The sequence below is a fragment of the Methylococcales bacterium genome, assembly GCA_030949405.1.
Lineage (GTDB): Bacteria > Pseudomonadota > Gammaproteobacteria > Methylococcales > Methylomonadaceae > WTBX01.
Genome location: JAUZSN010000002.1, coordinates 346,029 through 401,752, shown reverse-complemented (window position 1 = coordinate 401,752; position 55,724 = coordinate 346,029). Strand labels below are relative to the sequence as shown.

The window sequence follows — 55,724 nt, the reverse complement described above, 5'->3', positions numbered from 1 at the left end:
CGTGTGGCTCTATCAATGGCGACAAATAAATAACGATGATGGGCTTCGTCAGGCATTTTGGGTAAATATTTGATGTCGATATGAATAAAGCCAGGCGCGTAATTTTTAAACGCTTTTTTGGAGACTGTTTTCTCTTCACTTGGGTTCTGTTCGGCTCTTAAAGCCCTGATATTACCCACGCCATGACGGGTTAAGCAGCGTCCTAATCCAGAGCGAGAAACATCGAGGTTAATAAACTCGCGGGTAACAACTAACAAATCATCAATCGGTAACAGTAAAAAGCGGCGCAGCTCAACGACAATATCTTCCTGAGCCTCGTTCAAGGTGGTATTAAGTTTGTGTGGACGATGCGAACGATCTTCAACCTCATCGCGTCCACGCCATTTTAAAGCGGTTGCTTTGGTGATATTGTATTTTTTAGCTAACTTTGTCAGACCAAGTGTTGAGGCCTGAATTTCAGCTCGAATCTTGGGTGTTGTGCGTGCTTCAGAATGTAGTTGATAAGCCATAGGATTTGGTTAATTTTTAATAGCGTTGAGAACTTCCGACATTATGCTTTTTGCTTGGAATAAAGACCCGCTTCTTGTCGGTATATAATCACACGGTTCCTGACATATCAAAAAGCACATAACAAGGCGCTACACTCGGACAAAATAAAGCTCCGCTTGTTCCTCACTACACTTTATTTTGCCGGTGAGCTTGGCGTTAGGTTTTGATCATCATAGACACATATAATATAATGTTCTGAGAGATTTGATGTTTTTTAGTAAGGTAAATAATGAGTAAAAAGAGAGCAGAAAGCCGTGCTAGGTATTATTTAAGGTCACAAGCACAAAAACGAGGGTGGAAATTAGGGCATCCAAGTCAAGGTGGAGAAATACTTGAAGAGCAGGAAATTATAGATTATTTTCCTGATATTGGACTTAAGCTTGAAAGACCTGATTTTGTTTTGGTAAAGTCTGGGATCCCCACAGTTGTAATTGAAGCTAAAAACACTTCCGATAAAATACAGCAAGCTATTGATGAGGCTGTTGAGTATGCAAATACTATTAACAAAAACTCTTCTTATAGTGTTAAATTTGCCGTTGGGGCTGCTGGTGAAGAGAATCATGGTTTTGCTGTAGAAGTAAAATACCTAAAGGATGGTGAGTGGAAGCCATTATTATCTCGTGGTTACGAAATAACAACAATTCCCACGAGAAGAGAAATTGAAGTAGCTTTGGCTGCAAATGATGCAACAACTGAAGTTGATGTTCCTGGTGTTTCAGAGTTTATAGATGCAGCAATAGAGTTGAGTAAAATTCTTAGAGCTGCACGAGTAGAAGCTCCTTTACGACCTAAGGTAATTGGAGCTATTTCTTTAGCTATGTATCAAGGTGAAATAAATATATCTGAAGGTGCTTCACTTGTGAGTATTAACAGTTTAATTAAAGAAGCCATAGATGAATCAGTTGATTTATCTGAAGAAAAGAAACCTAGACTGGAAGAAAGTTTAAAATTACTAGGTGCTGACTATGATCGTTTGAGTCCGCAAATTGCGAAGGTTGTTCATTTACTAAAAAGCTTGAATATTAAATCTGTACTTCAAACAGATACAGATTTTTTAGGTTTATTTTATGAGGCATTTCTGCGGTATGGATATGATAATAATGCATTAGGTATTGTATTTACGCCAAGGCACATCACACGTTTTTGTGTAGAACTCATTGATGCAAAATCAACGGATAAAGTAATAGATATAACTTGTGGAACAGGAGGGTTTTTAGTTGCTGCATTTGATAAAATGATGTCAGGTGCTCATGGCCCCCGAGCAATACAAAAAGTAAAAAGAGATCTTTATGGGTTTGATACAAACCCGACTATATGGGCATTAGCTACGTTAAATATGTTTTTTAGAGGGGATGGTAAAAGTCATATTGAAAATAAAAGCTGTTTAGAGCAGAGTTCAAAAAATGCAGTTCAAGATAGTTTTCAAAAAGCATTTCTAAATCCGCCTTTTTCTCAAGATGGTGAACCTGAACGTGACTTTATTGATGCGTCTATGAATGCTCTTGTTCCAGAAGGGTTAATTGCAGTAGTAGTTAAAGCTGGGATTTTCGCTGATGATGATAACAAAAGTTGGCGTAGAGAGTTTACGCGTAATCACACTGTACTAGCTATGATCAGCTTACCTGAGGATTTGTTTTATCCCACAGCTGCCCCCACTTCAATTTTAATAGCAAAGGCACATATCCCACAAAGGATGGATGATAACGTTTTGATGTCGAGAATAGATAATGATGGTTATGAAAAATTAAAAGGAAGAAGAGTTGAAATAAGTGGTTCTCAACTTCCTGTTACAGAAGAAGCCTTTAAATCTGTGATGCTAGGAAATGCAGTAGAAAATGACAATTCAATAAGTATAATATCGAAGTTAATTTTAGAAGGTAATGAGTGGAGTCCGCAGCAGTGGCTTTCTCAACCAATAGAAACAGAAAAAAAATTATAAAAAAACATGAGGATAATGTAAGGTTTTCTATATATCGTGCAGTTACTGCTATACCTGATCTAGTTGATGTTGTGCTTGGTGATTTCGGGGGGGGGGGGTGGGGCGATTTAACGGATTATCCTTTAGGTAAAACTTTAGCGGTTTCTAAATTTTTCGATGTTCTAAATGGTAAGTCTAGTGGAGAGAAGAATTATATTGAAGGGATTACTCCATATATTTCAAGCGGGGATTTAACAAATAGTATAATTAGGCTGGTAGAGGCTGAAGAGAATGAGATATTCCCATCAGGGGCTATAACAGTTACAGCTTTTGGGCAAGCATATGTACAGCCATGGCCATTTATGGCTCGTGGGAACGGTGGAAGTGCTGTAAGGGTGCTGATTCCAAAGTATAAAATGAGTTTTAATGATTTAGTTTGGTTTGCCTCCCAAATAAATTCTCAACGTTGGCGTTTTTTTTATGGGCGAATGGCAATTAAATCACGATTAGTTCGGTTAGATATAACTAGCCCTTCAGCAAAAATAAACGATACTGGAAAGTCTATTTTTGAAAGGGTTACTGAGTTTCATAGTAGTCTTATTGAATTGAGTGGTATGTCAGGAACCGTATGATTATATACCGACAAGAAGCGGGTCTTGACATTCAGGTTCGGTTACATTACTCATCATTATCTTGATACCTTAAAATCTTATAAAAAAGCTCTAATACCCGCTATTCCGTGCATTCCTTTTTCTTGAGCCACGTGTAGATCATCAAAACTCACCCCACCTAAAGCAAATACAGGAATAGAAACATCTTCAACAAGCTTTAAAGCCACATCCCACCCTAAAGCTTGCGTATCAGGATGCGTGGGTGTCGGTAAAATAGGCGCGAGAACCACAAAATCAACGCCAATCTTCTCAGCCTGCTGTAACTGTAAACGGTTATGACACGAAGCTGCAAGCCAACCTGAATTATTAGGACGACTTTTTAATGCCATTAAATCTGTACTGGTTAAATGTAAACCCTGACGTTCAATAGCCTTCTCATTAACCACCGCAGAATTAATCAGTATCTCTGCTTGATATTGCTGACATAAAGGCCTCGCTTTATTCAAAAACTGCTCAATTTCTTTTTCAGTCGAGATTTTCAAACGCATTTGAATCAACTTAACCCCATTAGACAGTATTTTATCCAATTTAGGTAATAAAGGCATTCGATCACTGTCATCTAAAATAGCATAACAATGGGGTAATTTTGCCGCCGTTATAATGGCCTTATTCGCCGCCGGAAAATCATATTGAGATAAAGTATCCAAAGAAACCCATTTTACCTGCTGACCTTCTTTACCATACGCAGTTCCTGAAAAATCATTAATTTCCCAAACATCAAGAATAACGGATAAATCAGCATAGTGATGTTTAATTTTAATTAAAGGGTTAGCGGTCTTTAAATTAATCCCTAGTTCTTCGGATAATTCACGTTTAAGCGCGGTTACAACCGTTTCACCCGCTTCAATCTTACCCCCTGGAAACTCCCATAATCCGCCTTGATGAGCCTCATCGGCACGTTTGGCAATTAAAACACGCCCTTGTTTATCTTTAATAACGGCAACGACAACAGGTAAAAAATGTACTTTTAAGGTCATAACGCTTTACAATGGAAAGGTAATTTAATTAGGAGAAGAGGATGAAAAAAAATCGTAAAAAGAAACAGGATTTGAGCTTACCCGTCGTAAAAAATCCCGTTGCAAAATATGCCCATCATTTTAATAAAGCGCAGGTTTTTAAAGATAAAACACGTTATCAACGTAAAACTAAACACAAAGGCAGGGAGGCTTTTAGTCTGTTCTTAATAAAGATCCGAGTAAAAGCCTTCACTTCTTTTTGTTTAAATTCACTTTATGTTGTAAAGGGGTGTCTAAACCAATCTTTTCAATTAACGACAAATCATACGCAGCACGGTTAATCATACACTGGGCATCAATTAGTTTATGAACGTTTTTTAAGATATACACTAAACGCCACCTAACCGCATAATCCCCTGTTTCCATTAATTTAATACTTGCAGGTCGATCACTATTAATGGCGGTTTCTACTTCACAGGCATTATGCCAAACTTGAATTAAAAACTGTTCAATGCGCGTACTTTCAAAACCATAAGCAATTTTAAAATCAACATATTGTCGTAATCCAGCATTTGAACATTGCGTGAGGACTTCTATTTTAGAGTTGCGTAATCTTGAATTGGGTAATAACACCTTATGGCGGGTTGCTAAATCACGAAAGGATGTCTGGCTTAACGTTGTTTGAATAACAATGGCTAATAAATCAAGCTCAGTAATTCTAACCACACTGCCTGGTTCAACATCGCCATTATAAAGCAACATTAGCCCACTAATATTATCGGCGGCCCAGACTTCTTTTGTTGAGTAAATCAAAAATAATAATGCCCCCTAAAACACTCGTTGCTTGTAACCAACTGGTCATATTCCAGATATGAATATTAATTAATATCGAAATAAAGAGGGCAAGAAAAACAACTAACAAACTAAATATTTCTGACTGATAGGTTTCAGCATGATATTTTTTATCATCAATTTCTTTAATTCGTCCAAATTTATGCACTATAAACAAGAGTAATAGTTGCGTTAAAATAAAACCAATTAAAAAAGTTAATCCTGTGAGTGATATTTGTCGGGTGTATTCGGCATCAAAAAAAGCAATAAAATATAAGCCGAATAAAATGAGGTTAATAACCCTTAAGGCCCAAAGCTTTGTACTTGAAGTCCCTTCATCATTATTTGAATCAAAAAGAAGGATAATACGACGTGAACCCAAAAAAATGAGTAAATTGATCGAAAAAACAAATATATCTAAATCGGTTAAAACTAAATCTTCTAAATTTTTTATATCCATTGTTGCGTTTAATTGACGATAGATAAAGACATCACTTTAAGAGTTGTCTTTTTTAGTTTTAAGGTTAAAACGGACATCGCTCAGTAACGCTTTCTCGATTTCAAGATGCTTTTTAGCCACTCGATTTTCAAAAAGCTTTTCTTCTTCAAAGACATCATCTAGATTTTTTTCAAGGTCTTCTAGCATAGACATTAAATTTATGCGTGTTTCTGGGTCATCTTTCACAAGGAATCCTGTTTATAGTCCTATTTTTTACGTTGTAATAAATAATTAAGGGGTCATAAGGTGTCGCCATAAATTGACACTATTTTTTAAAAAATATTATTTAAGCAAGGTAGTATAAATTTTTCTTTTATATCGTGAAGTGAATCGTTACAATTTGCCTTCTTCATCACAAAAACCCCCTTGTTTCAATGTCTGATTATCGTATCATCAAACAACTTGAAAAGCTTATAGAAATTGGTATTGCACTTTCGTCAAAGATGACAACGGATCAATTACTAGAATTGATTTTAGAAGGTGCGAGATCTATTGCTAATACAGATGGTGCAACGCTATACAGGATACAAGAAAATAGTATTAAAGTGGAAATAGTTCATTCGGATTCACTGAATATTAGGTTAGGCGGAAAGCATGGAAATGTAATTAATATTCCTCCTATCCCTTTGTATAATAAAGACGGTTCGCCTAACCTAGCTAACATTGTAAGTTATTCTTATCATAAAAAAACGACGGTAAATGTTGCCGATGTTTACGCTAAAAGTGATTTATTTGATTTTTCAGGCCCGAAAAAATTTGATTCATTAAATAATTATCACTCGACTTCCTTTCTTTCGGTTCCACTTAACAATCATGAGAATGACACCATTGGGGTGTCAATTCTCACCACGTTGTTCCAATTTTTCAAAAGCATTAGCTCTAAACCCATCAGGGGAAAAGATGATTTTTTAGCGGCCATCAAGCAACAAATAGGTTCAAAATTACAATATCAATACAGTTCTCTTATTTTAAATTCTAGTGAAAAAAAGTACCAAGAGCAGATTGATGTGGATTAACGCTGTAAAGTGAGTATGAGTAAAAAACATCGGATAATTTTTGTTTGAATTTTTATCGGGTAATTGCCCTTTAAAAAAATTAAACCCTAATTTTAATTCATTAAATTAAACCCCGCTCTAAACCAAATAAAGTAAAGGAGTTTTTTTTTACGAACTGTGTAATAATTAGGGGTTTACTCTCACATCGTATGGCTATTAAGCCTATGAAAACTAGGGTTTATAAGGTATTAAAACCTAAACACTGGTTACAAAAAATTGGAAACTTCATGCTCAGTATTAAAAATTTAACCGTCAATGTTGGCGATAAAGAAATTCTCAAAGGTCTTAATTTAGAGGTCAAAGCAGGCGAGGTTCATGCCATTATGGGGCCTAATGGCGCAGGTAAAAGTACCTTGTCGCACATTCTTTCAGGTAAAGACGGTTATACCATTACAAAAGGTTCGGTTACGTATGAAAATAAAGATTTATTAGATTTAGCCCCTGAAATGAGAGCGCGGGAAGGCGTATTTTTAGCCTTTCAGTACCCCATTGAAATTCCTGGGGTCAGTAATATTTATTTATTGAAAGCGGCCTTAAATGCAGTGCGCAAACATAAGGGCCAAGATGAAATTGATGCAATGGATTTTTTAACGTGGGTTAAAGAAAAAATTCGCCTCTTAGACATGGATGAAAAATTTCTTTATCGGGCGGTTAATGAAGGTTTTTCAGGCGGTGAAAAAAAGCGGAATGAAATTTTACAAATGGCCGTCATGGAACCCAAACTGTGTATTTTAGATGAAACCGATTCAGGCTTAGATATTGATGCCTTAAAAATTGTTGCCGATGGCGTTAACTCACTGCGCTCAGAAAACCGAGCCTTTGTCATGATTACCCATTATCAACGTTTATTAGATTATATTAAACCTGATTTTGTCCATGTTTTAGCCGATGGACAGATTGTTAAATCGGGCGGGGCGGAATTGGCCTTAGAATTAGAAGAAAAAGGCTATAGTTGGTTAGATCAGCAGGCGATAGTTTAATGAGTACAGAACTTGCAACCCATTACAGTGATGATTATTCAGAGGCTGCTCAGAATTTATCAGGCAAATCCGTTACGTGGTTAAATTCATTACGCAGTGACGCGTTTGCTCGATTTTCAGAAACAGGCTTTCCCAAAACGCATGAAGAAGAATGGCGTTATACTAATCTTTCGGCTTTAGAAAAAAAATCCTTTAAACCTGCCGCCCCCAGCGATGCTATTAGTGAGACCTTATTAAAAACCCACGCGCTTGATAATACGTGGCAAGTGGTGTTGATTGATGGTCACTTTTCCTCAGAGCATTCGCAATTAGAGGGCCTAGATCACGGGGTTGAATTAGACAGTATTGCCGAGCGTTTAAAAACAAATCCTGAAACATTGGCTCCTTATTTAGGGCAAGCGGTTAATACTGAAGAACATAATTTTATCGCCTTTAATACCGCTTGGTTTATAGATGGATTTTATTTAAATATTCCCTCAAAACATCAGCTAAGCAAACCCATACAAATCATAAATTTTGTTTTCACGGCGAACTGTTTGGCTACGACACGTAATATTATTGTTTTAAATGATGATGCCGAAGCACAGGTTATTGAGACCTTTATAGGGTGTGATACTTACTTAACCACGGCTGTTAATGAAATTTTTATCGGTGAAAATGCGGATTTAACCCTTTATAAAGTACAAATAGAAGCCAATAAAGCCTATCATTTTGGGGGGAATTATATTAAACAACAGCCCCGTAGTCGTTTTCAGCATCATAATTTTGCATTTGGAAGTTTATTAGCTCGAAATGACCTGCATACTGATTTGGAAACGGCCTCTGAATGTTTGTTAAACGGTTTATATTTAGGAGTAAAACGGCAACATATTGATAATCACACGCGGATTAATCACCTAAAACCTGAAGGAATTAGTCGTGAATTTTATAAAGGAATTTTAGATAATCGCGCTCGCGGCGTTTTTCAAGGGCGTGTTGTGGTGATTGAGGATGCTCAAAAAACCGATTCAGAGATGAATAATCGTAATTTATTATTATCGAATGAAGCTGAAATTGACACTAAACCGCAATTAGAAATTTATGCCGATGATGTCAAATGTGCGCATGGGGTAACGATTGGGCAATTAGATGAAAAATCTATTTTTTATTTGCAATCACGCGGGCTTGATATTGAAACGGCGAAGACTGTTTTAACGCTCGCTTTTGCAAATGAAATGGTAGAAAAAATTCCTTTTCAACCTTTAAAAACGTTTTTAGGTGAGCAATTAATACACGTTATGCCCACTATAAAATAAAAATACTGTTTCGTGATAGATTTTGGGCTTCCCAGTCCAAAATCGACTAACTTTAATTATCCTGCCCTCTTCTTATCCCCAATGACTTTTCAAGGCTACCAACTTAAGACGGGACATCCAGTAAAATCAACTACTGCACGATTGTTGATTTTCCTCACTTTGTAAATATTGGGGATTTAAAACTGTCCCGCCTTAAGTTGGTAGCCTAAATGGGTTACTTCAGTAAACGCTAAAAATAAACCTGAATAAATAGAGTCAAAAATAAATCTTTAAAACCGAGTAATCAAGAGCGTGGGGGGTTAACAAGTAAAGCATAAAATTTTAAATTCAACGGCACGGTTAAGTAAAAGGTTGCATTTGCTTTTTAATATGACAACGATGTTCATCTAAATCTTCAAAAAAATCACAGTTAAGTAAAAAAGGAATAATAACGTTAGGTTTTTTAATCATTAATTTAAAAAATAGTTCCAAAAAAGAGTGCGTGTTTTTAAAATCACACCCTGCTGCCAAAAAACATGTAAAACTAAACCTAAAATAGGCTTATCAAGTTTCTTAAGGCGAAATATAAACTCCCGCCAACTCAGTTTTTTAATGGATCCATTATTAATAATAGTTACCATCATACAATGACGAAAAATACGATCTAAATAGGTTTTAGAATCATAAAGTTGCCAATTAGCATCAATATATTGTATCTACTTTAAATCTCAGGGTAAAGATAAAATTTCTAAAATAGATTTGACAACATATCATAAAAGAACGAACAGTTACATACTTTGAATATCCACGACCTACAGGCTGAAACTAACGCCATTTATCAAGCAATCGCTCAAATGGAAAGTAGCGAAGCGCAGGATATTGTCAAAAAAATATTCAATCTTATTGAACGCTTAGCCAGTGATAAATTGTCTTTAGAAACTGAATTACAGCAACTTCGTGACGAGGTTAATCGCTTGAAAGGTGAGCAGGGAAAGCCTGATATCAAACCCAATAAAAATAATAAGGGTGATGATATTTCATCCGAAGACGAACGTAAAAAAGCACAAGTTGACGCGCAAAAAGAAACTAATAACGACACTGAAAATACGGACTCGGATAAGAAAAAACGCCGCCGTAAACCCAAGATCCCACGAGTTAAAATCGACCAAACGCTAAAATGCCTACTCGACAAAACTGGCTTGCCTAGCGACTTAGTATCTAAAGGCTTTTTCGTAGCTTAATTCCCATGCTTAAGTCTCAGGAAAAAAGCGAGCTTTATCGCAGCGGTATTCTCAACAGTGATACGGTCATATTGATGATACCAGTGCGCGAGTCAACGGTGATAACCACTATTGTCAGGTGGTCTGCAATGACTTGTTTACCGCTTATTTCACCCCTAAAAACAAAGACCGTTTATCGGTTCTGGACGTGCTGACCGATTATGCGCCACGCCATTATATCTACAATCAACAAGCTCAATCCTTGCTTGACGAGTTCAAGTTAGCTGATAAAGCGCGGGTAAAAGTTGATGCTCAAATACCTGTCAATACAGTGATGAATCAAGAAGACAAGCGCGTGCGCGAGACATAAGCTTCCAGACTCGAAATGAGAAAGGCACGAAAATCAAAGACAGTTTTATGAGTCTTGCTGAAACGGCTAAAAAACTAGCCGTGAGTTTTTATGATTATGTTTATGACCGAGTTAGTGGTGAATTCAAAATGCCGTCTATGGCGAATCTTATCGCTCAAAAAGCGCAAAGTTTGCAGGTCTGATATTTGTTTTACCCTGAAATTTAAAGTAGATACGTTTTCAGGGTGAAACCAGCATTCATGTACACCATATTATAAGACGGTGTGACGGTGGTGGCGATGCTTTGAGCAATCTTGTAATGCTACATCCTAACTGTCATCGTCAAGTCCATTACTTGATGAACCTCGATGCAGATACGAATTTTGTATCGGCACATTTAACGGCTGGCTCTGGATAACGGGGCTTAGTAAGGCTTGAGCCGTGTGCGGTGAAAGTCGCACGCACGGTTCTTAGAGGGCTTCCCCGCCGCGAGGTGGGGCGGCTACTCGACTTATGTTTAAATTCCAAGTATAACCACCAATTCTTGATTCTCAATACTCACATTCTTAAGTACCATTTTTGCTAGTACTTGTTTTGTATCAGTTACACGCAAAGTGTAAATAGGATGGTTTTTATAATATGCAGCTAAAGCTTTTGTAAGGGCTTTATTGGTCTTATCTGTATATTTAGGAGGAATACCCTGAATAGTTAAATGCTCAACAATCGGTTCTGTAAGAAAAAATTGACCCTTCTCAGCTAAATAGACAACTTTCCCAGATACATCTAGTATACCGGCAAGAGACTTAGAACTTTTGTTGATATTGATATTAAATACTACATCTAATCCTGCATCCACTCTGCTAGAACCATTTTCAAGATGAACTCTAGGATTTTTAAGTGTTACTTGAATGATAAACAAATAGGTTTTCGTTAGCGGTAGTTTTGCCTCAAGTTTACTCTGCATGTCGGACTCAGAAAGCCTAACGACGTATTCTTTGCCAGAAAAATAGTAATAAGAACCTGCTAACAGAGCAATAAATACGATAATTGTAACTAACGCTATTTTTTTCATATTTTCCACTTGAACATAACGCCAAAATCAGCGCGCAGCTAAAAGTGGCAGGGCTTTTGCGTCAGCAAAAGGCAGTGTGCCTAGCATGGGCTAAAACTTGCTACCTGTAAAGAGGTAGTCGGGGAATGTAACGACAACCGTAGCGAAACGCAAGGGGGAAACCGTGAGGTCAGCCTGAAAGCAGCGCGTAGCAAATGCACGACCGTAGGAACACGAACAAGCAGTGAGGCAGGGTGTGGGCGATAAGTGTGCTGTTAAACACAAAATCCAACTGTTACCGAAAGACACATCAAGTAAAGCTTGGCGGCGCGGGCGGAAAGTTTTAGCAATTACCTAGGGAGGTCTTTGATATGAGAATATCGAAGAAGTCAGCAGATGCCATAGTAGTGTCGAAGCCGCTGTAATGGCGGTGGAGCGAAGGGCTGAAGAATCTAGTTCATTAATCCAAACGAGGCGAATCGGAAGCGAGCAGTACTTTGAAACAGGCAGGCGTTGTTGCGTGCAATAAACTACCTAACTGGTGGGAAATTCAGTATCAAAGTGGATTCTTTGAGAAATAAATTCCATGGGGTGCAAGCGAAGATAATCGGTGAAAAAGGAGAAAGAAAATGACGAACAAGTGTTTGATGGCGAGAATGTTCAATTGGTTAAGTTTTGGCATCGCTTTTGAGGCGGTTAAACGCAATAAAGGCGCGGCAGGAATTGACAGGAAGAGCATTCTTGAGACTGTGCAGCATTGGGAGCAATATGGAACGCAAATCGAAGAAAAGTTAATCGAGGGAACGTATGTTCCAAGTCCTGTTTTGGGCGTGATGATTCCAAAACCAAATGGGGGCGAACGGCTGTTGGGGATTCCTACGGTGCAAGACCGTGTGATTCAGCAAGCGATACAGCAAGAATTAACCACGATTTTTGATAGCGGTTTTAGTGACTCAAGTTACGGTTATCGACCGTTTCGGAGTACGCATGATGCGGTGAAACAAGCGCAAGCCTTTGTCAAACAAGGTAAAACTTGGGTGATCGATATAGACATTAGCAAATTTTTCGATGAAGTAAATCACGATATTTTACTGCATCAAATGAGTCAGAAAGTTGATGAGCCAGAAGTTTTGGCTATTATTAGAAAATACCTGAAAACAGGCATCATGCTGAATGGCAATGTAGAGCGACGAAGCAAGGGCGTGCCGCAAGGCAGTCCGCTTAGTCCTCTGTTAGCGAATATTTATTTAGACCCACTGGACAAAGAACTGGAAACGCGCGGGTTGAGTTTTTGCCGTTATGCGGACGATGTGAGTATTTATGTCGGTAGCGAAAGAAGCGCGAAACGCGTCTTGGAAAGTCTCACTCAATGGATAGAAAAGCACCTAAAACTCAGTGTCAATCAAGATAAAAGTGGAACAGGACGACCTTGGAACGGACAATATTTAGGCTTTCGGATTAACGAAAACGCCGAAATAGAAATCTCACCTAAGAGTATCGAAAGATACAAAGGAAAAGTGCGCCAACTTTGGGATGCACAGCAAAGTCGAACCAGTAAACAACTGGTGAAGCAATGGAGACAATACAGCATTGGCTGGTGGAATTATTTTAAACTGGCTGAAAATCTTTGGAATATCAAAAGGTTGCAAGGCTGGACACGCCGCCACATGCGAAAATGTTTCTGGTTACGCTGGCATAAAAAGAAAGGCAGACTGAATGCTTTACGCCGCCTAGGTGCAACGCCTAGAGTGCAGAAAATCGCGGGCAGTTCACGCGGTGCATGGCGGATAGCAAAAAGTCATGCTTTGCACAGAGTATTAAGCAATTCCACTTTAAGACGTTATGGGTTATTTGCGCCCTCGGATCTTGCAGTAACTTAGGTTGCTGGATTCAACCGCCGTATGCGGAAAACCGCATGTACGGTGGTGTGGGAGAGGTAACGGGCGCAATCCCGTTACCCCGACCCGATTGACGCTTTTAGGTATCTACTTTAAATTTCAGGGTAAAACAAATATCAGACCTGCAAACTTTGCGCTTTTTGAGCGATAAGATTCGCCATAGACGGCATTTTGAATTCACCACTAACTCGGTCATAAACATAATCATAAAAACTCACGGCTAGTTTTTTAGCCGTTTCAGCAAGACTCATAAAACTGTCTTTGATTTTCGTGCCTTTCTCATTTCGAGTCTGGAAGCTTATGTCTCGCGCACGCGCTTGTCTTCTTGCGCCGAGTTCGGCTGCATTGTTATGTAATGGTAATTTCGGAAGTTCCAAAACTCGCAATAATTCGGTCTTTTTCGCCAGTGTTTTGGCGATGCGGTCATTGAGGTCTTCATAATCGCTTGTGGTTGCAAACAATTCATCAAATCGCGTTAACAACCATGCCTTTTTATCGGGGCAGGGATTTTTTTGATAGTTAAGCAACTCCTTATAATACTCCCAATAGAGCCCTCGAAAATCGGCTAATGCTTGCTGATGTATTTCCAGAATTGGACGGAGTTTTTTGTAGTGGCGAGCATCGTGAATCCAGCATAACCCCAAATGTTCCGTCAGTAATTTGAATTGCGGCGCATCGTCTGCAAGCAAGGTTTCAATAACAGGAAAATCCGTTTGTTGCTGATAATAGGCAATGGCGCAAGCTTCGGTGACATGCGTTGCCTGTCTTACGCCTAAGGTATTTAAGATCGCTAAGTGCAACTTAAATTGCGCTTCATTCATCACTGTATTGACAGGTATTTGAGCATCAACTTTTGCCCGTGCTTTATCAGCTAACTTGAACTCGTCAAGCAAGGATTGAGCCTGTTGATTGTAGATATAATGGCGTGGCGCATAATCGGTCAGCACGTCCAGAACCGATAAACGGTTTTTGTGTTTGGTGGTGAAATAAGCGGTAAACAAGTCGTTGCAGACCACCTGACAATAGTGGTTATCACCGTTGACTCGCGCACTGGTATCATCAATCTGCCCGTAATCACTGTTGAGAATACCGCTGCGATAAAGTTCGCTTTTTTCCTGATGCGCCCAGTCATAACCGCCTGTCCATTGCTGAGAAACATAAGTCGGCGAGACCACAATGCCAATATTTTCAAAAAAACCGACCATGGGTTTTTCGGTCACGCCCATCATCTTAAGCATGGGAATCAAGCTACGAATTCCAATACCAAATTCGCCCTGACCTCGAACGCCTTCAGGCAATTGGGCGCGGTAATACTTATTTTCAGAAGGTGAATAAAAAATCTCACGGAGATACTTAATATTATTGGTTTTGATGACAATGTCTTGAATCACCACTTCCGCAAAGCCTTTAGATACTAAGTCGCTAGGCAAGCCAGTTTTGTCGAGTAGGCATTTTAGCGTTTGGTCGATTTTAACTCGTGGGATCTTGGGTTTACGGCGGCGTTTTTTCTTATCCGAGTCCGTATTTTCAGTGTCGTTATTAGTTTCTTTTTGCGCGTCAACTTGTGCTTTTTTACGTTCGTCTTCGGATGAAATATCATCACCCTTATTATTTTTATTGGGTTTGATATCAGGCTTTCCCTGCTCACCTTTCAAGCGATTAACCTCGTCACGAAGTTGCTGTAATTCAGTTTCTAAAGACAATTTATCACTGGCTAAGCGTTCAATAAGATTGAATATTTTTTTGACAATATCCTGCGCTTCGCTACTTTCCATTTGAGCGATTGCTTGATAAATGGCGTTAGTTTCAGCCTGTCGGTCGTGGATATTCAAAGTATGTAAATGTTCGTTCTTTTATGATATGTTGTCAAATCTATTTTAGAAATTTTATCTTTACCCTGAGATTTAAAGTAGATACATTATGTTTATGACCGAGTTAGTGGTGAATTCAAAATGCCGTCTATGGCGAATCTTATCGCTCAAAAAGCGCAAAGTTTGCAGGTCTGATATTTGTTTTACCCTGAAATTTAAAGTAGATACATAAAAGCCTTACTGGATATGAGTACGCTCACGAACCATATCACTGCGCTTCCTAAATTACCTCGGGCTTTATTAGCTTATCAGTATTTAATAAAAGGTCTGGTTTTTCAACAGGAATTGAAACGGGCAGGCATTCCTATTTTAGAGGGAGTCAGTGAATTAAAGGCGTTAGGCGATCAGGATAAAATTAACGCGATTCAATTTAAACATAAAGGTCAACTTAAAACCTTAACCACGGATTTATTATTAACTCATTTTGGGGTTATTCCTCATGTTTCGTTAACACAAGGCGTTGGCTGTGAACATCGTTGGGATAAAAGTCAACAGTGTTGGCGACCTAAACAAGATCAATGGGGTAATACGGGGCTTGATGGCATTTTAATCGCAGGCGATGGCGGGGGAATTAATGGTGCAAAGGCGGCTGAATATGCAGGTCGAATTTCAGCTCTACACGCTGTTTATGCGTTAGGTAAAATAGATAAATCCCAACGAAATAAATTAAGCGTTAGCGCAATAAAAGCGAAAAAACGAGAACGGAGTATTCGACCTTTTTTAGAAGCTTGGTTTGCTATTTCAGATGATTTATTAGTCGCTGATAATGATACGCTGGTGTGTCGTTGTGAAGAAATTACCGCAGGTGATATTCGTCAAGCAATTCGTGAAGGCCATGAAGAAAGCAATCAAGTTAAATTTATTACCCGTTGTGGTATGGGGCCATGCCAAGGGCGGCAATGTGCCAATGCCGTTACCCATATTGTTGCCGCTGAAACAGGAAAGTCGATACACGATGCGGGGAATTATCGTGGAAGGCCACCGATTACACCGATTACATTAGGGCAATTAGCCGAATTACAGTCAAAGGAAACGCTATGAATACCGATGTATTAATTATAGGCGGGGGCTTAATCGGGTCATCTATTGCGTTGCAACTCGCATTGCGAGGGACACGGGTTATTGTTATCGAAAAAGAAAGTTCAGGTCGCCACGCATCGGGCGTTAATGCGGGCGGCTTACGTCAACTTAATCGGGATGTCGCTGAAATTCCGTTAACCGTGGAAGCAGCAAAACTATGGCGTAATATTGAAGAACTGGTTGATTCTGATTGTGATACCTGTTTTCCCGGTCAAATACGCGTTGCTGAAAATGATGCCGATTTAAAAAAATTACAACAACGACAGGCTTTAGTGGCTTCATTAGGCTATCAGCATGAGGAAATGATTTCCAAAGATGAACTTTATGACTATGTTCCCGCCCTATCACCTCATTGCGTGGGCGCACTTGTTTGTCGTGAAGATGGTTACGCCCGTCCTTATCATGCGTTAACCGCCTTTCGTCATAAAGCAGAATCATTAGGAGTCCATTACTCAACCGATAATGAAGTCTATCGGCTTGATAAATTTAATGGGATTTGGCGGGTTCGTAGTCAAAAAGGTGAATTTGAAGCCCCTGTTATTATTAATTGCGCGGGGGCATGGGCGAATCAATTTGCCGCCTCATTAGGGGAAGCGGTGCCATTGACACCACAAACACCAATGATGATGGTGACCGAACGTTTACCTGCTTTTATTAATCCTGTTGTCGGTGCGGCGAGTCGAAAACTTTCGTTTAAACAAATGCAAAATGGAACGCTGGTTATTGGAGGTGTGCATTTAGCGAAACTTAATTTTCAAAAACAAAGCACTGAAATGGATTGGAATAAATTATCCGAAAGTGCGAAAACCGTAATGGCCTTATTTCCACAATTAGAAAAAGTGCGAATTGTACGGGCATGGGCAGGGCTTGAAGGATTTATGCCTGATAATTTACCGATTATTAGTGCGTCAAGTACCGAAGAAGGGATTTATCATGCGTTTGGTTTTTCGGCACATGGCTTTCAATTATCGCCGATTATTGGGAAAATCATGGCACAGCTTATTCTTGATGGAAAGAGTGATTTGCCGGTTGATGCCTTTGCTATTACGCGGTTTAATGAACACCTCTAAGTTTAGAGTCATTCAAATAAAAAAGGTCGAAACACACTGCGGTGCCTCATGGTCATTAAATTTAAAGATAAACTCTTAAAATAAGGGGACTAAGGTTAGGTGGGATAATTTTTTTCATTCCAACAAGCCCTGCTTGCTCGTCAAGCAGAACTTGAAGGTCGAACCTTCCCATAATTTAAAACGCTAACCTTATTTTTTATGTTGTTACAAATCGATTGTTTATTTCACTTGTGAATAAATAGCGTTATCTTTTTTACCCGTAACATTCAAAATACCCCAAGCCCCTCTATCGACACGACTTAAAGCATGGTCAACAAGAATATAGTTTCATAGTTTCCTGGAACATCTAATTGCAACTCAACCATTGTCGCTCCTCCGACAGGAACTAATGTGGTTTGAACATTTTCCAACGGTTTTGATGTAGATGCTTCTGGGTAAACAGAATCAAAAATTTCCCCAATCCAATGAAAAGAAGATATTTTACTCACCCCACCATTCCCCATAAATAAACGAATTCGTTCACCCACTTTCGCAGTCAATTCACCTTTTTCAACCAAGGACGGCCATTAAAAAAGATATATTCAGGTTGTTCATTCAGCATTTTCTTACTATCAAAATCTTGGTAACCTCGTTGCCCTAACATGCCTTTGGTATATAGCTCCCCTTGCATAATATAAAATTCCTTATCCACAGGAGAAAGCCCAGCTTCTGGCTCAACCAATATCATCCCATACATTCCCATTGCAATATGCATGGGCGCATTTCCAGAGGCGCAGTGATAAATAAAAAGACCGGGATTAAGTGCCTTAAACTGCATGGTCTTAGTCTCCCCAGGTTCAACCTCAGTCAATGGCGCACCCCCGCCCGAACCTGTTACGGCATGTAAATCAATGGAGTGATTATGAGTACTGGTTTTATCATTATGCAGGGTTAATTTAATCGTATCGCCAACACGAACTCTTAAAAAAGGACCGGGAACCGTGTTATGAAAAGTCCAGTAATGAAAAGGTATCAGTGGGGCGACATCAGAAATAACTTCTGTTGCCGTCAGCTTTATTTCTACCGTTTGCGAACTATCCCTGTTTAAAGGTGGGGGAAGGTCTGTTGCCGCTTTACTAATATCATCGATTTTTTTGAAATCATCTGGGTTAACTGGTTTATGGACATGATAACCATCACCAGGACAAATTAGGCGGCCAACCACGCTTCTCATCATGATATTTTTGTGGATTATTTATTATGGAAGTTTATGGCGGGGGCAAACAAACTTAATGCCTATACAAACGAACGTGTAAAAGAACGGGGCATTGGATAAATGTATGAATACACTAGCTTATATAAAAAACATATAAAAATTACCACTTTTGCCAAAAATAACAAAGTTTCAAGGCAATTGGTTTATGAAGCAATTAAAGGGCAGGGAACTAGGCGAATTAGGATAGAAATAGCCCTGATAATGCAAAGAAAGCCAAGTGAAATATGGCTTAAAAATAACGAAAAGAGGTTGTGGATGACTATTTTTATACGAAGTCTGCCAAAAACAGCCACATTCACAGCCATTTTTAAAACCAAAATTGATTAAATCCTTTTAAATCAATTGGTTAATTGGTGGAGGCGGCGGGAATTGAACCCGCGTCCGCAAGCACTCTGCCATAAGCTCTACATGTTTATCTCGCGCTTTGATTTAACTGATTGTTACCCGACGAGCCAAGAAAATAATCAGCGATTTCGATTGGATTTAACGCTTCCAGCTCCGAACTAAGCCTTGCCGCGATCTTATGTAGATGACCTCTGGATGTTCGTGAGAACCCGCACGCATAAGCACATACGGCCAAAGGAATGGAAGCAGTGTTTAAGCTGCTAAAGCCATTGAGTAGTTTTCGTCATTTGCGAATACTTAATTTCAGTAGGTTTTACAAGCGGTACTGTGCTTGACATGCACTCAAGGTTTTGCTACCCGCGTCGAAGCCAAGTCGCCCCCTTAAATGGAACCTTTAGAGTATACTCCAATTAACCCATAACCGCTATTGAAAAATAAAAATACGCGGTGGATTACGTTAAATTTTATCAACAATCCATTTTAACCCCCACTTTTAAATTCATAAAATGCGATTAATTGCTATAATCTGGTTGGTGTACTCTCATAAATTAAATGAAGGATTGAAATTATGAAAAAATCTAAAATATTATTGCCTTTACTGGCCTTGTTAATGAGCGCGTCTTTTGCTCAAGCCGCAGAGGATATTAAACTTGAAGACAATTCGTCTATCCTTGGAAAATGGAAGTTAAACTACGAATCACCCGCACTGCATAAAGAAAAGAAAAAGGTGAATATTCGTTGGAATTTTAAAAAGGATGGAACCATATTGACATCTGCAACAGATACCCGTTCCAGAACAGGTAAAATGTCAATTAAACTTAAATACAGCGTGGAAGAGGGCGTTATTAAAAAGCAAAGCACACCAGGACGTGAAAAATATGAAACATGTCGGGTTGTTCAGCAAGAAAAAAACAGCATGGTTTTAAAATGTAAATATTTGTTTTTCTTTTTAGAAAGAGAATAGACTTCCATTCTGGTCAGCTTTCACTTAAATTTTGTGGAAGCTGGTTTTCCCCTTTAAATCATCGTTATCAAGCGATGACCTATCTAAAGTTGGCGGGGAAATTTTTATTGATTAAGCTGAGATTTAATTTTGCGAACAAACAGTTTTCTATTTAACGATGAACCCAACTGGAAACCCAATCATTCACAGATACGTCAACAATTACCCTTAAAGGTACAATCTTGGGCCTATGAAGCTCACTCACTCACCCAACGACTCCGCTGTTTTTATGGTGATGCGGTGAAAGTGAAAATTTTATTTCATCAATGGAAAACGCCTTTTTTAAGTGAAGCGCAACACTTACATTTACGCTATCCGCGTTACAGTTTGATTCGAGAAGTCTTGCTTTATGCCGATGATAAACCTTTAATTTTAGCGCGAACTATTTTACCTAAACGTACGATTCAAATAGCTAAACGTAATTTATCCCATTTAGGGACGCGTCCATTAGGCGAGGTTATTTTTTCTTATCCTCATTTAGAGCGTTTAGATATGAATATTTGCTGTATAAAAACTAAACTTTGGAGTGAGGCATTACAACAGCAATTGACGCTTGAGCCTGTTATTTACGGACGACGAACGGTTTATGCCATTCAGCAACAGCCTTTATTAGTGAGTGAGTTTTTTTTGCCCGATGCGTTGAGATGTCTATAAGCGGTAAATAGTCCTTAATTTACATCCTTTCTCCTGCTTAAAAGTCTTCTAAAATTTGCTGTTTTTTAGCTTTATATTCATCTTCGGTAATTAATTCGGCGGTCACCATTTTTTTTAATTTTTCAAGTTTTATCATAGAATCATCCAGAACAGGCGTTGTATAGTATTGTTGAGAATGAAATTTCTGGGCGACCGATTCACCTAAACCAATATCTGCCCCTAAACCTACCCCCATTCCAGCCAACCCCGTTTCATTACGCGCCGCATCACGAAGATCTTCTAACTGTAAAATGCTTGCATAATCTAAGCTTACCAATTCTGCCGCGTGAGCTTCTTCGGCTATCTCCGCAATACGATTAATTTGCTTTAACGTTTTATCATCAAAACTGGTTCCTTCAATATAAAAATCCGTTATTTTAAAGCCTAATTTTGCAAAAGTCTCAATGAGTTTATGACTTAATTCTTTGGCAATTTCAGTATGATTGGCATCAATATCCGTATAACTAAAACGACTTTCCGCCAAAAAATTTGAAATAGGATAAATGATTCGTGAGGCTATCATTGCTTTAAAATCATCGGTAAAAAAATCACTGTGTATCCCGATAATGTACGTAAAAAAATTATTAGGATCTGTAATGCGGTAGCTATAATTTCCAAAAGCATGTAATCCAATAGGAATTTTATACTGAGGATCTTTATAGTTAATTACAGATGTTGTTCCCCATTTTTGATTTAATAGCGTACTGGTTTTAAAAAAATAAAGGCCCACGTCATGCTCACTTTCAAAAAATTGCATAAAGTGATTAATCGTTGTCCAAAAGGAGAGGTTATCTTGTTGTAAGTCAACATGACACGGTTGAGTCATCACCGCTTTTACGTTTCCTTTATAAACAAAAATACAGCCTTGTCCCGAACTAATAATGAGTTTGGTGGCCTTTTTAATTTCATCGCCCCGATCAGTCCATTGGCTAAAAAGACTCTCAGGATGTGGGTTTTTCCATTCAATAACAGAACGAATTTGTTGTTTAGTGCTATTAAAAGGGTCCATAAAAATCCTTGTTTATAAAAATAACTTAATGTAATAAATGACTTGTATTTGCAGGATTTTGCATAAAAAAAGAATCGGCTATGACAATATCCCAGTTTGCTTGACGAGCAGCGATTTGTAACATATTGGTTAAAGCCATAAGTAATTCTTCGTTTAAGGCAAGTTTTATGCTTTGTTTATTGGTGCAGGTTAACTCTAAAGCCATTGAGTCTTGATTATAATTTAAAAGGTCACACCGATTAATTAAAAAAACTTGCTCACTATAAATGGGTTTTCTAGGTTGATATTTGGTTGCAAAATCTAAATTTTTACTGAGCGTATTTTTAGACAGTTCGGGTGTAATCTGTGACTCTAATTGCAAACTTTTATTAGTGGGTAATTTATGATCCATCGTTGTATTTTTTAATGAGGTTTTATTGAGTAATGTCGCTAATGATTGGGCAATACGACGTGTTAGCCACGCATTAAGTTCACAATCATTAGAGAGTCCAATTTTAAATAACAACCTATCTTCGGCTGTATTATAATTAATACTAAGTTGCTGAATACCCGCATCTTTTAGTTTAGTTTGGTCTTGAGTGGCCATGATTTTATTTCTTCCTTTTATTTTTATAACATTACTTGCTTTATTATGACATTGTTTATTGTTATTAGCGGTATTTATTAGCTTACGGCGGCACTTTATGATGATTGAAACTACAGACGAATTTGAGTCGCTGACCTTATTAATTAAACAATGGGGACATGCTTTAGGATTTCAGCAAATAGGGATTAGCGATATAGATTTATCAACGGCTGAAAAGCATTTGCAGCAATGGTTGGCCAACGAGTTTCAGGGTGAAATGGGTTATATGAGTAAACACGGCTTAAAGCGGAGTCGCCCTGCCTTATTGGAATCAGGAACCCAGCGGATTATTTCGGTACGGATGGATTATTTACCTGAAAACCCAAAAATGATACAGCATCACTTAAACCAACCGCTAACGGCCTTTATTTCACGCTATGCGTTAGGACGCGATTATCATAAATTGTTACGCCAGCGTTTACAAAAATTAGCCACTCAAATAGAGGCGAAAATAGGCCCTTTTGGTTATCGTGCCTTTGTTGACAGTGCGCCTGTCTTAGAAAAGGCCATTGCGGAAAAAGCAGGCCTCGGTTGGATTGGAAAGCATTCTAATTTAATTAACCGTCAAGCAGGTTCATGGTTTTTTTTAGGTGAAATCTATACCGACTTACCGTTACCTGTTGATAGCAAAGTCAGTTCACATTGTGGTCATTGTGTTGCCTGTCTTGATATTTGTCCGACTCAAGCCATTATTGCGCCTTATCAAGTGGATGCACGGCGTTGTGTTTCTTATTTAACCATTGAATTAAAGGGATCTATTCCTGAAAAATTACGCCCTTTAATCGGTAATCGTATTTATGGGTGTGATGATTGTCAGCTTATTTGTCCTTGGAATCGTTTTGCAAAATTATCCTCAGAAGCCGATTTTAATCCCCGTCATAATCTAAATAGTTTGCAACTCGTTGAGGCGTTTAGCTGGAGCGAAACCGAATTTTTAAAAAAAATGGAAGGCTCGGCGATTCGGCGTATTGGCTATCAACATTGGTTGCGTAATATTGCGGTTGCGTTAGGCAATGCTAAACCGTCGATGATAACTAAAGCGGCCTTGTTAGAGAAACAACATCATTCTGAATTAGTGAGCGAACATGTGCAATGGGCTTTAATGCGGCAATGAGGCTTCCTCTAAAGAATATAAATATTTAACCTCACGATCCCAATTCGTTTTTACTTGAGGCAATTTAGACTCGGGTGTTTCAACTAAAATAAAAGTCCCTATATCCACCACGTCAACCCCATGCTGTTGGAAACATTCCATTGCGTTAATCAACGTATTTCCTGTTGTAATTTCATCTTCAATAATAATAATACGATCATTAGGTTTCAAACCGTAGATGAAATGGTTGGGGCGTTCAGAATGAGGTTCCGTGAAGGTCATTTCATGTTCGCGTTTACATCTTACGCGATAAGAGCCAATTAAAGGGAGGTCACAAACCATTGAAACCGCAAAGGCTGGAATTAACCCGCCTTCTGCAAAGCCGACAATATAATCAGCATTTGATGTGTCTAAGAGTTTGACTAATTTTTTAGCTTCTTTGAACAGTTCTTCGGATGACAAGGGGATGAACCGTCCATCCCAAGGGTGAACGATTTTCCATTTTTTTTTATCATTATTGCAGCGTTCGGTTAATTCAAAGCGATTGTTATTAGTTATGTTTTTCATCGAAGGGGAAGGTTTTTTAGAATAAATGAGGGCTATGGGTTATAACGGCTACCAACTTAAGGCGGGACAGTTTTAAATCCCCAATATTTACAAAGTGAGGAAAATCAACAATCGTGCAGTAGTTGATTTTACTGGATGTCCCGTCTTAAGTTGGTAGCCCCCATTTATTATGTAAATAAAGCTCCTCAACTTTTTGCCGAGCCCACGGAGTTTTGCGTAAAAACTTAAGACTCGAATTAATACTGGGATTATTGGAAAAACATTTAATATTAATACGATTAGCCAATTCTTCCCAGCCATATTCCTCCATGAGCTGGGTAACAATGGTTTTTAATGTCACGCCGTGCAGTGGGTCTTGAACAGACTTATCACGCATCGTCTTTTATTTTAGCCGTATTTTTGTTGGAAACAGGTTCTGCTTTTTTCACACGAATTTTGCTTCCCTCAAGTTCTTTATTGTTAATATTTTTTATCGCCGCTTTTGCTTCACCCACTTTAGGCATTTCGATAAAACCAAAACATTTAGATTGCCTCGTGTCTTTGTCCATAACTAAAGAGCAGGATTGTACGGTGCCATACGCTTCAAAAATGTCTCTAAGTACGTTTTCTGTCGTAGTACGTGCAAGGTTTCGTATTAATAATTTCATGATATTGCCTTAAGGGTAATGCGCTATAAACGGTTCTGTAATTTTCATTTATAACTCGATATAATTGGTTGAAAGCATAACAAATAAAGGGGTTGAACGCTATATTTTAATATAAATGTTTCTTGTCTTTCGTGCTTTTAAACCATCGGTTCTACGGGGTTAGCTTATTGTCTTTCAAGTTCTGGCTTAGCTTACTAAGTAAAGCTAGAAACGGGATAAAACACAACACTCAACTTATGTGAGTAAGTTTAGGTAAGCTTTAAAGAACAGGTGTTATATAATAGACTTGTTCTTTAAGAAGAAGTTAATATATCATGTTAAAATTCCATAGGATAGCCGCTAAAAAAGAAAATAAATCTTTTACACCTTCTTTTTTATTTCTAAACTTGTCAACTAGGCATCTATATCTTTTCATTCCACCGATTACATGCTCAACAATGACTCTTTCACGACTCATCTCTTTGTTTTCTTTTTTTTGATTTTCTGTTAATGTTGGGTTTGGATTATGCTTAGATTTATTTGGTTTTTTATGAGGAATATTTACCGAATTAGTTTTATATTCATTATTAAACCCCAAATAACCTAAATCAATAAATATATTAAAATTACTAAACCAATTTAATTCTGGATTAAATTCTTTTTAAACATTCCATAATCATGATTTTTACCTGGAAAACTAACCCCAATATATAAAATTAAATGACCTAAAGAAGCTATAGTGGTATTTTTAATTGTATGCTGTTTTTTTACCACTGTAAAATTCATTTTGTTCTTCATAGTCACTAGGGCGTTGTACAGCACGCTCTGTAGCATCTATTATCAATGTTTGAACTCCGCCAAAAGCCTGCTGCATTTCTTCAGGGGTTGAAAAACTTGTTGCAGGTAAAACATTAAATATATCTAACGTCTTTATTAAAATTGGAAATAATTTGTATACATGAGTATGGGCGCATGATTTATTCATATTAAAAGAAAACCCTAAGTGATCGAAAGTAGAATAGCACTTCATATAATTTAATATAAATAATAATTTGTCTGCGGGTGTTTTTAATGTGCTATCTAAACCACTACCGTATTTTCTTTCTTTATTTTCATGTTTTTCTTTTTGATCTTCAATAAGGGTCTTTTCAAATAGAGATAATAGTAAAATAAAATGTTCTGTTTTTAATCCTGTTAAAGCTCTTAACTGTCTATCATCATAAATTCTTGGTAAAATTTCTTTTATTTTCATGTTATACTTTGATTTTTATTTTTTATAGAAATTTATTATAAAGCTTATTTATTATTTTTAATAATTTAATTTAAAGTTTATTTATTAGGCTGTATCAACTGATTGTGAATGTTATCAAGTATATATAAGCAATTGATTTTAATATATTTTATTTAGAAGAACAAGTCTAATGTTATCTTAATATTAATTAAATAAACAAAATGAAAAAAATAACTGTAGCTGCAATTTTATCAAGTGCTTTACTTATCAGCGGTCATGTCTCTGCCGAAAGTACATCACTAACCAATCAAAATATTCAGGGTTCATGGGCTTTGGAATACACTAAAAAATCTGAGGACGCAGAAAAAACAGTAAAACGGGAAGATACATGGATCTTCAAAAATGATGGTAAAGTTACCATTACACATATTGCTCGAGAAGGGGGTTATTATGACCAATCACCTGTAAATTATGAAATTGAAGCGGGTAAATTAAAAATTTCTATTTTAGGCAGAGCAGGAAAATTTGATAAATTCACTTTGGTCAAAAAAGAAGATAAAATTATGATATTGAAAGCTAGATTTGGCGATATTTATCAATTTATAAAGAAATAAATTTAAAATTAATTCGTTTGTGTTGAGTTATAAACGTAATGTTGCCAAATAGACTGCATTAAAAAAATAGCTCAATACTTACGTATTTTGTGAGTTACTCGCTACATTCCACATCAACATCGAAACTCTATAAATAAGCCGCTAAAAAATGACGCTTCAGTCTATCTAATGATCTAATAACCCCTTATTCCTAAGCTGGGTTGACCCTTACGAAACCCTATCTTTTTAAAATCTACAAGCCACTTAGTTTATTGATTATTTTCAACATAGTTCAATAAAATTTTATCCATAGTATTTTAACTCCCGTTTATTTGTTTTTCATAAACTAATAATGCAGCGAACCTTTCCGCGATTGGTATAGACAACACAAAAAAAGGCTACTAACTTAAGGTGGAACACTACGGCGCAAGGCTTAACCTCAACTTGTTCCGTCTTAAGTTGATAGCCCATTATTCCAATTCAATCTCTCTAGTAAACAATCATAATCTACATTAACAACATCAAACTAAACCTCTAAATCAATATTTCCATCGTAAATTTTTTGATTATGATTTCTAATATTTATTTAAAGAGCTCAAGAGAATCTGTGTTTGATTTATTTATATTTTAGAGATTTCTATGCGACAGAAATCTATCCCCCTTAACACTCACGAGTTTTTCATAAAAACCTAAGCGACTAAGCAATACTTTCTGTACCTGTATTCACAAGAAAAATAACCGAATAGGCCGCTGAAATATAAATTTTTCCTAAAATAAATACGTATCTACTTTAAATCTCAGGGTAAAGATAAAATTTCTAAAATAGATTTGACAACATATCATAAAAGAACGAATAGTTACATACTTTGAATATCCACGACCTACAGGCTGAAACTAACGCCATTTATCAAGCAATCGCTCAAATGGAAAGTAGCGAAGCGCAGGATATTGTCAAAAAAATATTCAATCTTATTGAACGCTTAGCCAGTGATAAATTGTCTTTAGAAACTGAATTACAGCAACTTCGTGACGAGGTTAATCGCTTGAAAGGTGAGCAGGGAAAGCCTGATATCAAACCCAATAAAAATAATAAGGGTGATGATATTTCATCCGAAGACGAACGTAAAAAGCACAAGTTGACGCGCAAAAAGAAACTAATAACGACACTGAAAATACGGACTCGGATAAGAAAAAACGCCGCCGTAAACCCAAGATCCCACGAGTTAAAATCGACCAAACGCTAAAATGCCTACTCGACAAAACTGGCTTGCCTAGCGACTTAGTATCTAAAGGCTTTGCGGAAGTGGTGATTCAAGACATTGTCATCAAAACCAATAATATTAAGTATCTCCGTGAGATTTTTTATTCACCTTCTGAAAATAAGTATTACCGCGCCCAATTGCCTGAAGGCGTTCGAGGTCAGGGCGAATTTGGTATTGGAATTCGTAGCTTGATTCCCATACTTAAGATGATGGGCGTGACCGAAAAACCCATGGTCGGTTTTTTTGAAAATATTGGCATTGTGGTCTCGCCGACTTATGTTTCTCAGCAATGGACAGGCGGTTATGACTGGGCGCATCAGGAAAAAAGCGAACTTTATCGCAGCGGCATTCTCAACAGTGATTATGGACAGATTGATGATACCAGTGCGCGAGTCAACGGTGATAACCACTATTGTCAGGTGGTCTGCAATGACTTGTTTACCGCTTATTTCACCACCAAACACAAAAACCGTTTATCGGTTCTGGACGTGCTGACCGATTATGCGCCACGCCATTATATCTACAATCAACAGGCTCAATCCTTGCTTGACGAGTTCAAGTTAGCTGATAAAGCACGGGCAAAAGTTGATGCTCAAATACCTGTCAATACAGTGATGAATGAAGCGCAATTTAAGTTGCACTTAGCGATCTTAAATACCTTAGGCGTAAGACAGGCAACGCATGTCACCGAAGCTTGCGCCATTGCCTATTATCAGCAACAAACGGATTTTCCTGTTATTGAAACCTTGCTTGCAGACGATGCGCCGCAATTCAAATTACTGACGGAACATTTGGGGTTATGCTGGGTTCACGATGCTCGCCACTACAAAAAACTCCGTCCAATTCTGGAAATACATCAGCAAGCATTAGCCGATTTTCGAGGGCTCTATTGGGAGTATTATAAGGAGTTGCTTAACTATCAAAAAAATCCCTGCCCCGATAAAAAGGCATGGTTGTTAACGCGATTTGATGAATTGTTTGCAACCACAAGCGATTATGAAGACCTCAATGATCGCATCGCCAAAACACTGGCGAAAAAGACTGAATTATTGCGAGTTTTGGAGCTTCCACAATTACCACTCCATAACAATGCAGCCGAACTTGGCGCAAGAAGACAAGCGCGTGCGCGAGACATAAGCTTCCAGACTCGAAATGAGAAAGGCACGAAAATCAAAGACAGTTTTATGAGTCTTGCTGAAACGGCTAAAAAACTAGCCGTGAGTTTTTATGATTATGTTTATGACCGAGTTAGTGGTGAATTCAAAATGCCGTCTATGGCGAATCTTATCGCTCAAAAAGCGCAAAGTTTGCAGGTCTGATATTTGTTTTACCCTGAAATTTAAAGTAGATACAAGTAAACCTTATGTTAAAGAATAGTTTTTATGTGGGTCTCGGTAAATCGCTTTAACAAGATGTGAATTTAAGTATAAAATTTAAATAAATAACTGCCCTAATGCCAAGCCACCATCGTTAGGCGGAATTTTTTGAGCGGTATAAACACAAAACTTTTCGTTTTCTAATTTTGTGATACACGATTCGGTTAGTAAGGCATTTTGAAAGCAACCGCCATTTAAAACAATCGTTTGATATGACAAAGGCTTTACTATTGCTAAACTTATTTCAGCTAGGGTGTTGTGAAATTTAGCCGCAATATCAGCCCGACTTACTTGGCCTTTATCTGCAATAATGCCCAAAATTAAGGGATGCCAATCAATGATAATAGGCTCGCTCTGTTGCAATATAAATGGATAACATCGGCTTGTTTTAGAACGGGCTGCCAATTGTTCTAATAATATGGCAGCCTGTCCTTCAAATTGGTTGAAATGACATACGTCTAATAGAGAAGAAACCGCATCAAAGAGTCGTCCTACACTGGAGGTTTGAGGGGTATTTAGTTGCTTATTCAAGCTTTGGCGTAAGAGTTTTAATTCTTGGGTTGAAAAAATAGAGAGCCATTCAAATGTTTGACTAAATAAAGCATCGCCGTAAAGACTATACAGTATTCCCAATGCAGCTCGGCGGGGTTCATTTGCAGCTTTATCGCCGCCGACTAAAGGAAAGGTTTTAAAGTGGGCAATCCGTTGAAAGCCGTTATCATTGATCCCTAAACATTCGCCCCCCCAAAGTGTCTTGTCTGCCCCTAAACCAACGCCATCCCATGCAAAGCCTAATACAGGAGGCTGTAAATCATGTTCGGCCATAGAGGCTAAAATATGGGCATGATGATGCGGGACTGCTCTTTTTTTTAAAGACGATTCCTGTGCATGTTGCGTACTGTAATAATCAGGATGTAAATCGTGGATGATGGTGGTTGGCTCAACCCCATAAAAGGTACACATATCGGTTAAGGTTTGTTGAAATAAGTTGCGTGAACCTAGGGAGGTTAAATCGCCCAGATGTTGACTTAAAATAAGTTGGTTACCTAAGCTAATTGCAATCGTATTTTTTAGATGCCCCCCCATGGCTATTCGAGGATTAATTGATTTATTGAGTGTGATAGGGAAGGGCGTATAACCTCGCGCTCGTCGAAAAACCGTCGGTTGATGATGAATAACCCTTACAATAGAATCATCTAAAGGGCGAATAATTGGACGGTTATGGGTAAAAAAATAATCCGCAATGCCTGTTAATTGTATTAATGCTTGCTCATCATTAATACAGATTGGATCCCCGCACCGATTGCCACTCGTAACAACTAACGGTTGCTTAAAGTCATGTGCGAGTAACTGATGCAAGGGCGAGGCGGGTAACATAAGACCTAATAATGAATTATTCGGGGCGATTGAGTCAGGAAGCGGTCTATTTTTTCGGCGTTTTAATAAGACAATAGGGGCTTGATGAGTACTTAAGGTTTGTTGTTCAATCGCATTGAGGTGACACAGTGATTCGGCCTCTGCGAGCGTTTCAACTAATAAGGCAAACGGTTTATGAGGGCGTTGTTTTTTTAATCGTAGGCGTTTAACCGCCTCGTCATTAGTCGCATCAACGATGAGTTGAAAACCACCAACGCCTTTTAAGGCAATTATTTTTCCTTGTTTTAAAGAATGAATAATCGTTGTTAGCGTTGTTGCTAGTAACGTAGCGGAGGGGGTCAGCTGAAATAATTGAGGGCCACAATGAGAACAGGCCAGTGTTTGAGAATGAAACCGTCTATTTTCTGGGGTGTTATAGTCCGCTTGGCAATCTGAACACGGCGTAAATTTGGCCATACTGGTACGAATACGATCGTAGGGTTGTTGTTTCATAATGCTGTATCGAGGGCCACAATAACAACAACTCGTAAACGGATAACGATAAAAACGACTGTGTGGGTTTAATAGATCAACACGACAGGCTTGGCAAGGACTGATATCAGGAAGAACAAACGCTGATTTTTGTTGTGTGATCGCACTTAACCTGATTTCAAAGGTCTTAAAATAAGTTCGAGCTTGGGATTGAATAGATACGTTTTCTAGGGTTGCAAAAGGGGGAAGCTGATTCGGTAACGCCGTTAAAAAATCGTTCTGTTGTATTGAATCGCCTTCAATAACAAGAGTTACGCCTTCGCTACTATTCGCCACCCATCCTTTTTGTTGATAATCGGTTGCTAAACGATAAATAAAAGGACGAAAACCCACCCCTTGAACCAAGCCTTTAAACGTAATCTGTAATTGTTTTATACTCATCGCCGTTGTGATCTTGGTCGCGCTCTTGATTTAAAGCTTGTAATTTTACTACCGTCAAAAAGAATGCGTTGTAAAATAAAGCGGTTAAACAATCATAATGTGTTTTTAAATTTAATTTTTAGGTTATTACACCATGTCTATTACGCGACGTTTTTTTTTTCTTGTACCGAGTATCGGGTTATTTATCTCGAAAACAGCACGAGCAGAATGGTTAAACAATTTATTTGCTAGTCGTTCTGTTGAAGCGAGTTTAGTGGAATCCTTTAAAACGAATGATATTTCACTGAGTGATAAAATTAATTTAAAAATTCCAACCATTGCTGAAAATGGGGCGGTCGTTCCCTTAACGGTGACGAGTTCATTAGAAAATGTTGAGCAAGTGTATATTTTTGTAGAAAAAAACCCAATTCCCTTAGTGGCCCTTTTTAATTTATCACCGACTATGGAGGCGTTAGTTTCAGCCCGTGTAAAAATGGCAAAAACGTCGAATGTTATTGTGATTATTAAGGCTCAATCAACGTTATACCGAACACAAAAAAAAGTGAAAGTAACCATTGGCGGGTGTGGAGGATAAAATGTCAACGATTAAAATTCGGACTAAACGGATTGATGGAAAAACGCAAATTAGAACCCTTATTTCTCATCCTATGGAACATGGGCGTAATATTGATGACGTGACTGGCTTACGGATTCCTATGCACTATATTCAGGAACTAACGGTTAAGCATAATGGACAAGTCGTGGTTCAAAGTCAATTGGGAGCGGGTGTTTCTAAAAACCCTTATTTTTCTTTTATGCTGAAAGGTGGAATCGCAGGGGATCGTATTAGTATCAGTTGGCGTGATAATTTAAATAATACAGCGATTGAAACACGAAAAATTGAATAGTTAATTATTTAAAAAAAGAGCCGCTTTAAAACGGCTCTTTTAAATTTATAAGCTATTTTCAATAAACCCTGCCGCTTTAACCGCATTATCAATAATCATTAAGGTTTCTAGTAATTCCTTCATTCGATGTAATGGCCACGAATTAGGCCCATCACTTAATGCTTTGTCTGGATTAGGATGAGTTTCTAAAAACAATCCAGCAACCCCAGCCGCAACCGCCGCTCTTACAAGGACAGGAACAAATTCGCGTTGTCCCCCTGAAACCGTTCCTTGTCCGCCCGGTAATTGAACGGAGTGCGTCCCATCAAAAACAACGGGACAATGACTTTCACGCATAACGGCTAAAGAGCGCATATCTGAGACTAAGTTATTGTAGCCAAATGAGACTCCCCGCTCACAGACCATGATTTGCTCATTACCTGTCGCTTTTGCTTTATCAACGACATGCTTCATATCCCATGGGGCTAGAAACTGTCCTTTTTTAATGTTAACAGGAATCCCTTGTTTTGCCACTTCTTGAATAAAGTTTGTTTGCCGACATAAAAAGGCAGGGGTTTGCATAACATCAACCACACTGGCGACTTCGGCCAATGGCGTATCTTCATGAACATCAGTTAAGACAGGAACGCCAATCGTTTGTTTGACCTTTTCTAAAATACGCAAGCCCTCTTCAACCCCTAAGCCCCGAAAACTTTTATGGGAGGAACGATTGGCTTTATCAAATGAGGATTTATAAATAAAGGGGATGTTTAATTCTGTCGTGAGTTCTTTTAAATAGCCCGCTGTATCTAAAGCAAGTTGTTCGCTTTCGATCACGCAAGGGCCTGCAATTAAAAATAAAGGTTGATTTAAACCGGATTCAAAATCACATAATTTCATATATTTTCTCATTTTGTTTAATAATGTAACTCATTTTACACTTTATAAAAAGTGGGTGCATAAGCAAAGCGTCACGCGCCTTTTGTTGTGTACAGAGATTTTTAAATGAATTTTTTAGCCAGTAAACAGGAAATAATAGGGGGAGGGGCTGTGGGCTAAAATTATAGGGTCAATTTTAGTCCATGTAAAAGGTCAAAAATAAAAAAATCGGCTACCCACTTAAGACGGGACGCTAGGGAGCGAGGCTTAACCTCAACGTGTCCTGTCTTAAGTTGGTAGCTAAAAAAAGCCAACCTAAGGTTGGCTTTTCATTCTATTATTTTAAGGACGTTTAAGCTTCCAAAACAACCGAGGCTTTAATTTTTTTCATGGCATTTTTTTCAAGTTGCCTGATTCGTTCCGCTGAAACATTATAACGTGCCGCTAATTCATGTAAGGTGGCTTTTTTATCCGATAACCAACGACTTGAAAGAATATCTAAACTGCGCTCATCAAGCTTAGATAACGCGTCACTTAATAAATTTTCTTTATACCCTTTCCAGTCGGATTTTTCGAGTAATAAGGCTGGATCTGATTCAGCTTCCATTAAATAACTTGAAGGGGCATTATAGGTTTCTTCGGACCCTGTATTATCTACGGGTAAATCAAAGCCTAAATCACGGCCATCTATGCGTTTTTCCATTTCATAGACAACTTTTAGGTCAACATTTAAATTTTCAGCAATCGCTTCTGCATCGGCTTTAGATAACCAGCCTAAGCCTTTTTTAGATTTACGCAAATTAAAAAATAATTTACGTTGGGCTTTTGTTGTTGCAATTTTAACAACACGCCAATTTTTAATGACATATTCATGAATTTCTGCGCGAATCCAATGCACAGCAAATGAAACGAGGCGCACACCGACTTCGGGATCGAAACGTTTGACCGCTTTCATTAAGCCAATATTGCCCTCTTGAATAATATCAGGTAACGGTAAGCCGTAGCCATTATAACCGCGTGCAACATGGGCTACAAAACGTAAGTTGGACATCACTAAATGTCGAGCGGCTTCTAAATCACCTTCATCGCGATAACGCACGGCAAGTTCATATTCTTGTTCGGGCGTTAATTTGGGCATTTGCCCAACGACATTTAAGTAACTATCGAATGTACCCACTGACAAATTGGTAGGTAAAGCTAAACCCTGACTCATTATGATACGCCTCTTAATTATAAAGTTGGAGTAAGTTTAGCACTCCCTCAAAGAGAGTGCTAATTAAAATTCGGATAAATGTGATTAAAATCAAGCTCTATTTATATTTTTTTCCAAATTCTTTGACCCAGCAACGCCTTAAAAAGTTCCTCTCTTAATCGATTGCAAAATCCCATTCAGATACTGGTTTGTAGTGAGTTTCCATTTCAGGCGAATTGACAATGGCGCTGGCTATGTTTTCAAGAGTTGTCGTTTTATTTTTTAAATGGCCGCCCCAAAATTTTTCACCTTCGGCATCCGCTTCGCGCCCCAAAACACCTAAATATAATTGTTTAATCTGGGTAGGTATATCGGCATTATTAATATTAAAACCCATTTTTTCTTCTTGTTCACCTGAGCCTAAAAGTAACAAGGCCATCTTGCCTAAGGAGAGGTCGCTATCTTCAACCGCTTTTGACCACTGATCTATTTCCTTAACATGCGGTTGCCGTCCAAAAATTTGTACATAAGTTCCTATCACCGCATCAAGTTTTAAATTTTCATCTGGTTTAACCGTCACGGTTTTATCCGAAAACTCTAAACTTTCAATAGACTTGTTCTTCTAAATAAAATATATTAAAATCAATTGCTTATATATACTTGATAACACTCACAATCAGTTGATACAGCCTAATAAATAAACTTTAAATTAAATTATTAAAAATAATAAATAAGCTTTATAATAAATTTCTATAAAAAATAAAAATCAAAGTATAACATGAAAATAAAAGAAATTTTACCAAGAATTTATGATGATAGACAGTTAAGAGCTTTAACAGGATTAAAAACAGAACATTTTATTTTACTATTATCTCTATTTGAAAAGACCCTTATTGAAGATCAAAAAGAAAAACATGAAAATAAAGAAAGAAAATACGGTAGTGGTTTAGATAGCACATTAAAAACACCCGCAGACAAATTATTATTTATATTAAATTATATGAAGTGTTATTCTACTTTCGATCACTTAGGGTTTTCTTTTAATATGAATAAATCATGCGCCCATACTCATGTATACAAATTATTTCCAATTTTAATAAAGACGTTAGATATATTTAATGTTTTACCTGCAACAAGTTTTTCAACCCCTGAAGAAATGCAGCAGGCTTTTGGCGGAGTTCAAACATTGATAATAGATGCTACAGAGCTTGCTGTACAACGCCCTAGTGACTATGAAGAACAAAATTAATTTTACAGTGGTAAAAAAACAGCATACAATTAAAAATACCACTATAGCTTCTTTAGGTCATTTAATTTTATATATTGGGGTTAGTTTTCCGGTAAAAATCATGATTATGGAATGTTTAAAAAGAATTTAATCCAGAATTAAATTGGTTTAGTAATTTTAATATATTTATTGATTTAGGTTATTTGGGGTTTAATAATGAATATAAAACTAATTCGGTAAATATTCCTCATAAAAAACCAAATAAATCTAAGCATAATCCAAACCCAACATTAACTGAAAATCAAAAAAAAGAAAACAAAGAGATGAGTCGTGAAAGAGTCATTGTTGAGCATGTAATCGGTGGAATGAAAAGATATAGATGCCTAGTTGACAAGTTTAGAAATAAAAAAGAAGGTGTAAAAGATTTATTTTCTTTTTTAGCGGCTATCCTATGGAATTTTAACATGATATATTAACTTCTTCTTAAAGAACAAGTCTATTATTAATTAAGGTCACAATATCATCTGGGTTTTCAATAGAGGTCAAAATTATTTTTGAAGCTTCATAGGTAATTTTATAATCACTTTCTTTGCCTTCAAATTTAACTGCATCTTTATTTGCCCCCCATGTAATTTATGTTTTCCTTTCCCAATGGTAATTAAATCTTCACCGCCTTTTGTTAAAACTGTTTGTTCTTTTTCACTGTCGGCAATAATTAAGGTGTTTTTTAGGTCATCAGCAGTGACATTAACACCTCCTTCAATCACAGCAAAATCAATATTTTTTAATTCTAAGGTCGTATTGAAAGGAAGGGTTTTAGCGTCAATCGTTAACGCATTAATAATAGAATTACTACCTAAGTTAAGTTGATGAGAGCCATCAAAAACAATAGACGTGTCGCTGGGTTCGTCATTATTACTCGCTAAAACGATATTCTGTTGAAAGAATGTTTGCTCTCCTTCTGAAAATAAACCAAAAAAATCGGAAGTGGTACTTGTATAATAATCTGAATTTGATGAAAATAGTCCTTGAATATATTCTTCAATGCTACTGCTAACGTCGGGAATATTTTGTGACTCTCCACTTCCAGTTGCATCAAAACCAATGCCTAATGGAATTTCTATATTAATACCTGAACCACCCTCAACGTTACCTAAAGGAATAGTGACATGCGTTGGGCTGGTCGATAAGTCACCTAAACTATCAATAGACTTGTTCTTCTAAATAAAATATATTAAAATCAATTGCTTATATATACTTGATAACACTCACAATCAGTTGATACAGCCTAATAAATAAACTTTAAATTAAATTATTAAAAATAATAAATAAGCTTTATAATAAATTTCTATAAAAAATAAAAATCAAAGTATAACATGAAAATAAAAGAAATTTTACCAAGAATTTATGATGATAGACAGTTAAGAGCTTTAACAGGATTAAAAACAGAACATTTTATTTTACTATTATCTCTATTTGAAAAGACCCTTATTGAAGATCAAAAAGAAAAACATGAAAATAAAGAAAGAAAATACGGTAGTGGTTTAGATAGCACATTAAAAACACCCGCAGACAAATTATTATTTATATTAAATTATATGAAGTGCTATTCTACTTTCGATCACTTAGGGTTTTCTTTTAATATGAATAAATCATGCGCTCATACTCATGTATACAAATTATTTCCAATTTTAATAAAGACGTTAGATATATTTAATAGACTTGTTCTTTAAGAAGAAGTTAATATATCATGTTAAAATTCCATAGGATAGCCGCTAAAAAAGAAAATAAATCTTTTACACCTTCTTTTTTATTTCTAAACTTGTCAACTAGGCATCTATATCTTTTCATTCCACCGATTACATGCTCAACAATGACTCTTTCACGACTCATATCTTTGTTTTCTTTTTTTTTATTTTCTGTTAATGTTGGGTTTGGATTATGCTTAGATTTATTTGGTTTTTTATGAGGAATATTTACCGAATTAGTTTTATATTCATTATTAAACCCCAAATAACCTAAATCAATAAATATATTAAAATTACTAAACCAATTTAATTCTGGATTAAATTCTTTTTAAACATTCCATAATCATGATTTTTACCGGAAAACTAACCCCAATATATAAAATTAAATGACCTAAAGAAGCTATAGTGGTATTTTTAATTGTATGCTGTTTTTTTACCACTGTAAAATTCATTTTGTTCTTCATAGTCACTAGGGCGTTGTACAGCACGCTCTGTAGCATCTATTATCAATGTTTGAACTCCGCCAAAAGCCTGCTGCATTTCTTCAGGGGTTGAAAAACTTGTTGCAGGTAAAACATTAAATATATCTAACGTCTTTATTAAAATTGGAAATAATTTGTATACATGAGTATGGGCGCATGATTTATTCATATTAAAAGAAAACCCTAAGTGATCGAAAGTAGAATAGCACTTCATATAATTTAATATAAATAATAATTTGTCTGCGGGTGTTTTTAATGTGCTATCTAAACCACTACCGTATTTTCTTTCTTTATTTTCATGTTTTTCTTTTTGATCTTCAATAAGGGTCTTTTCAAATAGAGATAATAGTAAAATAAAATGTTCTGTTTTTAATCCTGTTAAAGCTCTTAACTGTCTATCATCATAAATTCTTGGTAAAATTTCTTTTATTTTCATGTTATACTTTGATTTTTATTTTTTATAGAAATTTATTATAAAGCTTATTTATTATTTTTAATAATTTAATTTAAAGTTTATTTATTAGGCTGTATCAACTGATTGTGAATGTTATCAATTATATATAAGCAATTGATTTTAATATATTTTATTTAGAAGAACAAGTCTAATGTTTTACCTGCAACAAGTTTTTCAACCCCTGAAGAAATGCAGCAGGCTTTTGGCGGAGTTCAAACATTGATAATAGATGCTACAGAGCGTGCTGTACAACGCCCTAGTGACTATGAAGAACAAAATGAATTTTACAGTGGTAAAAAAAACAGCATACAATTAAAAATACCACTATAGCTTCTTTAGGTCATTTAATTTTATATATTGGGGTTAGTTTTCCAGGTAAAAATCATGATTATGGAATGTTTAAAAAAGAATTTAATCCAGAATTAAATTGGTTTAGTAATTTTAATATATTTATTGATTTAGGTTATTTGGGGTTTAATAATGAATATAAAACTAATTCGGTAAATATTCCTCATAAAAAACCAAATAAATCTAAGCATAATCCAAACCCAACATTAACTGAAAAACAAAAAAAAGAAAACAAAGAGATGAGTCGTGAAAGAGTCATTGTTGAGCATGTAATCGGTGGAATGAAAAGATATAGATGTCTAGTTGACAAGTTTAGAAATAAAAAAGAAGGTGTAAAAGATTTATTTTATTTTTTAGCGGCTATCCTATGGAATTTTAACATGATATATTAACTTCTTCTTAAAGAACAAGTCTAATAGGTTCTAACGTAGTATTAATCGTATTTTGACCATTAACTTCAATAGTCGTTTGTCCAAAAGTAACGCCTCCAATTCCTGTATTTATAATAATAGGATCGGGTTGTTCTTCAACAATAGGATCAATCGTTGCTTTGAATGTTGACACTTTGGAGATGGAGATCCTTTAAGTGCATATTTAATGCGTCAAAATCATGCAAAATATGGATTTATTAAACCTAAAGAAAAATAACTGGGGTAAAAATAACTGGGGTCAGATACTGTCTTAAAAGTCAACGCTAATTTGCTTTTATTTATTAAAAACAGCCCCTCTTTTCCTGGCCTCGTTCTTTAAAAGCTTAGCTCTTAATTTGATAGTTTATATCAAATGGTTTTTCTGACTTCAATACGCCATAAGATAAGATCAACAGCTTTCTCATGACAGCGACTATCGCTACTTTTTTGGGCTTACCATTAGCCACTCAACGCTCATAAACAGCCTTTAATATCGGGTTGTGTCGAATGGCTACAAGAGCTGACATATAAAGCGATTTACGCAATCGTTTATGGCCAATCTTAGAAAGTGATGATTTATTAATGCTCGTACCTGACTGCATGATCTTTGGTGTTAATCCAGCATAACTCGCAATTTATTTTGAACTTGAAAAGAAATTAATAGACTTGTTCTTCTAAATAAAATATATTAAAATCAATTGCTTATATATACTTGATAACATTCACAATCAGTTGATACAGCCTAATAAATAAACTTTAAATTAAATTATTAAAAATAATAAATAAGCTTTATAATAAATTTCTATAAAAAATAAAAATCAAAGTATAACATGAAAATAAAAGAAATTTTACCAAGAATTTATGATGATAGACAGTTAAGAGCTTTAACAGGATTAAAAACAGAACATTTTATTTTACTATTATCTCTATTTGAAAAGACCCTTATTGAAGATCAAAAAGAAAAACATGAAAATAAAGAAAGAAAATACGGTAGTGGTTTAGATAGCACATTAAAAACACCCGCAGACAAATTATTATTTATATTAAATTATATGAAGTGCTATTCTACTTTCGATCACTTAGGGTTTTCTTTTAATATGAATAAATCATGCGCCCATACTCATGTATACAAATTATTTCCAATTTTAATAAAGACGTTAGATATATTTAATGTTTTACCTGCAACAAGTTTTTCAACCCCTGAAGAAATGCAGCAGGCTTTTGGCGGAGTTCAAACATTGATAATAGATGCTACATAGCGTGCTGTACAACGCCCTAGTGACTATGAAGAACAAAATGAATTTTACAGTGGTAAAAAAAACAGCATACAATTAAAAATACCACTATAGCTTCTTTAGGTCATTTAATTTTATATATTGGGGTTAATTTTCCGGTAAAAATCATGATTATGGAATGTTTAAAAAGAATTTAATCCAGAATTAAATTGGTTTAGTAATTTTAATATATTTATTGATTTAGGTTATTTGGGGTTTAATAATGAATATAAAACTAATTCGGTAAATATTCCTCATAAAAAACCAAATAAATCTAAGCATAATCCAAACCCAACATTAACAGAAAATCAAAAAAAAGAAAACAAAGAGATGAGTCGTGAAAGAGTCATTGTTGAGCATGTAATCGGTGGAATGAAAAGATATAGATGCCTAGTTGACAAGTTTAGAAATAAAAAAGAAGGTGTAAAAGATTTATTTTATTTTTTAGCGGCTATCCTATGGAATTTTAACATGATATATTAACTTCTTCTTAAAGAACAAGTCTAATATCACCAATATATTTTTATCTGCAAAAATTGTAGTTTATTTTGATAGCTTCATACTTTTTTTGCAGGTTTATCTGCAAATGTTCTTAACGTACTTATAAAGAAATAATCCACCATACCGTTATAAATATCCATTACAACAAAAATTCAAGTTAGTTTATGTTTTTTGGCATCCTAAATGCTTTAGTCAAACTAGACACTTAAGAAAATAACTTATGGGATGGTTGAGAAATCAAAAATTTATCATTGTTAAGTGATTCAACTTAATTATAAGTAAAAGTAGGAGCAATCTAAATGAAACAATTAAAAATAATGGCGATAGTCATTGGCTGTAGTGCGATAACAAATATCGCGGTGGCTGATTTGCAAACAGAAAGATCAGTAGTTAATGACCCAACGTTAAGAATATCTGCTAAGGCAAATTTTCCAGCCTCTGTGAGCGGTGACCTTTATATAGCGACTCAAATTAATGGAAATTATTTATTCCTCAATGATGGGGGAAAATTTGTCCCTGAAATGATTCCTTTTACTCAAGCAACTGAACATTCAGGTCAACTTCTCTTATTTGATTTTCTAGCTGAAGGCTCTACACCGGGTCGTTATCCTTTATTTCAAGTTATTACTAACCCAGGCACTAATCCATTGAATTTCAATAATTGGGTGGGCGGTCTTGGTGGGTTAAGTTCCCTTAATTTTACAATTGGTTTGCCTCCCGAGAAAAGTGGTGATTTTAACGGTGATGGCTTTGCTGATGATGATGCGAATAAAGATGGATTTCATGATGATGATGCAAATAAAGATGGGTTTCATGATGATGATGCAAATAAAGATGGGTTTCATGATGATGATGATAATCAGAATGGTCGTCATGATGGGGAAGAAAATAATACTCCCGTTCCAACAACACCTATTGTCACGGCACCAATAAATGTTAATTGTTCTAATGATAATGGTTCTGATCATAATGGCGGTTTCGAGAGTGACGATGATTTCGAAAATGATGATAGTTTTGAGAATGACGGTGGTTCTGATGATAACTGTAGTAACATCCCTACGCTAATACCGACATCGGTGCCTCAACCAATATCTACAACTGGAAATTCTATTGTGGTAGAAGGTCAAACGGCTTATGCAAGTTGTGCCTCTGCTGCTTGTCACGGGGCTAACCCAGCCTTTAACCAAAATGGAGTGTTAGCGGCTAGAACCCCAAGTGCAACTATGAGTGCTATTTCAAGGAATAAAGGTGGAATGGGCTTTCTAAGTACGGTTATTACAGCAGACGCTGCAAATAAAATTTCTTCTTATTTAAATAGCTTATAAATACTAACGTGAGACGGGACAATTTTAATTCCTTATTTTTTGAAAAGTGAGGAAGATCAATGATAGAGCCAGTAATTTATTTTACTGGTATCCCATCTTAAGTTGGTAGCCGAATCTTTTAATAAAAACTAAAGCCATGAATAATGTCATCTACTTTTTCTCAAATTTTACGGGTTGTTTTCAGCAAGTACAAAAGAAAATAAATTTACATTATTGACCTATTTCAAACATAAACAAAACTATCTTTTTGTTGTCTAATTTCTGCAAAGGCTTCACAGTTTTCTGCGCGTAAAAAAGGGTTAGTCGCCAGTTCTTCGGCCAGTGAAAAAGGAACCGTTGCTAATCCTTGTTGACGCTGTAGCTTTATTTGTTCCATTCTAAATTTTAAATCTGCATTTTTAGGCTCAATACTTAACGCAAACACCGCATTAGTTTCTGTATATTCATGGGCGCAATAAATCTGCGTCTGTTGAGGTAGGGCCGCTATTTTATTCAAGGAGGCCCACATTTGTTCCGCTGTCCCTTCAAATAATCGCCCACAGCCCATTGCAAATAACGTATCCCCACAAAATAAAGCATTCGCTTGCTCAAAATAAAAAACAAGATGCCCTAATGTATGGCCATCCGTTGCGATAACCCTAGCCTTTTCAGCCCCTAATTGAAAACAATCCCCTTCTTTTAAAGCAATATCTAATTGTGGAATACGCGATTTATCCGCCTCTGCCCCTACAATTTGGCAACCCGTTGCTTTTTTTAAGGCAACATTTCCACCGATATGATCGTGATGATGATGTGTATTTAAAATGTAATTAAGCGATAAGCCTAAGGTGTTTAAGGTGTCTAATACAGGCTCTGCGATGGCAGGATCAATGACCGCCGTTTGATCGCTGCTCGTTTCATGAAGCAAATAAATATAATTATCGTTTAAAACAGGTATTTGATGAATTTTTAACATAATAGGTTTAGAAAGCCGAAAAATTTTAAAAGCATACTCTATACTTTACCTATCCCCACTTTATCACTGATTGATTGAATAATGAAAAATATAGGTTGTATGACACTGTTTTTTTTATTAACCTTAATGCCCACGTTTGCAGCGGCGCAAATGGCGTTACAACGGTTATATAAAATGCCCAAAGCCAGTCTTTATGTCGCAGGCGATCCGACACATCATTTGAATGAAAATACAGCAAGAATCCCTGCCTCTACACTCAAAGTACTCACCGCGTTATTAGCCTTAAAAACGTGGAAACCTGAGCATCGTTTCACCACGGATTTTTATGTGAATGCCCAACAGCAATTAACCATAAAAGGCTATGGCGATCCTTATTTAACTTCTGAGGAGTTAGATACGATTATTTTTCAACTCAAACAAAAAGGATTGACCCGTATTAATGGCCTTAAAATGGATAATGGTTATTTTGTGGATAACATTGCTATTAGTGGCCGTTCAAAAACAAATAATCCTTATGATGCGCCCTTGAGTGCGCTGGCTATTAATTTTAATACCTTAAGTGTTCATCGTAATAAAAAAGGAATTTCGAGCGGGGAATCGCAAACGCCTTTAACACCATTAATGAGAACATTTGCCAAACAACTCCCTTATGGAAAACATCGAGTTAATTTGAAAAAACCAGCCTATGCCTCCCGTTATTTCGCCGAAGTTTTTAGAGCAAAATTACGTCAAAAGGGCATTGAGGTTCAAGGTGAAATTATCGAAGGTGCAGTTGATCCAACGGAGGTTGTTTTTTATCAGCATATTAATAGTAAAACCTTGTCTGAAACGATTGCCGCGATGTTAAAATATTCCAATAATTTTATTGCGAATCAATTATTTTTAATGCTCGGCGCTGAAAAGTATGGCGCACCCGCAACCATTAAAAAATCACAACAGGCTTATTCTGAAAAAATAAAACAACTGTTTAGTTGGCAAAAAACATTTTATGAGGGCGCTGGGTTATCACGACGTAATTATTTAACTGCGAAAGAATTAGTTGAGGTACTACAACAGTTTGCACCCTATAAAACCCTCTTGAAATCACAAAATGCACGAATTTTAGCGAAAACAGGGACGTTAACAGGTGTGAGTAGTTATGCAGGTTATCTTTATAATAAGAATGAATGGCACGCATTTGCTTTATTAATTAACCAATCGGTGAATGGAAATTTTAGAAAACAGGTAGCAAAGGCGTTATTAGATAATGAATAATAGCGTTCAAGCAATTCCGTTAAATCATCTTGCGATCGCTTTTATTCCCGTGTTGATGGTATTAATTCTTTTTATTCGCTGGAATTTAGCGACTAAAAAAGCCAGTTACGCGCTGTTACGCATGTTAGGACAGTTACTTTTAATTGGCTATTTTTTAAACTACCTTTTTACCTCAGAGTCTGCTTATAGCTTACTGGCGGTTTTGATGGTAATGATCGTATGCTCAAGTTGGATCGCGTTAGAGGTCGTGGGTCATAAATTACGTCGCCAGTTTTTAATCTCGACGATTATCTCCATTTTTATTGGGGGTGGACTGTTACTGGCGATTATCACTCAAGGGGTGCTTCAACTTGAACCTTGGTACGAGCCGCGTTATTTAATTCCCCTTGGCGGGATGGTTTTTGCGAATGCAATGAATAGTATCAGTTTGGCGGCTGAACGTTTTATTTCTGAAATTAATCGCGAACAGAGTTATTTGGCTGCACGTAATACCGCTTTTAATGCGGCAATGATTCCCGTTATTAATTCATTATTTGCAGTAGGGTTAGTCTCACTTCCTGGAATGATGACAGGACAAATTTTATCAGGAATTTCCCCCTTTATCGCCGCCCGTTATCAGATTATGATAATGTGTATGATTTTTGCCTCAGCAGGTATTGCCACCGCCTTTTTTTTAAACTTAATTAAAAAAGAGTTTGTCTTAACTAATAACAGTTAAATTTAATGTCCTTAGACAAGAAACCGAGATCACTCAAATGAAAATAAATTTAAATGCTATTCCACGCATCTGGAAACCCAAGGCGACCCGCTATGTCGCACTTTTAGCAAGAGCGTTTAAGGAAACGGGTGTAACAAATCCTACCGTTTATGCCTATGCCTGCGCCTCTATTAGTCATGAATCCAGTTGGAATCCTAAAATTGAAAATTTACACGACAGTGCTGCCCGTACGGCTTGGTCTGGAAAAGGACTGGCACAAGTGACCCTAGAGAGTAATTATCGGAAAATTACCGAGTTAACAGGGATTAATTTTATGACAAATCCTAACTTGATGTTTATCCCGTATTATTCTTTACGTGCAAAAGCGGCTCATTTTGTTATTCATGGAATGATTCCATTAATAGAGCAAGGCCAATTTGAAGCGGCTGCGGGGATTTATAATGCAGGAAAACCTGATTATCGTTCAAATTATACTAAAAATGTTGCGAATAGCACCTTAGAATGGCTGGCTGTTTTTTCAGCAACCACGATGTCATCGGTGACGAATCATTCAACCTCGTATGGGTATACAAAACCGCCTGCACCGAGTTATCGACCCTCAACAACATCAAATCCACTTCCACGGTATACGCCAACACCTCGAAAAAGGAGTGGCCCACCTAGATATAATGCGCCATCACGTTATAATACGCCGCCTAAATATAATGCTCCGCCACAATACAGCGCACCGAAGCAATATAAACCTGCACCCGTGTCACGTTATAGCTATGCTAAAACACCTCGAAATAGACCGCCTGTTTTAAATAAACCGCCGCGCTATACCCCGAGTAGTTCACCGACCTATACAGAGCCGCCTAAACCCGCGCGTTCGTCATCAAGAACCTATTTTGTTCAACGAGGGGATAGCTTATCGTCCATTGCTTCTCGCTTTGGGGTTTCATTGAGAACCTTATTGAGTAATAATCGGCAGATTATCAATGCCAATAATATTCATGTCGGGGATATGATTAATATTCCGCGCTAATCATCGAAGTTAGGCAAAGAAAACAGTAAGATAGAAAGCCGTCGTTTAGGCGGCTATCGTCAGCCACTTGTCCCCCGCGTTGTTTTTCAATAAATAGAAACGTAATCACTAAAAATAAGGTGTAAAATCCCCCTATTTGCTGTCCTTATTTGTTAATGATTAATTTAGAAAAACAACCGCCCCACCCTTATCAGGTTTTTACTGAACAGTTATTACATCAGGGAAAACTGAGCGAATCCGATTTACATAAAGCTAAACGTGTTCAGCAAACCACCGATAACGATACCCTGCCGCATTTATTAGTTAAATTGGGCTTGTGTTCTGAACAGGATGTGGCTAATGCGTTGACGATTAGCTGTCAATTACCGAGGGCGGATAAAGACGCTTATCCCAATGAATCCCCTTTACCTGACTCCATTTCCCTTCGTTTTTTAAAGCAGTATCATTTAATCGGTTTAAGAGAAACCCCCGAAGAAATTGTGATCGCAGTCAGTGATCCTGAAGAAAGTTTTATTACCGAGGCTTTAACCTTGGCAACCCATAAAAAAATTATCACTCAAATTGGCTTGCCGTCTGAAATTAACGCCGCCTTAGAAAAACAATATGGAGAAGGTAAATCTCAAATGGATTTAGCCGTGAGTGATTTAGGCGACGGTGAAGTTGACGAAAATGATTTAGAGCATTTGAAAGATTTAGCCAGTGAAGCCCCTGTGATTAAAATGGTTAATTTAATCTTGCAAAAAGCCATTGAAACGGGTGCGTCTGATATTCATATTGAACCGTTTGAACAACGATTAATTGTCCGTTTACGCATGGATGGGGTTTTACAAAATATTGATGCCCCGCCTGTTTCTTCGACGGCTGCGGTGATTTCACGAATTAAGATTATGGCAAAATTAAATATTGCTGAACGTCGTTTACCGCAAGATGGGCGTATTAAATTACAAATGCTGGGTAAGGAATTAGATTTAAGGGTCTCTACCGTGCCTACGATGTATGGCGAAAGTATTGTTATTCGCTTATTAGATCAAGAAAATACAGTCTTGGATTTTAAATCGCTTGGATTTACGGGAAAACCGTTAGAAAATTTCACCGAGATTTTAAACCAACCGCATGGCATTATTTTAATTACAGGGCCCACAGGGAGCGGTAAATCAACCTCGCTCTATGCCGCATTAAGCCAACTCAATACGACCTCTCGAAAAATTATTACCGTTGAAGATCCTGTGGAATATCAATTAGAAGGGATTAATCAAATTCAGGTGAAACCGCAAATTGAGTTAACCTTTGCTAAAGCCTTACGTTCTATTGTTCGTCAAGATCCCGATGTGATTATGATTGGGGAAATGCGAGATTTAGAAACCGCTAAAATTGCGGTTCAATCGGCTTTAACTGGGCATTTAGTGTTATCAACCTTACATACCAATAATGCCGCAGGTGGGGTGACGCGATTATTAGACATGGGCTTAGAAGAATATTTATTAACCTCAACCGTGAATGGCATTTTAGCCCAGCGTTTGGTTAGAAAATTATGCGAACACTGCAAACAAGCCTATCAACCCAATGCTGAAACCATTGAATCCATGCGATTAAAACGATTTAGTGATGACCCGATAATGACCTTACATAAAGCAACAGGCTGCGAACAATGTGGCGGCATTGGCTATCAAGGGCGATTAGCTATTTTAGAGTTTTTACCGATGAATGATGATATTCGTCGTTTAATTATGGCGCGAAAAGAAGCGGGTGAAATTCATAAATTAGCGGTTAAACAAGGAATGTTGACAATGGCGGATGATGGTTTTATGAAAGCATTAAAAGGTCGAACCACATTAGAAGAAGTGATGCGTGTCACTACGGAGTCTTAAGATGGCTGAATTTTCCTATAAAGTAATTAATAATAAAGGTGAAACCGAAGAAGGAACGCGTGAGGCCATTAATGAACAAACCTTATGGTCTAGCTTGCAAGCCGAAGGTTTCATGCCCATTAGTGTGACTAAGGGCAGCACGAATCAATTTTTAGGGTTCAATTTGGGGGGGAATAAAAATAAAATAAACGCTAACTACATTAGTTTGTTTACCGATGAAATGACCACGCTCCTTGAATCGGGGTTACCGCTTGATAAATCGTTAGTTATTCTGATGAGTTTGAATGAAGATAATGAAGTTTTTCGTAATTTGGTTAGTCAAATATTAGAAAAAGTAAAAGGCGGCACGTCCTTTGCTGATGCGTTAGCCAGTCAATCAGGCGTTTTTTCAAAATTTTATTTAAACATGATTCGGGCAGGCGAAGCAGGGGGAAATTTAGGCAGTGTTTTAGCCCGATTATCCGATTATATGCAGCGATCTAAAGAACTTAAAGATACCGTGAGTACTGCTTTAATTTATCCGACTATTTTATTAGTGATGTCTGTTGCGTCACTGTCCGTGATGTTGACCTTTGTCGTCCCTCAGTTTTCAGAAATGTTTGCCGATGCAGGAAAGGAGCTGCCTGTTCCCACCCAAATTGTAGTGGCCTTATCGGATTTTTTACAAAGTTACTGGTGGTTACTTGCGGGAATTTTCACCCTATTTTATTTGTTCATGAAACAACAACTGGCCGACCCTGTGACTAAAAAACAATGGGATGGACGCTTTTTAAAACTTCCCTTAGCAGGGGAAATTATTAAAAATAAAGAAACGGCGAATATCAGTCGAACGTTGGGAACATTACTCGGCAATGGCGTTTCTATTTTAGATGCGTTATCTATTGTTAAAGAAACCGTGGGAAATCAAGTTTTAGCCGAGGTTATTGATGATGCAGTTCAGGATTTAACCCAAGGAAAAAACATGAGTAACGCCTTGTTAAAAAGTGAATTATTTCCTAAAATGGCGATGCAGATGATTAAGGTGGGCGAGGAAACAGGGAAGCTTGAAGAAATGCTGCTTAAAATGGCTGAGATTTATGATAAACAACTTAAAACGACCATTCATAGAATGTTAGCGTTATTAGAACCGTTGTTAATTGTGGTTTTAGGCTTAATGGTTGCAGGGATTATTGCTTCCATTTTATTAGCCATTCTGAGTGTCAATGATTTAGCTTTTTAGATAAGTCAACACGTTAGGAGTCAATAATGAATAATACAACCGAACCATTAAAAATTAGCATTGATGATTACTTACAAAGTGAATTAATCCGTGAGACAAAGCATGAATATATTAATGGGGGGAAAGTGTTTGCGATGGCAGGGGCTAAACGTTGGCATAATATTATTGGGATGAATTTATCACACCTATTAAGTACCCATTTACGCGGTACACCTTGTCAAGTTTATGGGGGGATATGAAGGTGGGAATTTTGACGGCGAACGATGATTTTTTTTATTATCCTGATTTACAGGTGAGTTGTGAAAAAAGTGATAATGATCTTTATAATTATGAGCCTAAATTAATTATTTAAATATTATCAGATTCAACAGAACGTACCGATCGCGTTGAAAAATCTCATCATTATCGGCCGTTAAACCGCTTAGAAGACTATGTTTTAATTACACAAGAGAGTCCCGCGTGTTGACGTGTATTCGAGAGAGAATCAATGAGATTTAACCTTATCTCAAGGCGATGCTCATGTTGACTTAAACTCTATCGCATTAAATGTAATGCTTAATGAAATTTATGAATCCATTATCTTCAAGGAATGAGAATTTACACGATTAGCTTAAAATTAAAGTAGTATCCCCCACCTGCGCCGTATACATCTTCGTCCTTGAACCAGCGGTTCAAGTGGAAGCGTCGTTTGTTAAATCAGGCTGCCCTAATAAAAGGGTATGCACACAGTAACAAAACCAGCTTCCGAGGGTAATACAGGTTCAGGAAACACCCGATATACCTCGAACGCCGCAGGAGATACTTGAATCTATTCTAACCTGTTTTGTTAATTATCTAAAACACTTTCTATTTTATAACTCAAATTACTAATATGAGCAGCAAACTCTTGCTCAGGGGCATCACGTTTTGCTTTTAACTGCTCAAATTCGTGCATAATATTTAATGAAACCATCACCGCCGTTCGTTCACCGCCGTTTATTTTACCCGAATCACGTAAAATTCGCATTTCACGATCCAGTTTATTGGCTGAAAGCAATAGAGTTTCTTGTTCCTCGGCAGTACAAACAATATTATATTCTTTCCCTAAAATTTGAATAGCAATGGGTTTTCCTACGGCATTCATACATTTTCCTCCATTGATTTAAGACGCGTAATCATCATTTCAACTTTTGTTTTGGCTAAGGTGGTTTTGGCTAATAATTTAGCTTTTTCTTTCACCAGTGACTCTTGTTTAATTTTAAGTGACTGATTTTCAGTTTTTAAAAACTGATAGCGTTTCAGCAATTCATCTATCTTTGCTTCAAGTTCTTGTATTTCAGTTGCAGGCTTTGAGATTAATTCGGACATGAGATTATCAATATTTTAAAGCGTTTAAAAGCAGGAAGCTGTGTTTTTTGGCTAATAAATGATCAATAAATAGTAATTAAACGATAAAAGTCAATCACAGCTATTATCCCAGTGATAAATCAATGGTAGCATAAGCACTGTATTTTTTTTAGCATTCTCATCTCATTTTTAATAGGTAGTCATGGCTTATCAAACACTTAGCTCTATATTTCAACGTTATAATAGCGAATTATCCGTAGCCGAGGCGCATGGAATGGCAACGGCGATGCTTTGTGTTGACGCTCAAAGTGACGTTAATCAGTGGATGAGGGAGGTTTTTGACGACGATGCGGGGCTTGTCGAAGAGGATGAGTGGATGAGTCGAGAACTCTTTGAGCAAACGCGAAACTTATTAAACCCTGAAGAATCATTATTTGAATTTGATTTATTTTTACCTGAACATGTCGAGCTATCCGAACAAGCGACGGCGATCATAAATTGGTCTCAAGGGTTTTTATTAGGAATAGGTTACAGTGATTCGCAACGTGAGTGGCAAGGGGAAACCCAAGGAATTTTGCGTGATATGGTCGAATTTACCAAATTAGATGCGGCCATCGAAGATGATGATGACGATGAAGAGGCTTATATGCAAATCCATGAATACCTCCGTGCAGCGGTATTAACTATCCGTGATGAATTAAATGATGATGCTGGTAAGCAGCCTTAAATAGGTAAAATAATGAAACAAACAGAATTTGAAAAACGCCGTAAAAACATGATGGCCCAAATTGGTCATGGGAATATTGGTTTAATTCCGAGTGCGACTGACAGTGCGCGAAATCGGGATGTCGATTACCCCTTTAGACAAGACAGTGATTTTTATTATTTAACGGGCTTTAACGAATCGGGGGCTTTAGCGGTTTTTTTACCAGGGCGAGAACAAGGCGAATATATATTATTTTGTCGAGAATTTGATGAAAAAAAGAAATTATGGGAAGGGGCGCATTCAGGTTTAGAAGGGGCAACGCTTCATTATGGGGCCGATGATTCATTTCCCATAGATGACTTAAATGATATTTTACCAAGTATGTTGGAAAACAAAGGAAAAGTATTTTATCCGATGGGGCGTGATAGTGAATTAGATCATCACCTATTAGAGTGGATTAATCATCTTAAAATGAAATCGCGTAATGGTGCCAGTGCGCCTGGTGAATTGGTTTCTTTAGAACATATTTTGCATGAAATGCGGTTATTCAAAAGTGCAGCGGAATTAAAACTGATGCGTAAGGCCGCACAAATTTCAGCTCAAGCGCATATTAGAGCAATGAAAACCTGTAAAGTGGGCCTGTATGAATATCAAATAGAAGCTGAAATTATTTATGAATTAATGCAATCAGGTTTAAGAGCGGTGGCGTATCCCTCGATTGTTGCAGGCGGAAAAAATGCTTGTATATTGCATTATATTAATAACGAGAGCAAATTACGTAAAAATGATTTATTACTTATTGATGCAGGGGGAGAGTGCGACCATTATGCGGCCGATATAACCCGAACATTTCCCGTGTCAGGAAAATTTTCATTGGCACAAAAACAGCTTTATCAATTGGTATTAGATGTTCAATTAGCGGCGATTGAACGGATAAAACCCGGTGTTTCTTGGAATGATATTCACCAAATGTCGATTAGAATGATGACGGTGGGTTTAATTGAGCTAGGGTTATTAAAAGGTAATATCGACACCTTAATTAAAGATGAAAAATATAAAGAGTTTTATATGCACCGTCTTGGGCATTGGCTAGGCATGGATGTTCATGATGTAGGCGATTATAAAATTGATGACGAATGGCGCGTTTTAGAAGAAGGTATGGTGCTGACGGTTGAACCTGGGGTTTATGTTCAAGCGGATTGTGACACGGTTGCAGCTAAATGGCGAGGAATTGGAATTCGTATTGAAGATGATATTTTAGTCACCAAACAGGGCTATGAAGTTTTAAGTGCGGATGCGCCTAAAACGATTGCGGAAATAGAAACATTAATGCAGGCAAGTTAATGCAACATGATTATGATTTATTAATTGGCGGGGGTGGGCTGGCAGGAAACTGTTTAGCATTATCGTTAAAAAATAGTGGGATAACGATTGCTTTAATTGAAGCAGTGACGCGTCAACAACTACATGATTCTCCCGCAGGGGATAGAGCCTTAGCTTTATCCGCAGGGTCGGTCATTATGTTAAAAAAACTCGGGGTTTGGGATCGAGTTAAATCAAAAGCCACGCCAATTAAGAAAATTCATATTTCTGATAAAGGGCATTTTGGTAAAACACGGTTGTCGGCAGAAAAACAAGGGGTTGATGCACTGGGTTATGTCATTGCGGCGCGGGACTTAGAAACACCGATTGCTGAAATGGTAAAAGAATCAGGGATTGAACAATATTGTCCTGCCCGTATTGAGCATTTAGAATTTCATGATAAATCTGTTCATGTCAGTTTGCAAGGGGATGCGTTAGGCAAAAAAATAGTTTCTGCAAAATTATTGGTTGGCGCGGATGGCGGGCAATCAACCGTACGAGAATTATTAGGGATTAAGCAACGTAAAACAGACTATAAGCAAACCGCGTTAATTACCACCGTAAAAAGTACCTTGCCTCATAATAACATGGCTTATGAACGGTTTACCGCATCAGGGCCTTTAGCTTTATTACCCATTGATCGTTATCACTCAGCGGTTGTGTGGACACGCCGTCATGATGAGGCTGAAAATTTATTATCAAGTTCAGAAGCTGATTTTACTCAGCATCTACAGGCATGTTTTGGTTATCGTTTAGGCGAGTTAACGTTAGCATCTAAACGATTAGCTTTTCCATTGACGTTGATTCGAGCGGAAAAAATGTACGCTCAGCGGAGTGTTATTATTGGTAATGCGGTGCATCAATTACACCCTGTTGCGGGTCAGGGATTTAATTTAGGATTGCGTGATGTGATTCAATTGTCTGATCGGTTAATTTATCAGTATAAAAAAGATGAAGATCTGGGCGACGCTTCTTTTTTACACGATTATGCGGAGACTCGTCAGCAAGATCATACTAAGGTAATTGGTTTTACGAATAGTGTGGTTAAGTTGTTTTCTAATGAGTGGTTACCGATTGCGGCAATCAGGAATAGTGGTTTAGTTTTGCTGGATCATATTCCTGTTGTTAAGACATTATTAACTAAACAGGCGATGGGAATGGGGTAGATGGTTTTTAATTTAAAAGAATAATACCGCCGCTATTTATTTTAATTTAAATTTTCTATGACTCCAGTATTACCTATAAAAGTCCTTTATAGTTAATAGGATAGAGATTAGGATTAATTTTCTGAGAAAAATTCATTTTTTCCCCTGACACAAGCCCTGCTTAATGATAAACCAAGCAGAGCTTGTTAGTATGCGTTCCCAAACAGAGTTTGGGAACGAGCAAGGGATTACCAAAACCGCATTAGAAAACTTTTTTAATATTCTTCAACAAGAAAAGATTGCCCCTGAAGATTATGACCACACCTTACGCCAAATTGCCGAACGTTATCATAATTTGTTAAATGTTGCCACCAGCTTAAACAATTTGTCTGGGTTGTATCGAGTTCAAGGTTTATACTCAAAAGCCGAGCTTTTACTCCAACGGGCGTTGAAGATTTTGGAAAAAGTCGTGGGTAAAAAATCCCCCTCACACCAAACTTGTACAAGAAAACTACAATACTTTATTAGTTGACATGAAAAAATATGCGCACTCAATTTTTTATTTATAAACGCTAGCAAAGAATAAAGGTCTTGTATTTTGCACTCTTAAAGGCGTTTTATATATTTTGATATAACAGTTCATCTCTATACCTGTTAAATGCTTTTATTCATTGCGTTAAATTTCATCGTTTTTTAATAGCCACTAAAACTTAAATTTAAAATCCAATCTAAAACGATTACCGCGTTCTTCAGAGGTAATTCTTTCAGCAAGCATGGTTCTTGCTGCCAGCGTAAAATATTGACTAAAGGTGTAACTAACTAAAAAATCATGCCCTTGCATATTGGCACTGGATGGGTCATAACGACTCCAGTCCGATTGTGCAAAATCACCATTAACCGCTAAAGCTTCTATATAAGCATAAGCATAGGATAATAACCAATCGCCACTTTTAGACGTTGAGCCATATTTTACTGATAATACCCCACCCAAAACATCATCATGATGTAAAGCCGTATAAGGATCACTCGAATTTGCAGAATAATTTTCTATATTAAAAAAACCATCTACCCCAAATTTAAGCGGTCTACCCCACAGTGTTTTAACATATTGGAAATTAGCCATTAAAATTTTATAATCTCGACTTCCATCACCAATAAAGTTACGCTCTCCCCCCTCATGCCCGTGAAAAATAAAAAAACCTAACGCGCCTGTCGTATTCCAATTTTCTGCTTTAAAGGTATCCATAACCTGCATTGAGGTAAATTGACCATTAAAATTATATTTCCCATCAGGGGTTGCAAAATGGCCTAAAGAAAATTTTAAAGTATGTTGGTCATAGTGCATTGAGCCACCAACGGCTAAACCTGCGGGTATGGATACGTTATCCCAAAAAAAACCATTTTGCACCCAAAAAGGAATTTTATTTCGCCCTCCCCATATCCACCAATGATCCGTTTTATAGTTAACATACCATTTGTCGGCATAAACATAATTAGCAGGGATTGGGTTATTTTGAAAGTCAATTAAATCAATATTGGCATAACTACTTCTATTTGCATTAGCAATCGCAATTCGCACCCCTAGGCTTAATTCATCCGTAGGATGATATTGCAACTCAGTATTAGCGGCCAATCTAAGCCTTTCTCGGGTGGGACGTGAGTCGCCATTGGCGCGAAACACATTCCAATCAGACTCAAAACGTAATCGTATTGACGTTTTTAATTTCCATTTTCCATCTTCAGTTAAATCAATAGCCTGCGCTAAATTCGAAAAAGAACAAAGACTGCATAAAGTAAGAATAACTAATCTATATTTAATCATAATAAAAAATAAGCACGGTCGGTTGAAGTCTAAAGACTCCATTAAAATATAAACACTTATATTCGCTTAATCGAAATATTTTCAACCTATTCTCAACCCTGTTTTTTTTAAAATACGACGACTATACAAAACATCACAGCCTAAATTAAACTCTCCAAGTAAATCAGCAATCGCATCAATTTGAACCGTTACCCCCGCTTTCGTTTTACTATGCACCATCGCAAATAAATTATAAGGCCATTCGGGTAATCGCCTCGGTCGGTGATAACAATGACTTACAAACTCAAGCTCTCCCACCTGTTTTCCAAACAAATCTATCTTCTCATCAATCACATTCCAAACCGTCATCCCATTATAACGGTAGCCTAAACGATAATGA

The 55,724-nt window shown here is 37.0% G+C and carries 68 protein-coding genes and 2 other RNA genes (2 of these 70 cut by a window edge); 38 read left to right on the top strand and 32 right to left on the bottom strand.

Annotation, left to right across the window (positions count from 1 at the left end; genetic code table 11):
* On the bottom strand, positions 1-509 hold the 5' portion of the coding sequence (locus tag Q9M50_02225; protein MDQ7089449.1) for an IS481 family transposase. It extends 475 nt beyond the left edge of the window; 509 of the gene's 984 nt are visible here — the first part of the coding sequence; the start codon lies at positions 507-509; its stop codon lies beyond the left edge, outside the window.
* A gap of 269 nt (positions 510-778) precedes the next feature.
* Between Q9M50_02225 and Q9M50_02220 the strand changes: the two genes are divergently transcribed.
* Positions 779-2,488 carry an N-6 DNA methylase gene (locus Q9M50_02220; protein ID MDQ7089448.1) on the top strand — a complete coding sequence of 570 codons (1,710 nt, stop codon included), beginning with the start codon at positions 779-781 and terminating at the stop codon, positions 2,486-2,488.
* A complete protein-coding gene (locus tag Q9M50_02215; protein MDQ7089447.1) occupies positions 2,449-3,099 on the top strand; it encodes a hypothetical protein in 651 nt (216 codons plus the stop codon). The genes Q9M50_02220 and Q9M50_02215 overlap by 40 nt, the downstream gene beginning before the upstream one ends.
* A gap of 77 nt (positions 3,100-3,176) precedes the next feature.
* Here Q9M50_02215 and Q9M50_02210 read toward each other — a convergent pair whose 3' ends face one another.
* The 4 genes from Q9M50_02210 to Q9M50_02195 form a co-directional block, all read right to left on the bottom strand.
* The gene (locus Q9M50_02210; protein ID MDQ7089446.1) at positions 3,177-4,115 is read right to left on the bottom strand and encodes a Nudix family hydrolase; all 939 of its coding nucleotides are present in this window, start codon (positions 4,113-4,115) and stop codon (positions 3,177-3,179) included.
* Positions 4,116-4,343: 228 nt separating this feature from the next.
* Entirely contained in the window at positions 4,344-4,907 is a 564-nt protein-coding gene (locus tag Q9M50_02205; GenBank protein ID MDQ7089445.1) for a mechanosensitive ion channel, read from the bottom strand.
* Positions 4,870-5,385, bottom strand: a complete 516-nt coding sequence (locus Q9M50_02200; protein ID MDQ7089444.1) for a hypothetical protein — start codon at positions 5,383-5,385, stop codon at positions 4,870-4,872. The genes Q9M50_02205 and Q9M50_02200 overlap by 38 nt, the downstream gene beginning before the upstream one ends.
* A 36-nt stretch (positions 5,386-5,421) precedes the next feature.
* A complete protein-coding gene (locus tag Q9M50_02195; GenBank protein MDQ7089443.1) occupies positions 5,422-5,610 on the bottom strand; it encodes a hypothetical protein in 189 nt (62 codons plus the stop codon).
* Positions 5,611-5,798: 188 nt separating this feature from the next.
* Here Q9M50_02195 and Q9M50_02190 point away from each other — a divergent pair, with 188 nt between their 5' ends.
* The 6 genes from Q9M50_02190 to Q9M50_02165 all read left to right on the top strand — a co-directional run bounded on the left by Q9M50_02190 (position 5,799) and on the right by Q9M50_02165 (position 10,505).
* A complete protein-coding gene (locus Q9M50_02190) occupies positions 5,799-6,440 on the top strand; it encodes a GAF domain-containing protein (protein MDQ7089442.1) in 642 nt (213 codons plus the stop codon).
* Between the two features lie 266 nt (positions 6,441-6,706).
* Positions 6,707-7,459 carry a Fe-S cluster assembly ATPase SufC gene (gene sufC, locus Q9M50_02185; protein ID MDQ7089441.1) on the top strand — a complete coding sequence of 251 codons (753 nt, stop codon included), beginning with the start codon at positions 6,707-6,709 and terminating at the stop codon, positions 7,457-7,459.
* On the top strand, positions 7,459-8,754 hold the full coding sequence (gene sufD, locus Q9M50_02180) for a Fe-S cluster assembly protein SufD (GenBank protein ID MDQ7089440.1): 1,296 nt from the start codon (positions 7,459-7,461) through the stop codon (positions 8,752-8,754). The genes sufC and sufD overlap by 1 nt, the downstream gene beginning before the upstream one ends.
* 776 nt (positions 8,755-9,530) lie before the next feature.
* Positions 9,531-9,974, top strand: a complete 444-nt coding sequence (locus Q9M50_02175; protein ID MDQ7089439.1) for a hypothetical protein — start codon at positions 9,531-9,533, stop codon at positions 9,972-9,974.
* A gap of 118 nt (positions 9,975-10,092) precedes the next feature.
* Positions 10,093-10,323: a hypothetical protein gene (locus Q9M50_02170; GenBank protein ID MDQ7089438.1), complete on the top strand. Its 231-nt coding sequence runs from the start codon at positions 10,093-10,095 to the stop codon at positions 10,321-10,323.
* A gap of 47 nt (positions 10,324-10,370) precedes the next feature.
* A complete protein-coding gene (locus Q9M50_02165) occupies positions 10,371-10,505 on the top strand; it encodes a hypothetical protein (protein ID MDQ7089437.1) in 135 nt (44 codons plus the stop codon).
* Positions 10,506-10,631: 126 nt separating this feature from the next.
* Here Q9M50_02165 and Q9M50_02160 read toward each other — a convergent pair whose 3' ends face one another.
* Together Q9M50_02160 and Q9M50_02155 are read right to left on the bottom strand one after the other, a co-directional pair.
* On the bottom strand, positions 10,632-10,763 hold the full coding sequence (locus Q9M50_02160; GenBank protein ID MDQ7089436.1) for a hypothetical protein: 132 nt from the start codon (positions 10,761-10,763) through the stop codon (positions 10,632-10,634).
* Positions 10,764-10,819: 56 nt separating this feature from the next.
* A complete protein-coding gene (locus Q9M50_02155; protein ID MDQ7089435.1) occupies positions 10,820-11,374 on the bottom strand; it encodes a DUF1439 domain-containing protein in 555 nt (184 codons plus the stop codon).
* Between the two features lie 608 nt (positions 11,375-11,982).
* Between Q9M50_02155 and ltrA the strand changes: the two genes are divergently transcribed.
* Positions 11,983-13,233 carry a group II intron reverse transcriptase/maturase gene (gene ltrA / locus Q9M50_02150; protein ID MDQ7089434.1) on the top strand — a complete coding sequence of 417 codons (1,251 nt, stop codon included), beginning with the start codon at positions 11,983-11,985 and terminating at the stop codon, positions 13,231-13,233.
* A gap of 134 nt (positions 13,234-13,367) precedes the next feature.
* Here ltrA and Q9M50_02145 read toward each other — a convergent pair whose 3' ends face one another.
* Positions 13,368-15,083, bottom strand: coding sequence for a transposase (locus Q9M50_02145; GenBank protein MDQ7089433.1), 1,716 nt, complete (start codon positions 15,081-15,083; stop codon positions 13,368-13,370).
* 225 nt (positions 15,084-15,308) lie between these two features.
* On the opposite strand from Q9M50_02145, the gene Q9M50_02140 reads away from it, so the two are divergent.
* Together Q9M50_02140 and Q9M50_02135 are read left to right on the top strand one after the other, a co-directional pair.
* On the top strand, positions 15,309-16,163 hold the full coding sequence (locus Q9M50_02140; protein ID MDQ7089432.1) for a (2Fe-2S)-binding protein: 855 nt from the start codon (positions 15,309-15,311) through the stop codon (positions 16,161-16,163).
* Positions 16,160-17,272 carry an FAD-dependent oxidoreductase gene (locus Q9M50_02135; protein ID MDQ7089431.1) on the top strand — a complete coding sequence of 371 codons (1,113 nt, stop codon included), beginning with the start codon at positions 16,160-16,162 and terminating at the stop codon, positions 17,270-17,272. Before Q9M50_02140 ends, Q9M50_02135 begins: the two co-directional genes overlap by 4 nt.
* A 299-nt stretch (positions 17,273-17,571) precedes the next feature.
* Here the strand turns inward: Q9M50_02135 and Q9M50_02130 are convergent, their stop codons facing one another.
* Entirely contained in the window at positions 17,572-17,811 is a 240-nt protein-coding gene (locus tag Q9M50_02130; protein MDQ7089430.1) for a hypothetical protein, read from the bottom strand.
* Positions 17,808-18,488 carry a multicopper oxidase domain-containing protein gene (locus Q9M50_02125; protein MDQ7089429.1) on the bottom strand — a complete coding sequence of 227 codons (681 nt, stop codon included), beginning with the start codon at positions 18,486-18,488 and terminating at the stop codon, positions 17,808-17,810. The genes Q9M50_02130 and Q9M50_02125 overlap by 4 nt, the downstream gene beginning before the upstream one ends.
* Positions 18,489-18,587: 99 nt before the next feature.
* Here Q9M50_02125 and Q9M50_02120 point away from each other — a divergent pair, with 99 nt between their 5' ends.
* Positions 18,588-18,854, top strand: coding sequence for a hypothetical protein (locus Q9M50_02120; GenBank protein ID MDQ7089428.1), 267 nt, complete (start codon positions 18,588-18,590; stop codon positions 18,852-18,854).
* A gap of 24 nt (positions 18,855-18,878) precedes the next feature.
* On the opposite strand, the gene ssrA is transcribed toward Q9M50_02120, so the two are convergent.
* Positions 18,879-19,253, bottom strand: a transfer-messenger RNA (tmRNA) gene (ssrA, locus tag Q9M50_02115).
* A gap of 187 nt (positions 19,254-19,440) precedes the next feature.
* On the opposite strand from ssrA, the gene Q9M50_02110 reads away from it, so the two are divergent.
* Together Q9M50_02110 and Q9M50_02105 are read left to right on the top strand one after the other, a co-directional pair.
* Entirely contained in the window at positions 19,441-19,836 is a 396-nt protein-coding gene (locus tag Q9M50_02110) for a hypothetical protein (GenBank protein ID MDQ7089427.1), read from the top strand.
* 129 nt (positions 19,837-19,965) lie between these two features.
* Positions 19,966-20,529, top strand: a complete 564-nt coding sequence (locus Q9M50_02105) for a chorismate lyase (protein ID MDQ7089426.1) — start codon at positions 19,966-19,968, stop codon at positions 20,527-20,529.
* A gap of 37 nt (positions 20,530-20,566) precedes the next feature.
* On the opposite strand, the gene Q9M50_02100 is transcribed toward Q9M50_02105, so the two are convergent.
* Both Q9M50_02100 and Q9M50_02095 read right to left on the bottom strand, forming a co-directional pair.
* The gene (locus Q9M50_02100) at positions 20,567-21,577 is read right to left on the bottom strand and encodes an SPFH domain-containing protein (GenBank protein ID MDQ7089425.1); all 1,011 of its coding nucleotides are present in this window, start codon (positions 21,575-21,577) and stop codon (positions 20,567-20,569) included.
* Between the two features lie 25 nt (positions 21,578-21,602).
* Entirely contained in the window at positions 21,603-22,163 is a 561-nt protein-coding gene (locus tag Q9M50_02095) for a hypothetical protein (protein ID MDQ7089424.1), read from the bottom strand.
* 100 nt (positions 22,164-22,263) lie between these two features.
* Here Q9M50_02095 and queG point away from each other — a divergent pair, with 100 nt between their 5' ends.
* Complete coding sequence (gene queG, locus Q9M50_02090) at positions 22,264-23,316, top strand: tRNA epoxyqueuosine(34) reductase QueG (GenBank protein MDQ7089423.1); 1,053 nt, start codon at positions 22,264-22,266, stop codon at positions 23,314-23,316.
* Here queG and Q9M50_02085 read toward each other — a convergent pair.
* The 5 genes from Q9M50_02085 to Q9M50_02065 form a co-directional block, all read right to left on the bottom strand.
* The gene (locus Q9M50_02085) at positions 23,302-23,862 is read right to left on the bottom strand and encodes a phosphoribosyltransferase domain-containing protein (GenBank protein MDQ7089422.1); all 561 of its coding nucleotides are present in this window, start codon (positions 23,860-23,862) and stop codon (positions 23,302-23,304) included. The genes queG and Q9M50_02085 overlap by 15 nt on opposite strands.
* Positions 23,863-24,007: 145 nt before the next feature.
* Positions 24,008-24,238, bottom strand: coding sequence for a VF530 family protein (locus Q9M50_02080; protein ID MDQ7089421.1), 231 nt, complete (start codon positions 24,236-24,238; stop codon positions 24,008-24,010).
* Complete coding sequence (locus tag Q9M50_02075; protein MDQ7089420.1) at positions 24,231-24,509, bottom strand: RNA-binding protein; 279 nt, start codon at positions 24,507-24,509, stop codon at positions 24,231-24,233. Before Q9M50_02075 ends, Q9M50_02080 begins: the two co-directional genes overlap by 8 nt.
* A 304-nt stretch (positions 24,510-24,813) precedes the next feature.
* A complete protein-coding gene (locus Q9M50_02070; GenBank protein ID MDQ7089419.1) occupies positions 24,814-25,086 on the bottom strand; it encodes a transposase family protein in 273 nt (90 codons plus the stop codon).
* Between the two features lie 150 nt (positions 25,087-25,236).
* On the bottom strand, positions 25,237-25,740 hold the full coding sequence (locus Q9M50_02065; protein MDQ7089418.1) for a transposase family protein: 504 nt from the start codon (positions 25,738-25,740) through the stop codon (positions 25,237-25,239).
* Between the two features lie 200 nt (positions 25,741-25,940).
* Here Q9M50_02065 and Q9M50_02060 point away from each other — a divergent pair, with 200 nt between their 5' ends.
* The 3 genes from Q9M50_02060 to Q9M50_02050 all read left to right on the top strand — a co-directional run bounded on the left by Q9M50_02060 (position 25,941) and on the right by Q9M50_02050 (position 28,893).
* Positions 25,941-26,333, top strand: coding sequence for a hypothetical protein (locus Q9M50_02060; protein MDQ7089417.1), 393 nt, complete (start codon positions 25,941-25,943; stop codon positions 26,331-26,333).
* A gap of 845 nt (positions 26,334-27,178) precedes the next feature.
* Entirely contained in the window at positions 27,179-27,556 is a 378-nt protein-coding gene (locus Q9M50_02055) for a hypothetical protein (GenBank protein MDQ7089416.1), read from the top strand.
* 23 nt (positions 27,557-27,579) lie between these two features.
* The gene (locus Q9M50_02050) at positions 27,580-28,893 is read left to right on the top strand and encodes a transposase (protein ID MDQ7089415.1); all 1,314 of its coding nucleotides are present in this window, start codon (positions 27,580-27,582) and stop codon (positions 28,891-28,893) included.
* A gap of 114 nt (positions 28,894-29,007) precedes the next feature.
* Here the strand turns inward: Q9M50_02050 and hypF are convergent, their stop codons facing one another.
* The gene (gene hypF, locus Q9M50_02045) at positions 29,008-31,239 is read right to left on the bottom strand and encodes a carbamoyltransferase HypF (GenBank protein ID MDQ7089414.1); all 2,232 of its coding nucleotides are present in this window, start codon (positions 31,237-31,239) and stop codon (positions 29,008-29,010) included.
* Positions 31,240-31,372: 133 nt separating this feature from the next.
* Here hypF and soxY point away from each other — a divergent pair, with 133 nt between their 5' ends.
* On the top strand, positions 31,373-31,813 hold the full coding sequence (gene soxY / locus Q9M50_02040; protein MDQ7089413.1) for a thiosulfate oxidation carrier protein SoxY: 441 nt from the start codon (positions 31,373-31,375) through the stop codon (positions 31,811-31,813).
* Position 31,814: 1 nt separating this feature from the next.
* Positions 31,815-32,126, top strand: a complete 312-nt coding sequence (gene soxZ, locus Q9M50_02035) for a thiosulfate oxidation carrier complex protein SoxZ (protein MDQ7089412.1) — start codon at positions 31,815-31,817, stop codon at positions 32,124-32,126.
* 45 nt (positions 32,127-32,171) lie between these two features.
* Here soxZ and kdsA read toward each other — a convergent pair whose 3' ends face one another.
* The 3 genes from kdsA to Q9M50_02020 all read right to left on the bottom strand — a co-directional run bounded on the left by kdsA (position 32,172) and on the right by Q9M50_02020 (position 34,756).
* Positions 32,172-33,005 (bottom strand): 3-deoxy-8-phosphooctulonate synthase, encoded by an 834-nt coding sequence (kdsA, locus tag Q9M50_02030; GenBank protein ID MDQ7089411.1) that lies wholly within the window; start codon positions 33,003-33,005, stop codon positions 32,172-32,174.
* A gap of 331 nt (positions 33,006-33,336) precedes the next feature.
* On the bottom strand, positions 33,337-34,197 hold the full coding sequence (gene rpoH / locus Q9M50_02025; protein ID MDQ7089410.1) for an RNA polymerase sigma factor RpoH: 861 nt from the start codon (positions 34,195-34,197) through the stop codon (positions 33,337-33,339).
* Positions 34,198-34,351: 154 nt separating this feature from the next.
* Positions 34,352-34,756: a DUF4214 domain-containing protein gene (locus tag Q9M50_02020; protein MDQ7089409.1), complete on the bottom strand. Its 405-nt coding sequence runs from the start codon at positions 34,754-34,756 to the stop codon at positions 34,352-34,354.
* 198 nt (positions 34,757-34,954) lie between these two features.
* Here Q9M50_02020 and Q9M50_02015 point away from each other — a divergent pair, with 198 nt between their 5' ends.
* Entirely contained in the window at positions 34,955-35,425 is a 471-nt protein-coding gene (locus Q9M50_02015) for a transposase family protein (protein ID MDQ7089408.1), read from the top strand.
* A gap of 182 nt (positions 35,426-35,607) precedes the next feature.
* A complete protein-coding gene (locus Q9M50_02010) occupies positions 35,608-35,880 on the top strand; it encodes a transposase family protein (GenBank protein MDQ7089407.1) in 273 nt (90 codons plus the stop codon).
* A gap of 72 nt (positions 35,881-35,952) precedes the next feature.
* Here Q9M50_02010 and Q9M50_02005 read toward each other — a convergent pair whose 3' ends face one another.
* On the bottom strand, positions 35,953-36,171 hold the full coding sequence (locus Q9M50_02005) for a hypothetical protein (GenBank protein MDQ7089406.1): 219 nt from the start codon (positions 36,169-36,171) through the stop codon (positions 35,953-35,955).
* Between the two features lie 609 nt (positions 36,172-36,780).
* On the opposite strand from Q9M50_02005, the gene Q9M50_02000 reads away from it, so the two are divergent.
* On the top strand, positions 36,781-37,137 hold the full coding sequence (locus Q9M50_02000; GenBank protein ID MDQ7089405.1) for a transposase family protein: 357 nt from the start codon (positions 36,781-36,783) through the stop codon (positions 37,135-37,137).
* A gap of 7 nt (positions 37,138-37,144) precedes the next feature.
* On the opposite strand, the gene Q9M50_01995 is transcribed toward Q9M50_02000, so the two are convergent.
* Both Q9M50_01995 and Q9M50_01990 read right to left on the bottom strand, forming a co-directional pair.
* Complete coding sequence (locus tag Q9M50_01995) at positions 37,145-37,417, bottom strand: transposase family protein (protein MDQ7089404.1); 273 nt, start codon at positions 37,415-37,417, stop codon at positions 37,145-37,147.
* Between the two features lie 149 nt (positions 37,418-37,566).
* Positions 37,567-38,070 (bottom strand): transposase family protein, encoded by a 504-nt coding sequence (locus tag Q9M50_01990; protein MDQ7089403.1) that lies wholly within the window; start codon positions 38,068-38,070, stop codon positions 37,567-37,569.
* 207 nt (positions 38,071-38,277) lie between these two features.
* Between Q9M50_01990 and Q9M50_01985 the strand changes: the two genes are divergently transcribed.
* Together Q9M50_01985 and Q9M50_01980 are read left to right on the top strand one after the other, a co-directional pair.
* The gene (locus tag Q9M50_01985; protein ID MDQ7089402.1) at positions 38,278-38,418 is read left to right on the top strand and encodes a hypothetical protein; all 141 of its coding nucleotides are present in this window, start codon (positions 38,278-38,280) and stop codon (positions 38,416-38,418) included.
* 26 nt (positions 38,419-38,444) lie between these two features.
* A complete protein-coding gene (locus tag Q9M50_01980; protein ID MDQ7089401.1) occupies positions 38,445-38,828 on the top strand; it encodes a transposase family protein in 384 nt (127 codons plus the stop codon).
* Positions 38,829-38,835: 7 nt separating this feature from the next.
* Here the strand turns inward: Q9M50_01980 and Q9M50_01975 are convergent, their stop codons facing one another.
* Complete coding sequence (locus Q9M50_01975; protein ID MDQ7089400.1) at positions 38,836-39,000, bottom strand: hypothetical protein; 165 nt, start codon at positions 38,998-39,000, stop codon at positions 38,836-38,838.
* Positions 39,001-39,676: 676 nt separating this feature from the next.
* Here Q9M50_01975 and Q9M50_01970 point away from each other — a divergent pair.
* From Q9M50_01970 to Q9M50_01960, 3 genes are all read left to right on the top strand, one after another.
* Positions 39,677-40,105, top strand: coding sequence for a transposase family protein (locus Q9M50_01970; GenBank protein MDQ7089399.1), 429 nt, complete (start codon positions 39,677-39,679; stop codon positions 40,103-40,105).
* A gap of 225 nt (positions 40,106-40,330) precedes the next feature.
* Entirely contained in the window at positions 40,331-40,603 is a 273-nt protein-coding gene (locus Q9M50_01965) for a transposase family protein (GenBank protein ID MDQ7089398.1), read from the top strand.
* 317 nt (positions 40,604-40,920) lie between these two features.
* On the top strand, positions 40,921-41,946 hold the full coding sequence (locus Q9M50_01960; protein MDQ7089397.1) for a hypothetical protein: 1,026 nt from the start codon (positions 40,921-40,923) through the stop codon (positions 41,944-41,946).
* Positions 41,947-42,169: 223 nt separating this feature from the next.
* Here the strand turns inward: Q9M50_01960 and gloB are convergent, their stop codons facing one another.
* The gene (gene gloB / locus Q9M50_01955) at positions 42,170-42,901 is read right to left on the bottom strand and encodes a hydroxyacylglutathione hydrolase (GenBank protein ID MDQ7089396.1); all 732 of its coding nucleotides are present in this window, start codon (positions 42,899-42,901) and stop codon (positions 42,170-42,172) included.
* Between the two features lie 99 nt (positions 42,902-43,000).
* Between gloB and Q9M50_01950 the strand changes: the two genes are divergently transcribed.
* The 6 genes from Q9M50_01950 (at position 43,001) to Q9M50_01925 (ending at position 49,223) form a co-directional block, all read left to right on the top strand.
* Positions 43,001-44,155 carry a D-alanyl-D-alanine carboxypeptidase gene (locus tag Q9M50_01950; GenBank protein MDQ7089395.1) on the top strand — a complete coding sequence of 385 codons (1,155 nt, stop codon included), beginning with the start codon at positions 43,001-43,003 and terminating at the stop codon, positions 44,153-44,155.
* Positions 44,148-44,873 carry an ABC transporter permease gene (locus Q9M50_01945; protein ID MDQ7089394.1) on the top strand — a complete coding sequence of 242 codons (726 nt, stop codon included), beginning with the start codon at positions 44,148-44,150 and terminating at the stop codon, positions 44,871-44,873. Before Q9M50_01950 ends, Q9M50_01945 begins: the two co-directional genes overlap by 8 nt.
* 37 nt (positions 44,874-44,910) lie before the next feature.
* A complete protein-coding gene (locus Q9M50_01940) occupies positions 44,911-45,897 on the top strand; it encodes a LysM peptidoglycan-binding domain-containing protein (GenBank protein ID MDQ7089393.1) in 987 nt (328 codons plus the stop codon).
* Between the two features lie 155 nt (positions 45,898-46,052).
* Positions 46,053-47,765, top strand: a complete 1,713-nt coding sequence (gene gspE, locus Q9M50_01935; protein ID MDQ7089392.1) for a type II secretion system ATPase GspE — start codon at positions 46,053-46,055, stop codon at positions 47,763-47,765.
* 1 nt (position 47,766) lies between these two features.
* The gene (locus Q9M50_01930; protein ID MDQ7089391.1) at positions 47,767-48,984 is read left to right on the top strand and encodes a type II secretion system F family protein; all 1,218 of its coding nucleotides are present in this window, start codon (positions 47,767-47,769) and stop codon (positions 48,982-48,984) included.
* Positions 48,985-49,010: 26 nt separating this feature from the next.
* Entirely contained in the window at positions 49,011-49,223 is a 213-nt protein-coding gene (locus tag Q9M50_01925; GenBank protein MDQ7089390.1) for a hypothetical protein, read from the top strand.
* A 385-nt stretch (positions 49,224-49,608) separates the two neighbouring features.
* Here Q9M50_01925 and ssrS read toward each other — a convergent pair.
* The 3 genes from ssrS to Q9M50_01910 all read right to left on the bottom strand — a co-directional run bounded on the left by ssrS (position 49,609) and on the right by Q9M50_01910 (position 50,331).
* Positions 49,609-49,785, bottom strand: a non-coding RNA gene (gene ssrS / locus Q9M50_01920) — 6S RNA.
* A gap of 25 nt (positions 49,786-49,810) precedes the next feature.
* Positions 49,811-50,107, bottom strand: a complete 297-nt coding sequence (gene zapA, locus Q9M50_01915) for a cell division protein ZapA (protein MDQ7089389.1) — start codon at positions 50,105-50,107, stop codon at positions 49,811-49,813.
* A complete protein-coding gene (locus Q9M50_01910; GenBank protein MDQ7089388.1) occupies positions 50,104-50,331 on the bottom strand; it encodes a TIGR02449 family protein in 228 nt (75 codons plus the stop codon). The genes zapA and Q9M50_01910 overlap by 4 nt, the downstream gene beginning before the upstream one ends.
* A gap of 181 nt (positions 50,332-50,512) precedes the next feature.
* Between Q9M50_01910 and Q9M50_01905 the strand changes: the two genes are divergently transcribed.
* The 4 genes from Q9M50_01905 (at position 50,513) to Q9M50_01890 (ending at position 54,055) form a co-directional block, all read left to right on the top strand.
* Positions 50,513-51,037 (top strand): UPF0149 family protein, encoded by a 525-nt coding sequence (locus Q9M50_01905; GenBank protein MDQ7089387.1) that lies wholly within the window; start codon positions 50,513-50,515, stop codon positions 51,035-51,037.
* A 12-nt stretch (positions 51,038-51,049) separates the two neighbouring features.
* Positions 51,050-52,360, top strand: coding sequence for a Xaa-Pro aminopeptidase (pepP, locus tag Q9M50_01900; GenBank protein MDQ7089386.1), 1,311 nt, complete (start codon positions 51,050-51,052; stop codon positions 52,358-52,360).
* Entirely contained in the window at positions 52,360-53,544 is a 1,185-nt protein-coding gene (ubiH, locus tag Q9M50_01895) for a 2-octaprenyl-6-methoxyphenyl hydroxylase (GenBank protein ID MDQ7089385.1), read from the top strand. Before pepP ends, ubiH begins: the two co-directional genes overlap by 1 nt.
* A 190-nt stretch (positions 53,545-53,734) precedes the next feature.
* The gene (locus tag Q9M50_01890; protein ID MDQ7089384.1) at positions 53,735-54,055 is read left to right on the top strand and encodes a tetratricopeptide repeat protein; all 321 of its coding nucleotides are present in this window, start codon (positions 53,735-53,737) and stop codon (positions 54,053-54,055) included.
* A 171-nt stretch (positions 54,056-54,226) separates the two neighbouring features.
* Here the strand turns inward: Q9M50_01890 and Q9M50_01885 are convergent, their stop codons facing one another.
* Together Q9M50_01885 and Q9M50_01880 are read right to left on the bottom strand one after the other, a co-directional pair.
* On the bottom strand, positions 54,227-55,345 hold the full coding sequence (locus tag Q9M50_01885; protein ID MDQ7089383.1) for a hypothetical protein: 1,119 nt from the start codon (positions 55,343-55,345) through the stop codon (positions 54,227-54,229).
* A gap of 81 nt (positions 55,346-55,426) precedes the next feature.
* On the bottom strand, positions 55,427-55,724 hold the 3' portion of the coding sequence (locus Q9M50_01880) for an Lrp/AsnC family transcriptional regulator (GenBank protein ID MDQ7089382.1). It continues 179 nt past the right edge of the window; 298 of the gene's 477 nt are visible here — the last part of the coding sequence; the start codon falls outside the window, past its right edge; it ends in the stop codon at positions 55,427-55,429.

What these genes read in the sequence shown, in the direction of transcription:
- Q9M50_02155 (MDQ7089435.1), bottom strand. Translation starts at nt 11,374, where the DNA reads ATGAAAAAAATAGCGTTAGTTACAATTATCGTATTTATTGCTCTGTTA.
- Q9M50_02200 (MDQ7089444.1), bottom strand. Translation starts at nt 5,385, where the DNA reads ATGGATATAAAAAATTTAGAAGATTTAGTTTTAACCGATTTAGATATA.
- Q9M50_01950 (MDQ7089395.1), top strand. Translation starts at nt 43,001, where the DNA reads ATGACACTGTTTTTTTTATTAACCTTAATGCCCACGTTTGCAGCGGCG.
- ltrA (MDQ7089434.1), top strand. Translation starts at nt 11,983, where the DNA reads ATGACGAACAAGTGTTTGATGGCGAGAATGTTCAATTGGTTAAGTTTT.
- Q9M50_01930 (MDQ7089391.1), top strand. Translation starts at nt 47,767, where the DNA reads ATGGCTGAATTTTCCTATAAAGTAATTAATAATAAAGGTGAAACCGAA.
- kdsA (MDQ7089411.1), bottom strand. Translation starts at nt 33,005, where the DNA reads ATGAAATTATGTGATTTTGAATCCGGTTTAAATCAACCTTTATTTTTA.
- rpoH (MDQ7089410.1), bottom strand. Translation starts at nt 34,197, where the DNA reads ATGAGTCAGGGTTTAGCTTTACCTACCAATTTGTCAGTGGGTACATTC.
- Q9M50_02080 (MDQ7089421.1), bottom strand. Translation starts at nt 24,238, where the DNA reads ATGCGTGATAAGTCTGTTCAAGACCCACTGCACGGCGTGACATTAAAA.
- soxY (MDQ7089413.1), top strand. Translation starts at nt 31,373, where the DNA reads ATGTCTATTACGCGACGTTTTTTTTTTCTTGTACCGAGTATCGGGTTA.
- ubiH (MDQ7089385.1), top strand. Translation starts at nt 52,360, where the DNA reads ATGCAACATGATTATGATTTATTAATTGGCGGGGGTGGGCTGGCAGGA.
- Q9M50_02135 (MDQ7089431.1), top strand. Translation starts at nt 16,160, where the DNA reads ATGAATACCGATGTATTAATTATAGGCGGGGGCTTAATCGGGTCATCT.
- pepP (MDQ7089386.1), top strand. Translation starts at nt 51,050, where the DNA reads ATGAAACAAACAGAATTTGAAAAACGCCGTAAAAACATGATGGCCCAA.
- Q9M50_02120 (MDQ7089428.1), top strand. Translation starts at nt 18,588, where the DNA reads ATGTATGAATACACTAGCTTATATAAAAAACATATAAAAATTACCACT.
- queG (MDQ7089423.1), top strand. Translation starts at nt 22,264, where the DNA reads ATGATTGAAACTACAGACGAATTTGAGTCGCTGACCTTATTAATTAAA.
- Q9M50_02060 (MDQ7089417.1), top strand. Translation starts at nt 25,941, where the DNA reads ATGAAAAAAATAACTGTAGCTGCAATTTTATCAAGTGCTTTACTTATC.
- Q9M50_01910 (MDQ7089388.1), bottom strand. Translation starts at nt 50,331, where the DNA reads ATGTCCGAATTAATCTCAAAGCCTGCAACTGAAATACAAGAACTTGAA.
- sufD (MDQ7089440.1), top strand. Translation starts at nt 7,459, where the DNA reads ATGAGTACAGAACTTGCAACCCATTACAGTGATGATTATTCAGAGGCT.
- Q9M50_02220 (MDQ7089448.1), top strand. Translation starts at nt 779, where the DNA reads ATGAGTAAAAAGAGAGCAGAAAGCCGTGCTAGGTATTATTTAAGGTCA.
- Q9M50_01905 (MDQ7089387.1), top strand. Translation starts at nt 50,513, where the DNA reads ATGGCTTATCAAACACTTAGCTCTATATTTCAACGTTATAATAGCGAA.
- Q9M50_02085 (MDQ7089422.1), bottom strand. Translation starts at nt 23,862, where the DNA reads ATGAAAAACATAACTAATAACAATCGCTTTGAATTAACCGAACGCTGC.
- Q9M50_01945 (MDQ7089394.1), top strand. Translation starts at nt 44,148, where the DNA reads ATGAATAATAGCGTTCAAGCAATTCCGTTAAATCATCTTGCGATCGCT.
- Q9M50_02100 (MDQ7089425.1), bottom strand. Translation starts at nt 21,577, where the DNA reads ATGGACCCTTTTAATAGCACTAAACAACAAATTCGTTCTGTTATTGAA.
- gloB (MDQ7089396.1), bottom strand. Translation starts at nt 42,901, where the DNA reads ATGTTAAAAATTCATCAAATACCTGTTTTAAACGATAATTATATTTAT.
- Q9M50_02075 (MDQ7089420.1), bottom strand. Translation starts at nt 24,509, where the DNA reads ATGAAATTATTAATACGAAACCTTGCACGTACTACGACAGAAAACGTA.
- Q9M50_02095 (MDQ7089424.1), bottom strand. Translation starts at nt 22,163, where the DNA reads ATGGCCACTCAAGACCAAACTAAACTAAAAGATGCGGGTATTCAGCAA.
- Q9M50_01925 (MDQ7089390.1), top strand. Translation starts at nt 49,011, where the DNA reads ATGAATAATACAACCGAACCATTAAAAATTAGCATTGATGATTACTTA.
- Q9M50_02065 (MDQ7089418.1), bottom strand. Translation starts at nt 25,740, where the DNA reads ATGAAAATAAAAGAAATTTTACCAAGAATTTATGATGATAGACAGTTA.
- Q9M50_01890 (MDQ7089384.1), top strand. Translation starts at nt 53,735, where the DNA reads ATGCGTTCCCAAACAGAGTTTGGGAACGAGCAAGGGATTACCAAAACC.
- soxZ (MDQ7089412.1), top strand. Translation starts at nt 31,815, where the DNA reads ATGTCAACGATTAAAATTCGGACTAAACGGATTGATGGAAAAACGCAA.
- Q9M50_01970 (MDQ7089399.1), top strand. Translation starts at nt 39,677, where the DNA reads ATGAAAATAAAAGAAATTTTACCAAGAATTTATGATGATAGACAGTTA.
- Q9M50_02190 (MDQ7089442.1), top strand. Translation starts at nt 5,799, where the DNA reads ATGTCTGATTATCGTATCATCAAACAACTTGAAAAGCTTATAGAAATT.
- Q9M50_01885 (MDQ7089383.1), bottom strand. Translation starts at nt 55,345, where the DNA reads ATGATTAAATATAGATTAGTTATTCTTACTTTATGCAGTCTTTGTTCT.
- Q9M50_02165 (MDQ7089437.1), top strand. Translation starts at nt 10,371, where the DNA reads ATGAGTCTTGCTGAAACGGCTAAAAAACTAGCCGTGAGTTTTTATGAT.
- Q9M50_02000 (MDQ7089405.1), top strand. Translation starts at nt 36,781, where the DNA reads ATGAAAATAAAAGAAATTTTACCAAGAATTTATGATGATAGACAGTTA.
- zapA (MDQ7089389.1), bottom strand. Translation starts at nt 50,107, where the DNA reads ATGAATGCCGTAGGAAAACCCATTGCTATTCAAATTTTAGGGAAAGAA.
- gspE (MDQ7089392.1), top strand. Translation starts at nt 46,053, where the DNA reads ATGATTAATTTAGAAAAACAACCGCCCCACCCTTATCAGGTTTTTACT.
- Q9M50_01960 (MDQ7089397.1), top strand. Translation starts at nt 40,921, where the DNA reads ATGAAACAATTAAAAATAATGGCGATAGTCATTGGCTGTAGTGCGATA.
- Q9M50_02140 (MDQ7089432.1), top strand. Translation starts at nt 15,309, where the DNA reads ATGAGTACGCTCACGAACCATATCACTGCGCTTCCTAAATTACCTCGG.
- Q9M50_02210 (MDQ7089446.1), bottom strand. Translation starts at nt 4,115, where the DNA reads ATGACCTTAAAAGTACATTTTTTACCTGTTGTCGTTGCCGTTATTAAA.
- Q9M50_02015 (MDQ7089408.1), top strand. Translation starts at nt 34,955, where the DNA reads ATGAAAATAAAAGAAATTTTACCAAGAATTTATGATGATAGACAGTTA.
- Q9M50_01940 (MDQ7089393.1), top strand. Translation starts at nt 44,911, where the DNA reads ATGAAAATAAATTTAAATGCTATTCCACGCATCTGGAAACCCAAGGCG.
- Q9M50_02125 (MDQ7089429.1), bottom strand. Translation starts at nt 18,488, where the DNA reads ATGATGAGAAGCGTGGTTGGCCGCCTAATTTGTCCTGGTGATGGTTAT.
- sufC (MDQ7089441.1), top strand. Translation starts at nt 6,707, where the DNA reads ATGCTCAGTATTAAAAATTTAACCGTCAATGTTGGCGATAAAGAAATT.
- Q9M50_02110 (MDQ7089427.1), top strand. Translation starts at nt 19,441, where the DNA reads ATGAAAAAATCTAAAATATTATTGCCTTTACTGGCCTTGTTAATGAGC.
- hypF (MDQ7089414.1), bottom strand. Translation starts at nt 31,239, where the DNA reads ATGAGTATAAAACAATTACAGATTACGTTTAAAGGCTTGGTTCAAGGG.
- Q9M50_01985 (MDQ7089402.1), top strand. Translation starts at nt 38,278, where the DNA reads ATGCAGCAGGCTTTTGGCGGAGTTCAAACATTGATAATAGATGCTACA.
- Q9M50_01990 (MDQ7089403.1), bottom strand. Translation starts at nt 38,070, where the DNA reads ATGAAAATAAAAGAAATTTTACCAAGAATTTATGATGATAGACAGTTA.